Here is a 57,671-nt window from a genome sequence, read left to right on the forward strand (position 1 = left end):
GGCGCCTTTTTCGACCATCTGCCCTTCGCGCACGAAAATCTCGGTCACGATGCCGCCTTCGAGGTTCTGCACCACCTGCACCTTGCTCGACGGGATGGCCTTGCCTTCGCCGACCGTCACTTCGTCGAGCACCGCCAGGCTGGCCCAGACCAGCGCCACCAGCAATAGCGCGGCGGCCAGCCACACGGTCAGCCGCGACAGGCGTGGCGAGTCCTGCAGGGTGGCGCCGGCCAGTTCCGGCATGTAGTCGCGTTCGGCCCGTTTGTCGGTGCCCTGGCTGCTGCGTACGCTTTGCATGAGAGGCATGGTGAGCTCCTACAGGGCCGAGCCGATACGGCCCTTGCGCAGGGCGTCGACAACCGCATCCTTCGGCCCGTCGGCGACGATCTTGCCGTTGTCCAGCACCACCAGCCGCTCCACCAGGCTGAGCATCGCGGTGCGATGGGTGACCAGCAGCACGGTCTTGCCTGGCACCCAGCTCAGCAGGCGCTGGCGCAGTTGCTCTTCGCTGCTGTTGTCCATGTGGCTGGTGGGCTCGTCGAGGATCAGGATCGGCGGTTCCAGCAGCAGCGCGCGAGCCAGCAGCACAGCCTGGCGCTGGCCGCCGGAGAGCAACTGGCCGCGCTCGCCTACCGGGCGGTCGAAACCGTTGGGGTGTTGCCGGGCCAGCTCGCTGACGCCCGTCAGTTCGGCCACTTCGAGCATGCGCGCATCGCTGATGTGGCGGGCGCCGAGGGTCAGGTTGTCGCGCAGGCTGCCGGCCAGCAGTGACAGGTCGTGGGCCACGTAGCCGATCTGGCTGCGCAGGTCGGCGATGTCCAGCTGGCGCAGGTCAAGGTTGTCCAGCAGCACCTGGCCTTCGTCGGGGTGATGGAAGCCCATCAGCAGGCGCCCGAGGGTGCTCTTGCCCGAGCCGCTGCGGCCGATGATGCCGATGCGCTCGCCGGGGGTGATGGTCAGGTTCACATCGTGCAGTGCCGGGCTGACTTGCCCCGGGTAGCGGAAGGTGATGTGGCTCAGCGCCAGGCCGCCCTTGAGCGTCGTGTGCTCCAGGGCCTGCTGATCGAGCTGGCGTTCCTGGGGCAGGGCCATCAGTGCGTCGGTACTGCGCATGGTCAGCTGCGCCTGTTGGTAGCGGGTGATCAGCCCGGCGATCTGGCCGAGCGGGGCGAGGACGCGGCTGCCGAGCATGTAGCTGGCGACCAGGGCGCCAACGCTGAGGTTGCCGGCGATGATGCTGTAGACGCCGGCGACGATGGTGGCCATGCCGCAGAACTGCTGGATGAACAGCGTGCCGTTGCTGGCCAGCGACGACAGGTTGCGGGCGTGGGCGTCGAGGCGGGCGATGGCGGCGTTGGTGTGTTCCCACTGGTACTGGCGTTCGCTTTCGGCACCGCAGGCCTTGAGGGTTTCCAGGCCGCCGAGGGTTTCGATCAACAGCGCCTGGCGCACGGCGCCGAGGCTCAGGCTTTTCTGCACGGTGTCGCGCAGGCGGGCCTGGATGGCCAGGGCAAAGCCTACGGCCAGCGGGAAGGCGATCAGCGGGATCAGCACCAGCCAGCCACCGAGCAGGCCGATCACCAGCAGCATCAGCGCCACGAAGGGCAGGTCGATGATGCTGGTCAGGGTGACCGCGGTGAGGAACTCACGCAGGCCCTGAAAGTCATGGATGCTTTGGGCGAAACCACCGATGGTGGCGGGCTTGGCCTTCATCGCCATGCCGGTGATGCGCTCGAACAGGGTAGCGGAGAGGATCAGGTCGGTCTTCTTGCCGGCCTGGTCCAGCAAGTGGGCGCGGACCATGCGCAGCACCAGCTCGAAGGCGGTGCCGATGAACAGGCCAGCGACCAGCACCCATAAGGTCGACAGCGCCTGGTTGGGGACCACGCGGTCGTACGTCTGCATCACGAACAGCGGCACCATCAGGCCGAGCAGGTTGATCAGCAGGCTGGCCAGCAGGGCGTCGCCATACAACCAACGGGAATGGCGCAGGGTGTCGCGGAACCAGGCGTTGACCCGCGGCAACAGCGGTGAGCGCACGTCTTCGAGGGTATGCCGTGGGCGGGCGAACAGGGCGTGGCCGCTGTAGGCCTGCTGCAGTGCTTCACGCTCGACCCATTGCTCGCCGCCTTCAGCTTCGCAGGGCAGAATCAGCGCGCGGCCGTCATCGCCCCAGCGCTGCAACACCGCGCTGCGGCCATTGTCGAGCAACAGAAGCACTGGCAGGTTGAGCGCCGAGATATCATCCAGTGCCCGCTCCAGCACCCGCGCTTGCAGCCCGGCACGCGCCGCAGCCCGCGGCAGCAAGTCGGCGCCCAGACGTTGCCGGGCCAATGGCAGGCCGCTGCACAGGCTGGCGCGGCTGGCCGGGCGGCCGTGCAACCGGCAGAGGATCAGCAGGCCATCGAGCAGTGGGTCATCGACATCCGGGCGCGGTTGCGCACTTTGCATACTGGTCACGATGGCCTACTCCCGCCAGGTGGATGGTTTTGCTGTGCAGGCGATCCGTGCCAGTGCGGGCGACGCTCAGCGCATGTCGGGCAATCTGGCTTCGGTCCGGACGTCGTTGTTGGCGATAGCCTCTGGTGGTAACGAAATGCGTTGTTTGCTGAGCAGTTCCCCCATGGTCGCCAGTACCCGGTACATCGAATACTCTTCGGTATAACGCACTTCGGTGTAACGGCGGTTGGCGTTGTACAGCTCGTTTTCGCTGTCGAGCACGTCGAGCAGGGTGCGCTGGCCCAGGCCGAACTGGTCCTGATAGGCGGCGCGCACGCGCTGAGTGGTCTCGGCGTATTCGCGTGCGGTCGGGGTCTGCTTGCGGGCATTGTTCATCGCGTTCCAGGACAACCTGAGGTTTTCCGTCAGCTCGCGCAGGGCATTGTTGCGGATGTCCAGGGCCTGGTTGATCTTGTGCGCGTCAGATTGCAGCCGGGCTTTGTCACTGCCGCCACGGAACAGGTTGTAACTGAGCTCGACGCCGGCCTGCCAGTCGTTGTTGCTGTGGCCTCGCTCGCCGCCGATGTTGTTGTTGGCACCGGTGGCCAGCACCGCGTCCAGACGCGGGTAGAACGGCGACTTGGCCACTTCGTATTGCTGTTCCGCGGCATTGACGTCGGCCTGGGCCGACTTCAGGTAAGGGTTGTTCTGGCGCATGGCTTCGCGTGCTTCGTCCAGCGTGCCTGGCACATCAACCTTGATCGAGCGTGGCCCTTCCAGTTCGTCTGGCACTCGGCCGACCACACTGAAGAAGTTGGCTTCGGCATCGGCGAGGTCGACTTCGGCGGTGTCCAGGTTGTTTTCTGCCAGGGCGCGACGGGCGCGAGACTGGTCGAGGTCGGCGGTGCTGCCGACACCCCGTTCGCTGCGCAGGCCGATCTGGTCGTTGACGCGCAAGTGCGCCTGCAGGTTGTTCTTGGCCAGGTCCACAAGCTCCCGGCGCTTGAGCACTTCCAGGTACACCTCCACGGTACGCAGGGCGACATCCTGGGCGATGGCCTGGGTGTAGTAGGCGCGAGAGGTCGCCACCGCCTCGGTGCGGCCTACTTCATTGGCGGTGTTGAAACCGTCGAAGATCATTTGCCGCAGGCGCAGTTCCGACTGTGTGTAGTTGAGGGTTTCCTTGTCGTGGTTGGTCGTGCCGTCCGGGTTGATACCACGGGTGTTGAGGTTGTCCGAGCGCTGACGCCCGTAACCTGCCACCAGATCCACGGTCGGGTAATAACCACCGCGGGCGAATTTGACATCCTCATCGGCCGAAAGCTTGCTGTTGCGATTGGAGCTGATCTGCGGGTGGTAATCCACGGCACTCTGGATGGCTTCGTTGAGGGACATCGCCTCGACGTTCGTGCATGCCATGACTACCAACATTGCGCTGGCGAGGGGGGTTAAAACGCGCATGGGGCTACTTCTCCCTGGTCACAAAAATTTCCTGCTTTTCGCCAAAAAAATGACGAAATTTATTATCCAAACCGTTTCATGTTTGTAACAACTGAGCTAAGAACATTTGACGCGCGATCTAAGAAGATTTTTTCATAATGGCTATGCGAAAAAAAACTTATGCGGTCTATGGAAAGCAAGACATTGTTTCATCCAAGTGAATTCGCGAGTCGTTACAGAGCGCGAGTTACAAGCACTGCAGCAAGTTCCATATTTTTTGCAGCTAAGGACGAAGAAGGGTTAGGTGAAAGCAGTATTTGGCGACAAAAAATTGGCATGGATTGATGGCCAACTTACATTATTACTATCGCCAAAGTAGTGCCTGAGCGTACGAGTCTTACAGTCGAGCGGTTTCGTACCTCATGCCCGCACCTGCCTGCGCAATGTCATTGGCTGATGTAGCCCACCAGTAAGGGGAGGCGTGCGCTCATGGCTAAGTATGTCGGTGTGGTCAGCAAGGTGATTGGCCAGGTATTCGCAGTCGCCAGCGATGGAAGTCGGCGCCCTTTGATCGAAGGTGACCGCCTGTTCGTGGGCGAGCAGCTGGAGACGGGGGCTGCTGGGGCCGTGGCGGTGCGCCTGCAGAACGGTGCCGAGTTGACCCTGGGCCGCGAAAGCAGCCTGGAGATGACGTCGGACCTGCTTGCCAACCGGGCGCCCCATGCACCGGCCCACGACGTAGCGCCGAGCGACGCACAATTGAGTGATGTGGAGCGTATCCAGCAGGCGATTGCCGCAGGCGACGACCCGACCCAGAGCGCCGAGGCGACCGCCGCCGGCTCAGGCAGCCCTAGTGTCTCCGGGGCGCTGGGAGGTGGTCACAGTTTCGTCATACTTGATGAAGTCGGCGCCCGTGTCGATCCCGTGGTGGGCTTCCCGACGGCAGGTTTCAATGGTTTTCCCGAACTTGCCAACCGCGAAGTAGGCGGCCTCGACCCCAGCAATGGCAGTACGCTCAACGGTAGGCCTGGGGCAGGTGACAACGGCAATGGCGGCACGGGACCTGCGGAGCCGACCATCCCGTCAGTAGACGAAAATCATCCTGTCACCTTGCTGGGCCTGAACATCGACCCGGGTGAACTGAGCCTGAACGAGGCGAATCTGCCACTGGGTTCTGCCAGTGATGCGGTGGCACTGACCCAACAGGGCCGCTTTACCGTGGTGGCGCAGGATGGCGTGTTCAATCTCAGTGTCGGTGGCATCAATGTGGTGACGGGCGGTGTGGTGACAGGCGTTGGACAGTCGATCACCACCGGGCTAGGAAACATCCTGACGATTACTGGCTACAACCCTGACACTGGCGAGGTCAGTTACAGCTATACGCTCACTGCATCCGGACAACATATCGAAAACGATGGGGCCAAGTCGTTGACCGAGCATTTGCAGGTGCTCGTCAGTGACCGTGACGGTGATGTCGCCCAAGGCTCGCTCGATGTGATCATCCATGATGATGCGCCGCAAGCTTTCGATGATGGCAACCCTGTGACGGCAACCGAACAGCACGTCGAGCTGACCGGTAACGTGCTGAGCAACGATATCCAGGGCGCTGACCGCGTGGCGGGTGGCCCGGTGATCGCCGGTACTTACACCGGCACCTACGGCACATTGGTCCTGGCCGCAGACGGTTCCTACACCTACACGCTCAACCCTAACGCCCCGGACTTCAAGAATCTGGGCGGTGGCGGCGAGGGTGTGGAGCATTTCACCTACACCATCAAGGACGCTGACGGCGACACCAGCACGGCGACCCTGACGCTCAACATCAGCAACCTCAACGACCCGGTGACCCTCAACGGCCTGGACGTGCAGAACGGCGAGCTGAGCGTCTACGAGAAGAACCTGAGCGACGGCACCTCGCCGGATGCGAATGCATTGACCCAGCAAGGTACCTTCAAGGTCACTGCACCGGATGGCCTGCAAAGCTTGAGCGTGGGCGGCATCGCCGTGGTCACGGGCGGCGTGGCCGTCGGCTTCCCGCAATCGGTGGTCACACCGCAAGGCAACACCCTGACCATCACCGGTTACAACCCCAGTACCGGGGTGGTGAGCTACAGCTACACCCTGACCGACAACGGCAACCACCCAGACGGTGCCGGTACCAACAGCATCAGCGAACACTTCGACGTGGTCGCCAAGGATGTCGATGGCAGCACCGCCACCGGCAGCCTGGACGTCAACATCGTCGATGACGTGCCGCAGGCGAGCGCGGATACCACCAGCGTGGTTGAAGGCGGGACAGCCACAGGCAATGTCTTGTGGAATGACAAACTGGGTGCGGACCAGGCGGGCACCGGCACTGTCGTGGTCGGTGCGCGTGCCGGCTCCGATACGTCGACATCGGCCATCGGCAATCTCAATGCCGCGATCGTGGGCCAGTACGGCACCTTGACCATTGATACGGCGGGTAATGCGGTCTATCACGCCAACCCGAATGTGGTGCTGCCGCAAGGCGCCAGCGACGTTTTCGTCTACACCATTCGCGACACTGACGGTGACGAGAGCACCACGACCATCACGATCAATGTGCAGGACTGCTCGCTCGTTGCCGGCCCCGTGGGCGGGGTAACGGTCCACGAGAGCGCTCTGGATACCCATCAGGATGGCGGTGACCTGGCGGCAGGTAGCGTCACCGGCAGCGACCCGGACTCGGCTCGTGAAACCGCTTCCGGCAGCTTGGCAGGCTCTGCCAGCGGCGGTGTCGGTGCGTTGACCTACAGCCTGGTGAGCGATGCCACGGGCCTGTACGGCCAGCTTCACCTGAACGCCGACGGCACCTACACCTACACCCTGACCTCGCCGGCCAACTCGCCGACCCACGCCAACGACGGCCCCAACACTGTCACCGAAACCTTCACTTATCAGCTGAAAGACGCGGTCGGCAATTCGACCACCAGCACCCTTGTCATCACCATCGTCGACGATGTGCCGCAAGCCCACAGCGATTACACCAGTGTGTACAAGGGCGACGTAGTGCGCGGCAATGTGATGTACAACGATGTGGTCGGTGCGGATGTGCGCACTGATGGCAACTATGTGGTCGGTGTGCGCGCTGGCAGCGACACCTCCACCTCGGCCATCGGCCAGCTGAACACCCAGGTGAATGGCCAGTACGGCTACCTGACCCTCGATGAAAAGGGCAATGCGGTTTACCACTCCAACCCGGACGTGGTGTCGCCGCGCGATGCCGTTGACACCTTCGTCTACACCATTCGGGATGCCGACGGCGATGAAAGCACCACGACGATCACCATCAACGTCCACAATTCGCTGATGGCCTGCGAGGACCGTGATGTCACGGTGTACGAAAACGCCCTGGACCTGCACAAGGACGGCAACGACCTGGCCGCCGGCAGTGTCACCGGCAGCGACCCGGACTCGAGCCGCGAAACCGCCTCCGGCACCCTGGTCGGCTCTGCCAGCGGCGGTGTCGGTGCGTTGACCTACAGCCTGGTGGGCGATGCCACGGGCCAGTACGGCCAGCTTCACCTGAACGCCGACGGCACCTACACCTACACCCTGACCTCGCCGGCCAACTCGCCGACCCACGCCAACGACGGCCCCAACACTGTCACCGAAACCTTCACTTATCAGGTGAAAGACGCGGTCGGCAATTCGACCACCAGCACCCTTGTCATCACCATCGTCGACGATGTGCCGCAAGCCCACAGCGATTACACCAGTGTGTACAAGGGCGACGTAGTGCGCGGCAATGTGATGTACAACGATGTGGTCGGTGCGGATGTGCGCACTGATGGCAACTATGTGGTCGGTGTGCGCGCTGGCAGCGACACCTCCACCTCGGCCATCGGCCAGCTGAACACCCAGGTGAATGGCCAGTACGGCTACCTGACCCTCGATGAAAAGGGCAATGCGGTTTACCACTCCAACCCGGACGTGGTGTCGCCGCGCGATGCCGTTGACACCTTCGTCTACACCATTCGCGATGCCGACGGTGACGAAAGCACCACGACGGTCACCATCAACGTGCATGACCCGCGTATCGAAGTGTGCATGGACGGTGGCGTCACGGTGTTCGAAAAAGCGCTGGACTTGAGCAAGGACGGCAGCGATCTCGCCGCAGGTACCGTTACCGGCAGCAACCCGACATCGTCCCTCGAAACCGCGTCTGGCAGCTTGGTCGGCCTGGCCAGTGGTGGTTTGGGCGCGTTGTCCTACAGCCTGGTCAGTAATGCTGTCGGGCAGTACGGCCAGCTTCATCTCAATGCCGACGGCAGCTACACCTATACCCTGACGTCTCCGGCCAACTCACCGACCCATGCCAACGACGGCGCCAACACCGTGACGGAGTCCTTTACCTATCAGGTCCAGGACGCCTATGGCCATTCGGCCACCAGCACCATCGTCATCTCCATCGTCGACGACGTGCCCCAAGCCCATTGCGATTTCGTGAGCGTGTACAAGGGTGACGAGGTGCGCGGCAATGTGATGTACAACGACGTGGTCGGGGCCGATGTGCGCAGCGATGGCAACTATGTGGTTGGCGTGCGTGCCGGTAACGACACCAGTACCTCGGCCATCGGCCAGCTGAACACCCAGGTCAATGGCCAGTATGGCTACCTGACCCTCGATGAAAAGGGCAATGCGGTCTACCACTCCAACCCGGACGTGGTCTCGCCACGGGATGCGGTCGACACCTTCGTCTACACCCTGCGCGATGCCGACGGTGACGAAAGCACCACGACGATCACCATCAACGTGCACGATGCCACCCTCGTGGCCTGCGGGGACCGTGATGTCACGGTGTACGAGAAAGCCCTCGACCTGCACAAGGATGGCAACGACCTGGCTGCGGGCACCACCGTTGGCAGCGATCCGACGTCGACCGGCGAAACCGCATCCGGCTCGCTGGTTGGGTCGGTTTCCGGTGGCGTGGGGGCGCTGACGTACAGCCTGGTGGGCAATGCTGTCGGCCAGTACGGGCAGATCAGCGTCAACCCTGACGGCAGCTACACCTACACGCTGACTTCACCCGCCAATACCCCGGGTGCCGGTTCGGCGGTCGAAAACTTCACCTACAAGGCCACCGACGCGCTGGGCCACAGCGTCACCAGCAACATCGCCATCACCATTGTCGACGATGTGCCCAATGCGATCTGCGCCGAACGCAGCATCACACCGGGCAAGCTGGATTCCAACATCCTGTTGGTGATCGATGTGTCCGGCAGCATGGATTGTGCTTCAGGCATACCCGGCCTGACCCGCCTGGACGCGGCCAAACACGCCATCGCTGCGCTGCTCGACAAGTACGACGGCATGGGCGACATCAAGGTGCAGATCGTCACCTTCAGCGGTGGGGCGCAGATCCAGTCGGCGGAGTGGGTCAGCATCGAGGCCGCCAAGTCGATCGTCAGCGGCTTGCAGGCTGGCGGTTCGACCTACTACGACAGCGCGGCTACGGCTGCCCAGACGGCCTTTGCCCAGAATGGCAAGCTGGCGGGTGCACAGAATGTCAGCTACTTCTTCTCCGATGGCGAGCCCAGCTCCGGGCATGCCATGACCGCGTCCCGCGAAACCAGCTGGGAGACGTTCCTCGACAGCAATGGCATCAAATCCTACGCCATTGGCCTGGGCCAGGACGTCAACGCGGGCAACCTGAACCCGTTGGCCTATGACGGCAGCAGCCATACCGACACCAACGCGGTGATCGTCAACGACTTCAACCAACTTTATGGCGTGCTGTCGGGCACCGTACAGGGTTCGCCGATTACCGGCAGCCTGCTCAGCGATGGCACCTTCGGCGCCGATGGCGGCTTCATCAAGGCCCTGCTGGTGGACGGCACCACCTACACCTATGACCCGAAAGCCAACGCGGGGCAGGGCAGTTACCTGGCCAGCGGTGGCGCCGACAACGCCAGCTTCGACACCACGGGCAACACCCTCACCATCAAGACCAGCCTGGGCGGCAGCCTGCTGGTGAACATGCATACTGGCGAGTTCACCTATACGCCACCCAATGGCAATGACAGCAGCCCGCCCGAGCGTATCGGCTTCATGGTCAGCGACAATGACGGTGATACCAGCAGTGCTGACCTGCTGATCATGATCAATGGCAACCATGCACCGGTGGCGGTGGCCGACCATGTCATTACCAACATCACCGGTTCCAGCATCACCTTGCCGTCCGAAGTGCTGCTGGCCAATGACAGTGATCCGGACAACGACCACTTGAACGCGGCGCCGATCACCGTCAACACCCACTTTGCCGACAAGGGAGCCGGCTTCACCCTCGGCAATGGCGTGCCTGCCATCACCTTCGATGGCCAGGGCAATACGCTCGACAACCAGTTCAAGGCCCTGGACCGCAGTGCCTTCACCACTGCCGCCGGCAGCATGACCGCGGCGCTCGTGGTGTTCGGCTACCTCGGCAACATCAGCAGCAGCAACGCAAATGGCGAGGACGTGATCACCGTCAGCCTGCGCAAGGGCGAGACCCTGCAGTTGGACCATGATCGCCCGGACGGTAACCTGAGCCTGGAGTGGAAGGATGCCAGTGGCAGCTACCAGCCCATCGCCGATGGCGGCAGCTTCACTGCCAGCCATGACGGGGTGTACAGCATCCATGTGGTCAATCAGGCCAACCCGTCGGACTACAGCAAGGCCGCCGAAAACTACAAGCTGAGCCTGGTGGTCGACTACAGCAATGCCGTGAACGAAGTGCATCAGGCCAGCTATACGGTCAGCGATGGCCATGGCGGCAGTGCTATTGGCGCGGTGGATATCACCTACCACGCCGGCACTACCCTGAATGGCACGGCAGGCAATGATGTATTGATGGCAAGCAACGTCGACACGCTCCTCGATGGCAGTGACGGCCATGATGTGCTGGTAGGCGGTTCGGGCAATGACACCCTGCACGGCGGCACTGGCAATGACCTGTTGATCGGCGGCCTTGGCAACGACCTGCTCGATGGCGGGGCGGGCAACGACACCGCCAGTTATGCCTCGGCCACCGGAGGGGTGACGGTCGACCTGAGCCATATTGGCCCGCAGGATACCGGTGCCGCTGGTATCGATACCTTGACCGGCATCGAGAACCTGATCGGCTCCGACTACAACGACACCCTGATCGGTGATGCCGGCGACAACCTGCTCAACGGTGGCCTGGGCAATGATGTGCTCAAGGGCGGCGATGGCAATGACCTCCTCATCGGCGGGCCAGGCGACGACATCATGACCGGAGGCAACGGCAACGACGCCTTCGTCTGGCAGAAGGGCGACACTGGGCATGACACGGTGACCGACTTCACCCCGGGCAGCGACCACCTGGACCTGTCGCAACTGCTGCAGGGTGAGAATGCCACGGCGGCCTCGCTGGATGACTACCTGCACTTCAAGGTCAGCGGCAGCGGTACAAACGTGGTCTCGACCATCGAAGTGAGCAGTGTGGCAGGGGCGGCGCCGACCCAGACCATCGACCTGGCGGGGGTCGACCTGGCCCAGCATTACGGGGTGACTGCGGGGGCGGGCGGCGTGATTTCGGCAGGGCAGGATACTGCGACCATCATCAACGGAATGATCAATGATCATTCGTTGAAGGTGGATACCGTGTAATTGCTGCCCTCCATGGCCTGTGCCGGCCTCTTCGCGGCTAAAGCCGCTCCCAGAGGGGCCATGCTGCCTGAGGGCTGCAGGAGCGACTTTAGCCGCGAAGAGGCCGGCACAGGCGATAGCAGGGCTCAGCCCGGCCGACGCAAGGTCTTTTGCTTGAGGATATACAGGCTCACCAGTACCGCACTGGTGAGCATGAACGCCCTGGCCCAGAACAGCGGCACCAGGTAGCAGGACAGAGCGATGCTCGCCCACATCAGGCCGATGGCGTAGACCTTGCCCTTGAGCGGTATGCCTTCGCCGCTCAGGTAGTCACGGATCCACGGTCCCAGCTTGGGGTGGTTGACCAGCCAATCATGAAAGCGCGGCGAGCTGCGGGCGAAACAGGCCGCCGCCAGCAGCAGGAATGGGGTGGTGGGCAACACCGGCAGGAAGATCCCCAGCACCCCCAGCGCAACACTGAGCCAGCCGATGGCCAGCAGCAGGTAGCGCACGGCCGACTCAGTGGTGGCGTGGCTTGAGCAGCGCCGGCTTTTCGTCTGGAGCGTGCAGCAGCAGGAACAGCGCGCTCAGCGCTTCCGGGATTTGCACGATCATGTCGTCCTGCAGGTTGGCATTGCTGGCGATGTCGGCGAACTCAGGCTGTTCGTCGAACAGACCGGAACCGACCATGATCGGCAGCAGCATCTCGCTGACTTCTTCCTCGGCGTCCTCGAACCAGGCCTCTTCGCGCAGGAACACGCCCTCCATGAAGCCGATGCACCAGCCACGCAGGTCGGAATCGTCCGGCTCGTCGGTCAGGTCCAGGTCGCAGGGCAGGTCGAATTCCTCGTCGCTGGCCAGCTGGCGGGCGATGTGGCCTTTGAGGGCCACCAGCGTCGCTTCGATCTCGGTGCGCTGGGCATCGCTGGCGTAATGGGGCTCTTCGGCAAACAGCGCGTCGATCCATTCACGCTCGGGGACGTCCTCGGAGCAGATCGACAGCGCGGTCAGGTAGCCGTGTGCGGCGACGTAGTCCAGCGCTTCTTCGTGCAGCTCATCGGCGTCGAGGAAGGCTTGCAGGCGGGTCAGTTGCTCGGCGAAGGACATTACAGGGCTACCTTGGGGAATAAACGATAGTGAATTCTAGCACCTTGCGGCGGCAGCGGGGCAAAGGGAACGTCTGTCACCGGGCATCCTGTGCGGGCCGTCACTACGGTATACTCCGCCGTTTTTCATCCAGGACCGGGTTTTCTCCGGCCATCTGGCAAAAGCCGCTTACGCTTTTGGCGTGTGCGGAGCGGGTTTATCGTCCAGCCTGTGTCCAGGATGGTACGGCGATTTGTGGAGTTGCACATGCTCGAACAGGCTCAGCGCGTTCTCAAGGATATCTTCGGTTACGACAGTTTCCGTGGGCGCCAGGCAGCGATCATCGAATGCGTGGCCAATGGCGGCGATGCCTTGGTGCTGATGCCTACCGGCGGCGGCAAGTCCCTGTGCTTCCAGGTGCCTGGCTTGTTGCGCCCGGGCCTGACGGTGGTGGTGTCGCCGCTGATCGCGCTGATGGACGACCAGGTCGCCACCCTCGACGAACTCGGTGTCGCCGCCGCAGCGCTCAACTCCACCCTGAGCCCGGAGCAGCAGCGTGATCTGGCCGGGCGCCTGCGCCGTGGCGAAGTGAAGATGCTCTACCTGGCGCCGGAGCGCCTGGTGCAGCCGCGCATGCTGGACTTCCTGCGCGGCCTCGACATTGCGCTGTTCGCCATCGATGAAGCCCACTGCGTCTCGCAATGGGGCCATGACTTCCGCCCGGAGTACCTGCAGCTCGGGCAACTGGCCGAACTGTTCCCCCATGTGCCGCGCATCGCCCTGACCGCCACCGCCGACATGCGGACCCGCGAGGAGATCGTCCAGCGCCTGCACCTGCAGGGCGCCGAACGCTTCCTGTCGAGCTTCGACCGGCCGAACATCTTCTACCGCATCGTGCCCAAGGAGGCGCCACGCAAGCAGTTGATGGCCTTCCTCGGCGAGCGGCGTGGCAACGCCGGCATCGTCTACTGCCTGTCGCGCAAGAAGGTCGATGAAACCGCAGCGTTCCTCTGTGAGCAGGGGTTCCCGGCGTTGCCCTACCACGCCGGCCTTGCCGCCGAGACGCGCGCCGCCAACCAGCATCGCTTCCTCAACGAGGAAGGGCTGATCATGGTCGCCACCATTGCCTTCGGCATGGGTATCGACAAGCCCAACGTACGCTTTGTTGCCCACCTCGACTTGCCCAAGTCGCTCGAGGCCTATTACCAGGAAACCGGCCGCGCCGGCCGCGACGGCTTGCCATCGGATGCCTGGATGGCCTACGGCCTGCAGGACATGGTGATGCTCAAGCAGATGCTGCAGAACTCCGAGGGTGACGAGCGCCACAAGCGCATCGAGCAGCACAAGCTCGACGCCATGCTGGCCCTGTGCGAAGAAACCCGCTGCCGCCGCCAGGCACTGCTTGCCTATTTCGACGAAACCCTCGAACAACCCTGTGGCCACTGCGACAACTGCGTCGACCAGATCCAGACCTGGGACGCCACCGAGCCGGCCCGCCAGGCGTTGTCGGCCGTGTTCCGCACTGGCCAGCGCTACGGCGTTGGCCATCTGGTCGATGTGCTGCTGGGCAAGGACACCGAGAAAGTACGCAACTTCGGCCATGAGAAGCTTTCGGTGTTCGGGGTCGGCAAGGGCCTGGCCGAAGCCGAATGGCGTTCGTTGTTCCGTCAGCTGGTGGCACGCGGCCTGGTCGACATCGACCTGGAAGGCTACGGTGGCTTGCGCCTGTCCGACAGCTGCCGGCCGCTGCTGCGCGGCGAGGTTAACCTGCAGCTGCGCCGCGACCTCAAGCCACAGACCGTGGCCAAGACGTCGACCAGCGGCGGCAGCCCGGCCAGCCAGCTGGTGCGCACCGAGGAGCGCGAACTGTGGGAGGCGCTGCGCACCCTGCGGCGCAAGCTGGCCGAAGAGCACAGCGTGCCACCCTACGTCATCTTCCCCGATTCCACCCTGCTGGAAATGCTCCGCAGCCAGCCGACCAGCCTCAGCGACATGGCACAGGTCAGCGGCGTCGGTGCGCGCAAGCTGGAGCGCTATGGCCAGGCCTTCCTCGAAGTGCTCAACGGCGCGGGTGGCACCGAGGAGGCGCCGAAGGTGGTGCTCGACCTGCGCCACGAACTGGTCAGCCTGGCCCGCGCCGGCATGACCCCGGCGCAGATCGCCGGGCAGCTCAACTGCAGCGAGAAAAATGTCTACAGCCTGCTGGCCGAGGCCCTGGGCCGCCAGGAGCTGAGCCTGGAGCAGGCGCTGGACTTGCCGGAAGACCTGATGATGGAGGTGCAGGACGCCTTCCTCGACGGCGAGGGCGAGCTGCCGCCGGTATCGGCGATTGCCCCGTTGTTCGGCGCACGGGTGCCGGAAGGCGTGCTGTACTGCGTGCGTGCGGCATTGGCAGCGGAGTTCGAGCTTTGAAGGGCGGCATTTCCGTCAACTGCTGATGTTTGTCATCCTTTTTGACGATTATCAGACGTTTCCGCGGCGGCCAGCCTTGCCTGATGCCCCGGAGCATGGTTAGCTGACTAATAATTAGTTCTAGTCTATGAGTTGCCTATGCCCCTGACCGACAACCAACACCGCTTCGGCATGCAGCTGGCGCAGATGTCCCGCGGCTGGCGTGCCGAGCTGGACCGCCGCCTGGCCGGGCTCAACCTGTCCCAGGCACGCTGGCTGGTGTTGTTGCACCTCGCTCGCTTCGAACAAGCGCCCACCCAGCGTGAGCTGGCGCAGAGCGTGGGCGTCGAAGGCCCGACCCTGGCGCGGCTGCTCGACAGCCTGGAAAGCCAGGGGCTGGTGCGTCGCCAGGCGGTGCTGGAGGACCGGCGGGCGAAGAAGATCCTGCTGTGCCCACCGGCCAAACCGCTGATCGAGCAGATCGAGACCATCGCCAATGCCCTGCGCCTGGAGCTGTTCACGGGCGTCGATGAGGCCGATCTTGAAGTGTGCATGCGGGTGCATGCCAAGATCCTCGCCAACCTGGAAAAATCCTGACTCCCGAGGGGCCGCAAGGCGGCCCCCGTTCTAGAAGGTATGCCCCAGGTTCAGGTACACCGCCTGCTCGTTCGCCGTGTTGGCCCCATAACTCAAGTTCAATGGCCCCAACGGCGTCTCCAGCCCCAGGAAGATGCTCGCGGCATTGATGTAGCCACTGTCGAATTCGTTGTCGTTGTTCCACACCCGCCCACGTTCCAGCGAGCCGCCGATATACAGCGGGAAGTCCAGCGGCAGATAGGCCCGCGGAGTCAGGCGCCGGTAGTACACCATCCGCAGCAGGCTCACGTTCTGCCCTGACACCGAGTCCTGGCGGAAGCCGGAGAGTTCCCTCGCGCCGCCCATCACGAAGCTTGAGGTCACCACCTCGGTAGCGTCCAGCGTACGCCCATAGCGGCCACCCAGCACAAAGGTGTTCGGGCCAATGCTGAATGCCTTGTCCAGGTTCAGCAGCCACTGGCGGTAGTCCTCGTCCGAATCCAGTGACTTGTCATACTTTCGCACGGTCAGGCCGATGTCCTCACCGTTGTGCGGGAAGTACACGTTGTCGAGGGTGTCGAACGAGTATTTCAGCTCGTAAAAGCCTTCGTTGAAGCTGACCGAGGGCAGGTCCTGATCGCCGATACGCACTTCGGCCTCGCCCCAGGCCTTGCCGACACCCAGGCGCACTTCGCCGGAGGTGCCGATCTGGCGGCCCACATTGAGGCCGAAACCGTAGCGCTCGAGCCGGTACTCGGCAATCGGGTCGTTGTCCAGGCTCGCTTCGATGTTCTGCGAGCCAAGGTCCAGGTAAGGCGCGACGAAGTAGCGCGAGCCTACGTCCAGCGGCTGGTAGAACTCACTGTAAAGTTCCTGTTGGTCGCCGATCTGGGCGCGTGTCAGCCACTCCGCGCCCAAGCGGTTGATGCCGTTCATGCGGTAGCTGGCGCCGAGGTTGAAGGCACTGTCACCGCGCAGGTCGTCGGACAGGTTCAGGCCCAGGCGCAGGTAGTCGGTGCCGCCGCGCTTGCCGCGGGCATTGATCACCAGGGTGTTGTCATCGCCCTTGTGTACCACGCGGTATTGCACCCGGTCGAAGTAGTCCAGGCCATACAGGGTGCCCATGTCGGTCTGCAGACGGCCCAGCGCCAGCGGCTCGCCGATGGGCTGGCGGATGTAGTAGCGGATCACGTCATCGCTGACTTTCGAGTCGTTCTCTATCCTGATCGCAGTGATCACCGGTGTGCGCTGGCCCGGTGAGCGGGCCACGGCCAGGCTGGCGTCATGCTCCGGTTGGCGCAACGCGGCCAGGCGCGTGTCGAGCAGGCGAGTCGCGCGGTAGCCGGCGTCGATCATGTCGTGGGCACGGCCGAAATCGGTGACGCCGAAGGCCGCCAGCTGCGGCTGTATGAGGATGTCGTCGCGGTGCAGGCTGGCCAGCTGCTCCTCGGAGTTGCGCCGGGTCATGAGGGTGATCGACTGGTTGAGCACGTCGACCACCGTGGCCAGTTGCTTGCGGTCACGCAGCGGGGTGCCGATGTCGACCACGATGGCCAGGTCGACGCCCATTTCCCGGGCCACGTCGAGCGGGATGTTGTCGACCATGCCGCCGTCCACCAGCAGGCGACCGTCGAGTTCGACCGGGGCGAATACCGCCGGGATCGACATGCTGGCGCGAATCACCTGCGGCAGGTGGCCACGGCTGAACACCACCTTTTCGCCGCTGGCGATGTCGGTGGCCACGGCGCGAAAGGGGATTGGCAGCTTGTCGAAATCGCGGGTGTCGGCAGTGTGGGCCAGCTTGCTTTCCAGCAGCAGCGCCAGGTTCTGGCCCTGGATCACCCCCAGCGGCAGGCCGAGGCTGCCGTCGTCACGAAAACTCAGCTTCTGCTTGACCAGGAAGTCACGGTCATCCTGCTTGCGCCGGAACGGCACGTCCCTGCGCGGTGGCGCATCGGACAGCGCCTGTTGCCAGTCCAGCGTGGTGGCGAGTTTCTCCAGTTCCTCGACGCTGTAGCCGGAGGCGTACAGCCCGCCCACCACCGCGCCCATACTGGTGCCGGCGATGGCGTCGATGCGCACGCCCTGTTCCTCCAGTGCCTTGAGCACGCCAATATGAGCCAGGCCACGGGCCGCGCCGCCAGACAGCACCAGGCCGACCTTGGGGCGGGCGGGCTCGGCGGCGAATACGGTGAGGGTGGTGAGCGTCAGCAAAAAGCAGAGCAGCAGGCGGCGCATCGTGAGTCTCAAACCGAAGGCTAAAGACCGCTAGTATAAGCGGCCCCTCACCTGGAGATGCTTCAGCATGGCCGACAACAAGCCGGAAATCGTCATCACTTATTGCACGCAATGCCAATGGCTGCTGCGCGCCGCCTGGCTGGCCCAGGAACTGCTCAGCACCTTCGGCGACGACCTTGGCCGGGTGGCGCTGGAGCCTGGCACAGGCGGCATCTTCCGCATAACCTGCGATGCCGTGCAGATATGGGAACGCAAGGCCGACGGTGGCTTCCCCGAGGCCAAGGTGCTGAAGCAGCGCGTGCGCGACCAGATCGACCCGCAGCGCGACCTGGGCCACAACGATCGTTGATCAGGCGCCCTCGGCCGCGACCTTGTGCCGCGGCGGTTGCTCGGCGGCCATGCGGCTCGACAGCACGATGGCGAAGATGATCAGCACGCCGCCCAGCAGCATGCGCAGGGTTGGCGTTTCGGCGAACACTGCCCAGGCCACGGCGATGCCGTAGACCGGTTCCATGGCAAAGACAACGGCGGCGGTGCGCGCCTTGATCACCCCCAGGCTGGCCACGAACAGGCTGTGGGCGACGCCGGTGCAGAAGATGCCGAGCAGGGCGATCCACAGCCAGTCCATGCGTTCCACCTGGCTCAAGCCTGGGCCGGCGAAAGGCAGCAGGCACAGGCCGACCACCAGGTTTTGCCACAGCGCTGCCTGCACGGCCGGCAAACGGCCGGAGCCGGCGCGGTTGGTCAGTGACAGCAGCGAGAACAACAAACCGGAGAGCAAGGCCCAGAGCAGGCCACCGGTGGCCTGGCTGGCCAGGTCGAACTGTGGGGTGACCAGTATCAGGCCGATGCTGACCAGCACCACCAGCACACCTTCGTTGCGGCGGATGCGCTCGCGGAACAGCAGGCCTTCGAGGATCACGGTGAATGCCGGGAAGCTGGCGAAACCCAGGGTGGCGATGGCCACGCCGCCGACCTTCACGGCGATGAAGAAGCTGACCCAATGGCCGGCCAGCAGCACGCCGCCGAGCAGCAGGCGGCGTATGTCATGGCCGTTCAGGCGTCGCCAGCCGGGGCCGGTGAGGCTGGCGAACAATGCCAGGGCCAGCACGGCAAAGGCGGCGCGGCCGAAGACGATGATCGTCGGGCTGGCACTGGTGGCCAGTTTGCCGAACACCCCGGTCAGGCCGAAGAACAGCGCGCCGATGTGCAGGGCGCCGAGGGCGGTGCGATGGTTCATGCTGAGTCCTTGCTCAAATCTTTAAGGGCTGTGCCGGCCTCATCGCGGATAAATCCGCTCCTACACGGTATCTTCAGGCGCGGATTCATCCGCGATACACGGTGCCTTCAGGCGCGGGTTTATCCGCGATACACGGTGCCTTCAGGCGCGGGTTTATCCGCGATACACGGTGCCTTCAGGCGCGGATTCATCCCCGATACCCCGTACCTATAGGAGCGGATTTATCCGCGATGAGGCCGGTGCAGCACAGTGTAAGGCCACAGGCGATCCCTTTCTGTCGCCATCCTGCCGTCAGTTGTCGCCAGGCGCTCGCCGCATGGCCAGCGGCGAGCAACCAAACGCCCGCAGCATCGCCGCCGAAAATGCACTCTGCGAGCTGTACCCCACCTGCGCCGCAATCTCCCCCATCGGCAGCAAGGTCTGCGTGACCAGCCGCCTGGCCTTGAGCAGACGTCGCTGGCGAATGTAGTCCATTGGCGTCATGCCACATTCGGCGCTGAACCGTGCATGCAGCCGGGTACTGGACAAGCCGGCGATGCGCGCCAGGTCGGCCACCTGCAAGGGGTACGCTGCGTGCTGTTCGATATGCACATCGAACGCGGCGTAGGGCAGACGATGGCTGGGCGTGACGATGGCCGAAGCGCTGGGGTTGAGGCTGGCCAACAACAGTACCGCGCCTTGCCGGGCAATCAGCGGGTCGTCCATGGGGCTCGCCGCCAGCCAGTCCACCAGCTGCTGCTGGCGCTCGTTCAGCCCGCGTGCGCCAGGCTGGTCGAGCAGACGCCGGCTGGCATCGGCATGCGCCCCCAGCTGCTCGTGCAGCCAGTGTTCGTCCGGTACATCCAGCACCAGGCAATCGCTGCCGAGGTCACTGCCGCACGTGTGGTGGGCGCCAGCGGGCACCACCACCAGCCCCTGGCGGGCGACCTTGGCGCTGTGGCCCTGCACCTCGAAGTCCAGGCGGCCGTGCAGGCCGAACACCAGCTGCGGGTGTGCGTGACTGTGGGCGATCAGCTCATCGCGGTAATGACGCATGGATAGTATCGGGCCGGCCATGGGGCTTCCTCGTGGGGCTGCCCGCCATTGTGCCGCATTCCTGGTAGTCCATCACTCGTCACATCCCTGCCACCAACCTGTCACCTGCGCCTGCCAGTCTCCAGCAAACAGCGCCGGAGCCTGCCCATGACCCATGTCGAACTTTCTCGCCCGTCACGCAAGCAGCGCGTGCGCACGCTGTGGATATCCGATGTGCACCTGGGCACGCGAGACTGCCAGGCCGAACACCTGTCGCAGTTCCTCAAGGGTTACCAGGCCGACCGTATCTACCTGGTGGGCGATATCATCGATGGCTGGAAGCTGCGCAGCGGCATTTATTGGCCGCAAGCCCACACCAATGTGATCCGCCGCTTGCTGACCATGAGCAAGCGCGGCACCGAGGTGATCTACGTCACCGGCAACCATGACGAATTCCTGCGCCGTTACTCGAAACTGATGCTGGGCAACATCCAGCTGGTGGACGAGGCCGAGCACCTGACCGCCGACGGCCGTCGCCTGCTGGTGGTGCACGGCGACCAGTTCGACGTGATCACCCGCTATCACCGCTGGCTGGCCTTTCTTGGCGACCGTGCCTACGAGTTCACCCTGGTGCTCAACCGCTGGCTCAACCACTGGCGTGCCCGCTATGGGTATGGCTACTGGTCGCTGTCGGCGTACCTCAAGCACAAGGTCAAGGGGGCGGTGAACTTCATCAGCGACTTCGAGGATGCGATTGCCCATGAATGCACCCGTCGCGGTTTTCACGGGGTGGTGTGCGGGCATATCCACCATGCCGAGATCCGCCAGGTGGGGGAGGTGGAGTACCTCAACTGCGGCGATTGGGTGGAATCGTGCACGGCGCTGATCGAACATTGGGATGGCAGCATCGCGTTGTATCGGCTGGCCGATGCCCAGGCGCGGCTGGCCGCGCAAGCTGCTGCGGTACGCGAGCCGGCATGAGCCGGCTGCGCCCTCAGGCTAGAGGCTGATCCTGCCGAGCAGGATGTCGCGGAACATGGCGAAGTCGCCAATCAGGCTGTACCAGGGGTGACTGAAGGTCGCCGGCCGGTTCTTCTCGAAAAAGAAATGCCCCACCCAGGCGAAGCCGTAGCCGCAGATCGGTACCGCCAGCAGCAACAACCACTTGCCACTGCCCAGGGTGTAGGCCAGCAAGGCAATCACCAGGCTGGTGCCGACAAAGTGCAGGCGCCGGCAGGTGGGGTTGCTGTGCTCGCCCAGGTAATAGGGATAGAACTCGGCAAAACTGCGAAACTGCGCTGTGCGGGTCATGGGCAGTGCTCCGGGATTATCACTTTTGGACAGGATACACGGCGTGGAGCCTGAATCGAGTCTAGAGTCATTGGCGGGGCCGGCCAGTGACAATAGGCGCCAAATGAGTATCCTTGAGGTTCACCGCATGAAGCGGTCCGTACAAGAAGCCTGCCATGAGTGAGAGAACCACGTCAGCCAGCTGGGCATCAGGGATTGTGAAGGCGCTGGAGCTCGAAGGGCTCGATTGCCCGGCGATGTTCGAGCAGCTGGGGTTGGATTTCGCCGCACTCGACGATCCGGATGCACGCTTTCCGCAGGACGCCATGACCCGCCTCTGGCAGCTCGCGGTCGAACTTTCGGGCAACGAGGCGATTGGCCTGAACATGGCGCGGGTGGTGCGCCCGGCTTCGTTCCATGTGGTGGGTTACGCGCTGATGTCCAGCCGCACCCTGGCCGAAGGCTTCGAGCGGCTGGTGCGTTACCAACGCATCATTGCCGAAAGCTCCGACCTGAGTTTCACCCTTGGCCCTGAAGGCTATTCGCTGATTCTGACCGTGCATGGCGATCACCTGCCCCCCACCCGCCACAGCGCCGAAGCGTCACTGGCCTGCGCGCTGGCCTTGTGCAAATGGCTCAGCGGCCGGCCGGTGCAGCCGCGGCGGGTGTTGGTACAAGGGCCGCAGCCGAAGGATATCGAGCCGTACAAGGTGGCCTTTCATTCCCCGCTGGTATTCGGCGCTCCGCACGATGCCCTGGTATTCGAACGGGCCGACATGGAAGCGCCGTTGCCCACTGCCAACGAAGCCATGGCCATCCTGCATGACCGCTTTGCTGGCGAGTACCTGGCGCGTTTTTCCGAAAGCCGCGTGACCCATAGGGTGCGCCAGGTGCTGTGCCGTATCCTGCCCCAGGGCGAACCCAAGCGTGAAACCCTGGCCCAGGCCCTGCACTTGTCCCAGCGCACCCTGCAGCGCCGTTTGCAGGAAGAGGGCACCAGCTTCCAGGCATTGCTCGACGACACCCGTCGTGAGCTCGCCGAACAGTACCTGGCCCAGCCAGGCATGACCCTGCTGGAGACCGCCTACCTGCTGGGCTTTGCCGACCCGAGCAACTTCTACCGGGCATTCCGCCGCTGGTTCGATGAGACCCCCAGCGAATACCGCGCCCGGCTGGGCGCGGAGCCAGCCGAGGTCAGTGACGCCAGAACGCCGGCATGCACAACACCAGCACGGTGATGATCTCCAGGCGGCCCAGCAGCATACCGGTAGCGAGAATCCACTTGGCGGCATCCGGCAGCGTCGAGTAGTTGCCCGAAGGACCGACCACTTCGCCCAGGCCCGGGCCAACGCCCGACACCGTTCCGGCGGCACCGGTCAGCGCGGTCATCCAGTCCACGCCCAGCAATGACAGCAGCAGCGCCATTACGCAGATGGTGATGGCGAAGAAGAACGAGAAGGTCAGGATCGAGCGCACGATCTCTTCGTCCAGGCGATGGCCGTTGTATTTCTGCTTGATCACCGCGCGCGGGTGGATCAGCTGGTTGAGGCTCGCCTTGAGCAGGATGTAGGCGACCTGGAAACGGAAGATCTTGATGCCGCCGGCCGTCGAGCCAGAGCAGCCACCGACGAAGCCCAGGTAGAAGAACAGCATCAGCGAGAAGTTGCCCCACAGGCTGTAGTCGCCCAGCGCGAAACCCGTGGTGGTGACCACCGAGGTCACGTTCAGTGCCACGTGGCGCAGGGCATCGAGCCAGTGCAGGTTGGTGGTGTACCAGTACCAGGTGCCGAGCACGATCCAGGTCACCACCAGCATGCCCAGCAAGCCCTGCACCTGCTGGTCACGGATCAGCGCCTTGCGGTTGCCGCGCAGGGTTGCCACGTACAGCGTGAAGGGCAGGCTGCCGAGGATCATCACCACCACCGCGACCCAGTGCACGGCGGGGATGTCCCACTTGGCCAGGGACTGGTCAGAGGTGGAGAAACCGCCGGTGGAGATCGCTGACATGGCGTGGTTGATGGCATCGAACGGGCTCATGCCGGCCCACCAGAAGGCCAGTGCGCCAAAGATGGAGAAGCCGACGTACACGCCGACGATCGATTTGGCGACCATGTGCGAGCGCGGCATGACCTTTTCCGAACGGTCCGACGATTCGGTCTGGAACAGGCGCATGCCACCGATGCGCAGCAGCGGCAGGATCGCCACCGCCATGGCGATGAAGCCGATGCCACCGAGCCAGTGCAGCATCGAGCGCCACATCAGGATGCCCGGCGACATGCTGTCCAGCCCGCTGAGCACCGTGGCGCCGGTGGCGGTGATGCCGGACATGCTTTCGAAGAAGGCGTCGGTGTAGCTGATGTGCTGGGTCAGCAGGAAGGGCAGTGCGGCGAAGACGCACACCACCACCCAGCTGCTGACGGTGAGCAGGTACATGTCGCGCGGGCGCAGGTGGACGTGCTCGGGGCGCCCCTGCAGCACCATGGCCAGGCCGGCGATGAAGGTGATCAGGCTCGACCAGAGGAACGACGGCATGTCGCCGGTGCGTTCGAACACCACCAGGGTCGCCATGGGCACGACCATGCTGACCGCCAGGGTGATCAGGAAGATGCCGATGATGAAACCAATGATCCTTAAGGTCGGCAACGCCATGTGATCTGCTCTGACTCGAAACGGAAGGGCGCCATTCTACCTATGGGTCTGGTGATGTAAACGCTAGAATGGCCGCACATTTACCTGCCAGGAGGGTAGCCGATGGAGGCTCTCGACGCATTGCTCAACCGTGTTTCCGTGCCACGCCTGACCGACCCTGCGCCCAACGAGGCCCAGCGTGAGGCGCTGTTCCAGGCCGCCTTGCGCGCACCGGACCACGGCCAGCTGCGGCCATGGCGCTTCCTGACCATCGAGGGCCAGGGCCGCGTCAAGCTGGGTGAGCTGTTTGCCGAAGCGTTGCAGCACAAGGGTGACGCCAGCCAGGCTGCACTGGACAAGGCGCGGGCCATGCCGCTGCGCGCGCCATTGCTGATCGTGGTGATTGCCAGGCTGCAGGACCACTACAAGGTACCGAAGTCCGAGCAGCGCCTGGCGGCAGGGTGCGCGGCCCATGGCATCCTGATTGCGGCGCATGCCCAGGGGATCGGTGCGGTTTGGCGCACTGGCGACATGGCGTTCGATGCGCATGTGCACAAAGGCTTGGGGCTGGCGGAGAACGAGGAGCTGATCGGCTACCTGTATGTCGGTACGCCGATGGCCGAGCCGCGCACGGCGCCTATCCTCGAGACTGCCGAGTACGTCAGCGCCTGGGGCGAATAACGCGCCGGATTCTTCGCGGGCAAGCCCGCTCCCACAGGTACAGCGCGGGCTTCGGGCCTGAGGCGATCCCTGTAGGAGCGGGTTTACCCGCGAAAGGGCCGGTACCCGCTGTCACTTCAACTGCCAGTCACAACTGCCAGCGGCAACTCCAGGCGGGCCACGAACCCACCCTGCGGGTGATTCTCCAGTAGCAGGCTGCCGCCATGGCGCTCCGCCGCCTTGCGCGCAATCGCCAGCCCCAGCCCATGCCCTGCCGCTTCCTGCCCCGGCGCCCGGAAGAATGGCTCACCCAACTGCGCCAGGTGCTCCGGCGCCGTCCCCGGCCCATGGTCGCGCACACTCAGCACGATCTTGTCCTGCTCGCGCTGCGCGCTGATCTCGATCGGTTGCCCTTGCGGGGTGAAGCGCAGGGCATTGCGCACCAGGTTGTCCACGGCACGCTCGATCAGCGTCGGCCAGCCTTGCAGCGTCAGCCCCGGCTGCGCTTCCAGCTTCACCTCCTGCTCTGGTGCACTGAGCTGAGCGTCCTTGCGCACGCTGCCGAGCAAGGCGTTGAGGTCGACAGGCTCGGCGTGGGCCTGCTCGGCATCGACCCGGGCCAGCGTCAGGATTTCGCTGATCAGGTCTTCCAGGCGGTCGCATTCACGGGTCAGGCGTGGCCACAGGGCCTGGCGCTGCTCGGTCTCGGCTCGCTCGGCCAGGGCCAGGGCAATGCGCAGGCGGGCCAGCGGCGAACGCAGCTCGTGGGACACATCACGCAGCAACTGGCGCTGGCTGCCGATCAGGCTCTGCAGGCGCGCCCCCATCTTGTTGAAGTCTTTGGCCAGCACACCGAACTCGTCACGCCGGGCAGCCAGGCGGGCCAGGCTGTTCTGTTGGTAGCTGGTTTGGCCAAGGTCGTGCACGGCGCCGCGCAGGCGGTTCAGGGGGCGGGTGATCGACAGGGTCACCAGCAGGCTGAACAAGGTCAGCACCACCAGGGCGATGCCCAGCGCACTCAACGGCCAGAGCAGGCTCTCACGGTGCCAGGCGTCCAGCTCCGGATGCGGGATGCGGTAGATCAGCAGGTAGGTGTTGCCGGTGTCGGGGCTGGTGTATTCCTCGGTCAGGCGCCGCCACGGCAGGTGGCGCTCGTCATTGTGCTGGCGCGCCTCGAACGCCGCAGCGCGGCGCGGGAACGTACCGGGCACCACTGCATCGCCGCTGTCGTCCAGCACCTGCACATCGATCTTGTAGCGCTGCTTGCGTCGCTCGAGGAAGGCCTGGGCCGACTCCAGGCCTTCTTGCTCGTAATGCTTGGCCCAATGGCTGGCCATGGTCTTGAGGCCCGGGTGGCGGCTGAGGATCCAGGCGTCCTGGTTAAGCACGTGGCCCAGCAGGAGCGACAGGCCCGCGACCAGGGCGATAGCCAGCCAGAAACTGGCCAGGATGCGCCAGAACAGAGAACGCAAGAGCACCTCCTGAAAACGGGAAAAGCCCGGCCCGCTTGAGGACGGGCCGGGCATTGGGGAGGAAGCTTACTGGGCCTTGGCGGCTTTTGCAGCTTTCCAGTCCTGGAACTCTTTCCATTCAGCCTTGCGGGCTTCGCGCTCCTTTTGCAGTTCATCGAACTTCTTCTGCTGGTCAGGCTTGAGCAGCGCGCGGACTTGACTGTCGGTCTTGTCGTGGCTGGCCTTGAGTTCGTCTTTCATGGCCTTCTGCTCGGCGGCTGGCAGCTTGTTCAGGTAGCGCTCGGTGATTTCGCGGCGGTTCTGCATCTGCTCGCCCATCAGCTTGCCAAGCTGCTGGCGCTGGTCGCGGCTCAGGTCCAGTTGGGCGAAAGGCGCATCACCGCGATGATGCGGGCCGTCGTGACGCGGGCCGCCGTCAGGCATGGCCATGGCCACGGTCGGCAGGGCGGCGGCGAACATCAGGGCGATAAGGGTCTTGCGCATGGTGTCTCTCCTGTCATGGGCCGGTGGTTACCGGATGAGCTCAGTCTAGGGAGATCAAGGTCAAGCGCAGTCAGCTGACGGTAAAGGCAGGGTAAAGATGGGGCGCGGGCGGCCCCATGCTGGCTTACAGGCAGTAGTAGTAACCACGGCTACGCAGCGCGACGATCCGCGCCCGCCCATCGGCATGCGGGCCGATCTTCTTGCGCAGGTTACTGACATGCATGTCCAGGCTGCGGTCGTACAGGGTCAGCTTGCGCCCCAGGGCGATCTGCGCCAGTTCCTGCTTGTCCAGCGGCTCGCCCGGTTGGCGCAGCAGTGCTTCGAGGATTCGGCTTTCGGACAGGGTCAGGCTCATGTCGCGGCCATCGATGCTGACCACGCCGCGCACCGGGCTGAACGCCAGGTCACCGATCTCCAGCTGGGTGGTGGTGGCGGTGGGGTGGCTGCGGCGCAGCACGGCGCGCAGGCGCGCGGTGAGCTCACGGGGGTCGCAGGGCTTGGCCAGGTAATCGTCGGCGCCCAGCTCCAGGCCGAGGATGCGGTCCAGCGGTTCGCCACGGGCCGACAGCATCAGCACCGGCAGCTCGGCATGTTCGCTGCGCAGTTGCTTGAGCAGCTCCAGGCCACTGCCGTCGGGCAGCATCACATCCAGCACCACGGCCGCCGGGGCATGCTCGGCCAAGGCCTGGCGCGCGCTCACGCCATCGTGGCAGGCGCGTACCGCAAACCCTTCCTGGGTCAGCCAGCTGCCGAGCAGCTCGCAGAGTTCCTGGTCATCATCAATCAGTAACAGCTCGCTCATGACTCACTCAATTCAACCATTGACGGCGTCTTCTGTGTCCGCCAGTGGCAAAGATACCGCAGACTGAGGACGAGCGTGCACTTCGAGCCTGCAATTAGAGCGGGGCAGGCCGCGTCGCCGGCTCGATCGGCGACGCGGTGGCAATCAAGGCAGGACTTGCTTGAACGGCTTGACGACGACCTTGTCGTACACGCCGGCGGCGATGTACGGGTCGGCATCGGCCCAGGCCTGGGCGGCGGCCAGGGAGTCGAACTCGGCGACGATCAGGCTGCCGCTGAAGCCGGCTTCACCCGGGTCGTTGCTGTCGATGGCCGGGTGCGGGCCGGCCAGTACCACGCGGCCTTCGGCCTTGAGCTGCTGCAGGCGCTCGATGTGCGCCGGGCGTGCGGCCAGGCGTTTTTCCAGGGAGTTCGCGACGTCGCTGGCGATGATGGCGTAGAGCATGTCAATCCTTGGGTTTGGAGGTGGAGGGGTCGTCGTGCAGGTGACGCGACAGGTAAACACCCTGCGCCACCAGGAAGATCACGGTCATGCCCAGGCTGCCGAACACCTTGAAGTCGACCCAGAAGTCCTGGAAGGTAAAGGCAACGAACAGGTTGGCGGCGCCGCAGAACACGAAGAAGGCGACCCAGGCCACGTTCAGGCGCGACCAGATGGCGTCGGGCAGGGTCAAGGCGTGGCCCATGATGCGCTTGATCAGCACCCGGTCGCCGATGAAGTGACTACCGGCGAAGCCCAGGGCGAACAGCCAGTTGACCACCGGCGCCTTCCACTTGAGGAAGGTTTCGCTGTGAAAGGTCAGGGTCAGGCCACCGAACACCAGGCAGGCGATCAAGGTCAGCCACTGGCCCTTCTCCAGTTTGCGCTGGCGCAGGAACAGTGCGCCGTAAACCACCAGCGAGCTGATGATCAGCATTGCCGTGGCGCTGTAGATGCCGCCGAATTCGAAGCTGTGACCGGCGACGTCCACCGGGCGCGGGTCGAGCTTGTAGACGATGAAGAACAGCAGCAGCGGGATGAAATCGATGAATTGTTTCACAATGGCAGCCAGGATCGGGATGTGACGGCATAATAACAAACATCGATTCCAGCGAAAGCGCTCCTCCATGAATGTTGATCTGCACTGTCACAGCACGGCCTCCGACGGCGCCCTGTCGCCTGCGGACCTGGTCGCCCGGGCCCACGAGCACGGGGTGCAAACGCTGGCACTGACCGACCACGATACCCTCGAAGGGCTGGCCGAGGCGCGCCAGGCCTGCCATGCGCGTGGCATGCACTGGGTCAGCGGCGTGGAACTGTCGTGCACCTGGGGGGGCGCGACCATTCACGTGCTGGGCTACAACTTCCCGCTCGAAGCGCCGCCCTTGCTCCAGGCCATCGAGGCCTTGCACCGCGGCCGCTGGTTGCGCGCCGAGGAAATCGACAAACGGTTGGCGGCCAAGGGCATGCCGGGCGCCCTCGACGGCGCACGGGCCGTGCAGCAAGAGCTGGGCGACAGCGGTAACGCCCCGGCGCGGCCGCACTTTGCCGAGTTCCTGGTGCGCGCCGGCCATGTCAAGGACCGCGCCGAGGCCTTCCGCAAGTGGCTCGGGGCCGGCAAGCTGGGCGACGTCAAGCAGCACTGGCCGACGCTCGATGAAACTGTCGCCACCCTGCGCCAGTCCAACGCCTGGGTGAGCCTTGCGCATCCCATGCATTACGATCTGACCCGCAGCAAGCGCAGGCGCCTGATTGCCGACTATATTCAGGCAGGCGGGCAGGCACTTGAAGTGGTCAACGGGATGATGCCGGCCGAGCAGGTGGGCACGATGTCCATCCTCACCCGTGAGTTCGGCCTGCTGGCAAGCGCTGGCAGCGATTTCCACGGCCCCGGCACCTGGGGCGAGATCGGTGCCTACCGGCCATTGCCCGAGGACTTGCCACCTCTGTGGCGTCGATTCAGCCATGAACAGCCTATGGCGCTATGAACAGGACGACTTTGTGAGCCAATTTTTCCAGATTCATCCGGAGAACCCACAACCGCGCCTGATCCGCCAGGCGGTGGAGATCATCCGCAAGGGCGGCGTGGTGGTCTACCCGACCGACTCGGCCTATGCCCTGGGTTGCCAGATTGGCGACAAGGCGGCGATTGAGCGCGTGCGCCGCCTGCGCGGCCTGGACAAGACCCACAACTTCACCCTGATGTGCTGCGACATGTCGCAACTGGGGCTGTACGCCAAGGTCGACACCGGCACCTTCCGCCTGCTCAAGGCCCATGTGCCCGGGCCCTACACCTTCATTCTCAACGGTACCCGCGAAGTGCCGCGCCTGCTGCTGCATGAAAAGCGCCGCACCATCGGCCTGCGCGTGCCTGACCACGGCATCACCCTGGCGCTGTTGGCCGAACTGGGCGAGCCGCTGATGAGCGTGAGCCTCATCCTGCCGGGCGACACCGAGCCGATGACCGATCCCTACGAGATCCGCGAGCGCCTGGAGCACCATGTGGACCTGGTCATCGACGGCGGCTTTGGCGACCTCAAGGCCTCGACCATCATCGACCTGTCCGGCGACGAACCTGAGCTGATCCGCGAAGGCTGCGGCGACCCCACGCCGTTCATGGTCAACGCGTGAGTCAGGTGGAAGTCGCCGAGGCGCCGGCCGAGCAGGCCGCTTCGCCCCAGCAGTTGCAACTGGCGCTGGTCTACGGCGAAGCACTCACCGAAATGCCGGTGGACCTGTACATCCCGCCGGACGCCCTGGAGGTCATCCTCGAAGCCTTCGAGGGGCCGCTGGACCTGCTGCTGTACCTGATCCGCAAGCAGAACATCGACATTCTGGACATCCCCGTGGCGGAGATCACACGCCAGTACATGGGCTATGTCGAGCTGATGAAGAGCGTGCGCCTGGAGCTGGCCGCCGAGTACCTGGTGATGGCCGCGATGCTCGCCGAAATCAAGTCGCGCATGCTGTTGCCGCGCTCGGCAGAGGTCGAGGAAGAGGAGGGCGACCCGCGCGCCGAGCTGATCCGCCGGCTGCAGGAGTACGAGCGCTTCAAGGCTGCCGCCGAAGGCATCGACGAGTTGCCGCGGGTGGGCCGTGAGATCGTCGTGCCGTGTCTTGAGGCCCCCCAGGCCAAGGTGCGCAAGCTGCTGCCGCAGGTCAGCCTGGAAGAGCTGCTGGTGTCCATGGCCGAAGTCATGCGCCGCAACGATCTGTTCGAGAGCCACCAGATCACCCGCGAGACGCTGTCCACCCGCGAGCGCATGAGTGATGTGCTGGAGCGCCTCAAAGGGGGGGCTTTCGTGCCGTTTGTCGAGCTGTTCTCTTCAGACGAGGGTAAGCTTGGCGTGGTGGTGACCTTCATGGCGATCCTCGAGCTGGTGAAGGAATCGCTGGTCGAACTGGTGCAGAATGCGCCCTTTGCGCCGATCCATGTGCGGCTGCGTCCCGAGTCTGTCGAAGAACCTGATGAACCTCAATGAACCCCGCGACCTGGCGTCGCTGATCGAAGCCTTCCTGCTCGCTTCGGGCAAGCCGCAGTCCCTCGAACGCCTCTACGAGCTGTTCGAGGAGGCCGAGCGCCCCGAGCCGAAGGTGTTCAAGAAGGCCCTGGAAGTGCTCGCCAAGTCCTGCGCCGGGCGGGCGTTCGAGCTCAAGGAGGTGGCCACCGGTTACCGCCTGCAGATTCGTGAAGACTTCGCGCCCTGGGTCGGACGGCTGTGGGAAGAGCGCCCGCAGCGATATTCCCGTGCGTTGCTCGAAACCATGGCGCTGATCGCCTACCGCCAGCCGATCACCCGTGGCGAGATCGAGGATGTGCGGGGTGTGGCGGTCAACAGCAACATCATCAAGACGCTGATGGAGCGCGAGTGGATTCGCGTGGTCGGCTACCGCGAGGTGCCCGGGCGCCCGGCGATGTTCGCCACCACCAAGGCATTTCTCGATCACTTCAATCTCAAGAGCCTGGACGAGCTGCCAGCGCTGGCCGAACTGCGCGAGATGGAACCTCAACCGGTGCTTGATCCGGATGAGGCCCCGGTGCCGGCGCACATACAGGCCCTGGCCGATGCCAGCCTGGGCGAAGAGGAGGCCGTCGGCGAGGCGAAGGACGAGACCAGTTTCCGCAGTTTGCTGGTGGAGCTCGACGCCATGGAGGAGGGGCTGAAGACCGACTTCGACGACCTGCGCGAGGAAGAGCCCGAGGCATCGGTGGCGGAAGAGGGCAAGTCGGAACCCTGATTCTTCTGCCGGCAACGCCCACACACCACCATTAGGCAGAATTCACTCCCAAAGCCCACAAAAGCCTCTACCCTGCAGTGCGTTCCCTCAGCGAACCGCGTATGATGCGCGGCCTTTTGGCGCGTTCGTCGCCAGAACCCTTATTTCATTCCTACACCGGGAGGTGCCCAGATGAGTGAGCAAGACCTGCAAAATACCGAAATTACCCCACCAGCCGGCGAAAAGCTGCAGAAAGTGCTGGCGCGCATTGGCGTCGGCTCGCGCCGTGACGTCGAAGCCTGGATCAGTCAGGGCCGCATCAAGGTCAACGGCGTCGAGGCCACCCTCGGCCTGCGTGTCGACCTGCACGACGCCATTACTGTCGATGGCAAGCTGATCAAGCGTGAAGAGGCCGCCGAGGCCACGCGCCGGGTAATCATGTACAACAAGCCCGACGGCGAGATCTGCACCCGTGACGACCCGGAAGGCCGCCCGACCGTGTTCGACCGCTTGCCGCGGCCAAAAGAAGGCCGCTGGATCAACATCGGCCGCCTCGACATCAACACCACTGGCCTGCTGCTGTTCACAACCGACGGCGAACTGGCCAACCGCCTGATGCACCCGTCCTACGAGATGGACCGCGAGTACGCCGTGCGTGTGCGTGGTGAAGTCGATGACGAAATGATCGATCGCCTCAAGGCCGGCGTGATGCTCGAAGACGGCCCGGCCAAGTTCACCGACATCCAGAAGGCACCAGGCGGCGAAGGCTTCAACCACTGGTACCACTGCGTGGTGATGGAAGGCCGTAACCGTGAAGTGCGCCGCCTGTGGGAATCCCAGGGCATGGTGGTCAGCCGCCTGAAGCGCGTGCGCTTCGGCCCGGTGTTCCTCAACTCCGACCTGCCGATGGGCCGCTGGCGTGAAATGACCCAGGGCGAAATCGACATCCTCGCCGCTGAAGTCGGCCTGCAGCCGGTTGCGCTGCCAGCCTTGAACCTCAAGGCCAAGGACAAGATGGAGCGCCTGCAGCGCAAGTCGAGCCGCCCGCTGGGGCGCAACGAGCGCGTGCGCAGCCTGCGTCCGGCCCATGAGGGTGCCGCGGCCGAGCGTCCAGCTCGCCAGTCGCGTGACGAAGCACCGCGCAAGGGCAACCGTGGCAGCGCCGTGGCCGAGCGCCCGAGCGAGATGCGCAAGCGCCCAGGCAAGCCTGACGGTGATAAGCCGGCTGGCCGTGGTCGCGGCAAGCCGCGGGGTTGATTGCCCTGTGCAGCCATCAGGAACCAGCCTTCGGGCTGGTTTTTTTATGCCTGTCACAATTCGGGTCGCCAGGCGGCCCCAACCTGTTGAACAAAAAGAATTTTTCGGACGACTGGCAAGTTTCTGAACCGTGTTGTAAAGAAAACTATACATAGCGGCCCGAATTCTGCCGGCAATTCGGAAATTTCCTGCTCGTGTAAACAGAACTTGCCGCTCCGCCCGCCGCGAGGCCTCTGCTCCGATTCCGCCCGGTCTTGCTCAAACCCCCGTACCACGGTGGTATAGCGCTCATTGCCATGTGCAAAAGCCCGTCCACAGAGCCGGGCCAACAGAACAACAAATGGAGGCGCCATGTACGCCGATCACTTCGCCTTTTCAGGCTCCTACCACAGGATCGCTGCGTTTTTTCCCAAGGAAACGATGCAACGCGTTGACGCCTGCACGTTTGCAGGGGTATACAGTGCGCCGCGTTTTACCTGTGACCCTCTTGCGTACCGCGCACTCCTGCCCACACCTGGCTGATCCGCCCCGGCGGTATCCGTTGGCAGGAAACCCAAGGTAACCACCTTGCCCATTCCGCTGCGCCACGAGCGCGGTGGGTCCGATTCCGTCACAGATAAAAACAATGCAGGTGACTTCGTTCATGAGTGGACAAAACATGCATTCAGGCGAGCTCAAGCGGGGCCTGAAGAACCGCCACATCCAGTTGATCGCCCTCGGCGGCGCGATTGGTACCGGCCTGTTCCTCGGCTCGGCAGGCGTGATGAAATCCGCCGGCCCGTCGATGATCCTCGGTTACGCCATCTGCGGCTTCATCGCCTTCATGATCATGCGCCAACTCGGCGAGATGATCGTCGAAGAGCCGGTGGCCGGCTCGTTCAGCCACTTCGCACACACCTACTGGGGCGGCTTCGCCGGTTTCCTGTCGGGGTGGAACTGCTGGGTGCTGTACATCCTGGTGGGCATGTCGGAGCTGTCGGCGGTAGGCAAGTACGTGCATTACTGGTGGCCGGAGATCCCGACCTGGGTCACGGCAGCAGCGTTCTTCGTGCTGATCAACGCCATCAACCTGATGAACGTGAAGTTCTTCGGTGAAGCTGAATTCTGGTTTGCCATCATCAAGGTCGTGGCCATTGTCAGCATGATCGGCCTGGGTGCCTACCTGCTGACCAGCGGCAACGGCGGCCCTGACGCCTCGGTGAGCAACCTGTGGAGCCACGGCGGCTTCTTCCCGCATGGTGTCAGCGGCCTGGTGATGGCCTTGGCGTTCATCATGTTCTCGTTCGGTGGCCTGGAAATGCTTGGTTTCACCGCCGCCGAGGCCGACAAGCCAAAGACCGTGATCCCGAAAGCGATCAACCAGGTCATCTACCGTATCCTGATCTTCTATGTCGGCGCTCTGGTCGTGCTGCTGTCGCTGACCCCATGGGACAACCTGGTCGCCAGCATCGATGCGTCCGGCGGCAGCTATGGCAGCAGCCCGTTCGTCCAGGTGTTCTCGCTGCTGGGCAGCGATGTGGCGGCCAACCTGCTGAACTTCGTGGTACTGACCGCAGCGCTGTCGGTCTACAACAGTGGCACCTACTGCAACGCCCGCATGCTGCTGGGCATGGCCGAGCAGGGTGATGCCCCGGCCTCGCTGGCCAAGGTCGACAAGCGCGGCGTGCCGGTGCGTTCGATCCTGGTGTCGGCGGGTGTGACCCTGATCGCCGTGCTGCTCAACTACCTGATGCCGCAGAATGCGCTGGAGCTGCTGATGTCGCTGGTAGTGGCAACTCTGGTGATCAACTGGGCGATGATCAGCTACTCGCACCTGAAGTTCCGCCAGCACCTTGACCGCGTTGGGCAGAAGCCGCTGTTCAAGGCGCTGTGGTACCCGTACGGCAACTACCTGGTGCTGGCCTTCGTGGTGCTGATCCTCGGCATCATGCTGATGATTCCGGGCATCCAGGTGTCGGTGTATGCGATTCCGGTGTGGCTGGCGGCGATGCTGCTGGCGTACCTGGCCAAGGGGCGTCGTCGGCCGCTGGCCAATGGCACTGCTGGTACCGTGGCCAAGTAAGCAGTGATTGCTGGAAGAAACCCGATGTCAGGCGACTGGCATCGGGTTTTTTGTTGCCTGTTCCGGCCTCTCGCGGGTAAAACCGCGAAGAGGTCGGAACAGGCGTCAAATCTGTTCCAGCAACCAACTCCGAAATGCCCTCAAGGAAGGCAAAGCCTCATTGCGCGGCGGATAGATCAGGTAATAACTGCGCTGACTGGCAAACGCCGCCCCCGGGCTGAACAGTTCACCCTTGGCCAACTCTTCTTCCACCAGAATCCGTGGTACCAGGCCAATGCCGATCCCGGCCCGCACCGCCTGAATCAGGTGCGAGGTCAGTTCGAAGCTCGGCCCCAGGCGCATCGCCCGGTGCGCCAGGCCATGGTGGGAAAACCACTCGCCCCAGGCGTGGGGGTTGTTGGCCACGTTCAACAGCACCTCTTCACTGATCCGCGCCGGGGCCCAGCCTTGGGCATCGCCACTCGCTTCAGGCGGCAGGATCACCACCAGCTCCTCGGCATGCAGGCGATGGCAGATCAGCCCGGGCAGGTCGTGGCTGGCCACGCCGATGGCGGCGTCGATCTCGCTGGTGTCGAAGTTGATCGCTTCGATACGTGAATGAATGTGCACCAGCATCCCCGGGTGGGCACTGTAGAACGCATGCAGGCGCGGCAGCAGCCACTTCGAGCCGAAGGTGGGCAGGGTGGCCAGGCGCAGGGTGCCGACCCCGGACTGGTAGGCCAGCGCCTGCAAGGTGGCGCTGCGGATGCGCCCCAGCGCCTCGCTCAGCTCGCGCTGGTACAGCCGGCCGACGTCGGTCAGCTGCACCTGGCGGCCCTCGCGGCGGAACAGGGTCAGGCCCAGTTGCTGCTCCAGGGCCTGCACCTGACGGCTGACCGCGCTCTGGGTCAGCGACAGTTCGGCGGCGGCGCGGGTGTAGCTTTCATGCCGGGCCGCCGCTTCGAAAGCCAGCAGCAGCGACATGGACGGTGTCAGGTGGCGGTAATTCATTCATAAAAGTCATTGATAGCGGCAGGATTATCCGTTTGCCCCTGAAGCGAAACTACAGGAACATTGGCCTATACGTCATCCCTGCATGAAGCAATGCATGCCGGGGCGACAGGATTCCCGTGAAATAGCCACTATCAAGAGGCCATCCTTCGATGATCGCCCAGCTGTCGACCGTTGCGCCGAGCGCCAACTACCCCGAATTCCTCGAAGCCCTGCGCAACAGCGGCTTCCGTGGCCAGATCAGCGCTGACTACGGCACCCGTACGGTGCTGGCCACCGACAACTCGATCTACCAGCGCCTGCCCCAGGCGGCGGTGTTCCCGCTGGACGCCGATGACGTGGCGCGTGTCGCCACCCTGATGGGTGAGCCGCGCTTCAAGGAGGTGAAGTTGACCCCGCGCGGCGGCGGTACCGGCACCAACGGCCAGTCGCTGACCGACGGTATCGTCGTCGACCTGTCGCGGCACATGAACCAGATCCTCGAAATCAACGTCGAGGAGCGCTGGGTGCGGGTCCAGGCCGGTACCGTCAAGGATCAGCTCAATGCCGCGCTCAAGCCCCACGGCCTGTTCTTTGCCCCTGAGCTTTCGACCTCCAACCGCGCCACTGTCGGCGGCATGATCAACACCGATGCCAGCGGCCAGGGCAGCTGCACCTACGGCAAGACCCGCGACCACGTGCTGGAACTGCACAGTGTGCTGCTCGGCGGCGAGCGCCTGCACAGCCTGCCGATCGACGACGCCGCGTTGGAGCAGGCCTGCGCCGCGCCTGGCCGGGTTGGTGAGGTCTACCGCATGGCCCGGGAGATTCAGGAAACCCAGGCCGAATTGATCGAGACCACTTTCCCCAAGCTCAACCGCTGTCTGACCGGCTACGACCTCGCGCACCTGCGTGACGAACAAGGCCGCTTCAACCTCAACAGTGTGCTGTGCGGTGCCGAAGGCTCGCTGGGCTATGTGGTCGAAGCCAAGCTCAATGTGCTGCCGATCCCGAAGTATGCCGTGCTGGTCAACGTGCGCTACAGCAGCTTCATGGACGCCCTGCGCGACGCCAACGCACTGATGGCGCTCAAGCCGCTGTCGATCGAGACGGTCGACTCCAAGGTGCTGATGCTGGCAATGAAGGACATTGTCTGGCACAGCGTTGCCGAGTACTTCCCGGCCGACCCCGAGCGCCCGACCCTGGGCATCAACCTGGTGGAGTTCTGCGGCGACGAGCCGGCCGAGGTCAACGCCCGGGTCCGGGCATTCATCGACCACCTGCAGCGCGATACCAGTGTCGAACGCCTGGGCCATACCCTGGCCGAGGGCGCCGAAGCGGTGACCCGCGTCTACACCATGCGCAAGCGTTCGGTGGGCCTGCTCGGCAACGTCGAAGGCGAGGTGCGCCCGCAACCGTTCGTTGAAGACACCGCCGTGCCGCCAGAGCAACTGGCCGACTACATCGCTGAATTCCGCGCGCTGCTTGACGGCTACGGCCTGGCCTATGGCATGTTCGGCCATGTCGATGCCGGCGTGCTGCACGTGCGCCCGGCGCTGGACATGAAAGACCCGGCCCAGGCTGCGCTGGTCAAGCCGATCTCCGACGCCGTGGCCGCGCTGACCAAACGCTATGGCGGCCTGCTGTGGGGCGAGCACGGCAAGGGCCTGCGCTCGGAATACGTGCCGGAGTACTTCGGCGAACTGTACCCGGCGTTGCAGCGCCTGAAGGGCGCCTTCGACCCGCACAACCAGCTCAACCCTGGCAAGATCTGCACGCCGCCGGACAGCGCCGAAGGCCTGACCAAGGTCGACGGCGTGACCCTGCGTGGCGACCTCGACCGCACCATCGATGAACGCGTGTGGCAGGACTTCCCCAGCGCCGTGCACTGCAACGGCAACGGCGCCTGCTACAACTACGACCCCAACGATGCCATGTGCCCGTCGTGGAAGGCTACCCGCGAACGTCAGCATTCGCCCAAGGGCCGTGCCTCGCTGATGCGCGAATGGCTGCGCCTGCAGGGCGAGGCCAACATCGACGTGCTGGCGGCGGCGCGCAACAAGGTGTCGTGGCTCAAGGGGCTGCCGGCCCGGCTGCGCAACAACCGTGCCCGCGACCAGGGCCAGGAAGACTTCTCCCATGAGGTGTATGACGCCATGGCCGGCTGCCTGGCCTGCAAGTCGTGCGCCGGGCAGTGCCCGATCAAGGTCAACGTGCCGGACTTCCGTTCGCGCTTCCTCGAGCTGTACCACGGTCGTTACCAGCGCCCGCTGCGTGACTACCTGATTGGCTCGCTGGAGTTCACCATTCCGTACCTGGCCCATGCGCCTGGCCTGTACAACGCGGTGATGGGCTCGAAGTGGGTCAGCAAGCTGCTGGCGGACAAGGTCGGCATGGTCGACAGCCCGCTGATCAGCCGCTTCAATTTCCAGTCGACCCTGACCCGCTGCCGCGTCGGCGTGGCCAGCGTGCCGGCGCTGCGCGAGCTGACCCCGGCCCAGCGCGAGCGCAGCATCGTGCTGGTACAGGATGCCTTCACCCGCTACTTCGAAACGCCGTTGCTGGCCGCGTTCATCGAACTGGCCCATCGCCTGGGGCACCGGGTGTTCCTGGCGCCGTACAGCGCCAACGGCAAGCCGCTGCATGTACAGGGCTTCCTGGGTGCCTTCGCCAAGGCGGCGATCCGCAACGCGACCCAGCTCAAGGCCCTGGCTGACTGCGGCGTGCCGCTGGTGGGGCTGGACCCGGCGATGACCCTGGTCTACCGCCAGGAGTACCAGAAGGTGCCGGGCCTCGGAGAATGCCCGCAAGTGCAGCTGCCACAGGAATGGCTGATGAACGTGCTGCCGGAGCAGGCGCCTGCTGCGCCGGGCAACTTCCGCCTGATGGCGCATTGCACCGAGAAGACCAACGTGCCGGCCAGCACCAGGCAGTGGGAACAGGTGTTTGCCCGCCTTGGGCTGAAGCTGGTGACCGAGGCGACCGGCTGCTGTGGCATGTCCGGTACCTACGGGCACGAAGCGCGTAATCAGGAGACTTCGCGGACCATCTTCGAACAGTCGTGGGCGACCAAGCTGGACAAGGAAGGCGAGGCGCTGGCGACTGGCTACTCGTGCCGCAGCCAGGTCAAGCGCATGACCGAGCGGCAGATGCGCCACCCGCTTGAGGTGGTGTTGCAGTACGCCAAGCGCTGACCTCGAGGGGCCTTGGGGCTGCTTTGCAGCCCTTTCGCGAATAAATCCGCTCCTACGCATCCATGTAGGCGCGGATTTATCCGCGAGAGGCCCTCTAGGGCGCCACAGATCTCAGTTTTCCAGACGCCGGCGGGCCTGCTTGTAAAGATACAGGCTCAGCACCAGCCCACAGCACGCCGCCGCTGCCGCAAACAGAAACATCGAAGCAAACCCGAACCCCGACGCCACCGCCCCCACCAGCGGCCCGGTAATCCCCAGCGACAGATCGATGAACAGCGAATACGCCCCCACCGCCGCCCCGCGGTTGGCCGCCGACACCTGGTTCACCGCCTCCACGCCCAGCGCCGGGAACACCAGCGAGAATCCGAAACCACTCAGCGCCGCGCCTGCCAGGGCCATTTCGGCATTCGCTGCCAGCCACAGCATCAGCAGGCCAAGGGTTTCCACCGAAAGGCAAACGATTGCCACCCGGAACCCACCTATCCGGTTGATCAGGTTGCCAAACAGCAACCGCGCGCAGATGAAACTGGCGCCGAACAGGCTCAGGGTCAGCGCCGCATTGGCCCAGCCGCGGCTGGCGTAATACAGGGTGATGAAGGTGGCGATGGTGCCGAAGCCGATCGAGCCCAGGGCCAGCCCCGAACCATGCGCGAATACCTTGCCCAGCACCTGCATGAACGGCAGGCGCTTGCCGCTGACCACCGGTGCAGCGCGTTTTGGCCAGGCCAGCAGCAGGCCCAGCGCGCACAGCAGGAGGATGCTCGTCCCCATGCTCCACAGCCCCAGGCTTTTGACCATCAGCACGCCCAGTGGCGCACCGATGGCCAGCGCGCCATAACTGGCGATGCCGTTCCAGGAAATGACCTTGGCGGTGTGCTCGGCACCGACCCGGCCGATGCCCCAGCCGATCGAGCCGGAACCCACCAGGCTTTCCGCGCTGCCCAGCACCAGGCGGCCGACCAGCAGGCAGCCGAGGCTGACCCAAGGCAGGTGGGTGAGGAAGGCACAGGCCAGCATGAACACACCGCTCAGGCCGCAGCCTGCCAGGCCATACATGACCGCCTTCTTGCTGCCATGGTTGTCGATGATACGGCTGGCGGTAGGGCGGCTGAGCAGGGTGGCGAGGTACTGCACGCTGATCACCAGGCCCGCGATCACGGCGCTGAAGCCGAGGTCGTTGTGCACATAGCCGGGCAGTACGGCGAGGGGGATGCCGATGTTCAGGTAGCCGATGAAGGTGAACAGGACGATGGAAACGACTTGCAGGGTGACCGCAAGAGGGCGCGGTGAGTCAGGCATGGGGGTCTTCGTGGCAGAGGTTCGTGACGGTGTGAAAACGTGATGACGGGGGTAGCCCGCAGGTCAGCCGTTTTCACACAGTCGGAGGGTTGCGCGGTTTATTCCTGGTCAGCGCTGGATTGGTCGTCACCATCCTGATCGACGGCAGGCGCCGGTTCAGCGTGGACGGTAACGGATGGCTCTTCGGGGTTCAGGCTTGGGAAGGGAAGATTCGGGATTTCATGCATCTCGTCGTTCCTCGCAAGTGTGAGTGAAAAGTCTGCGCCAGGCGCGTTTGGAGCTTCGTGAAGCGTGGGCAGGATACACAAGTCTGGATGACAGTTTGTAACTTTTCCCCGTCACTTGTCGGTTTTGCGGGCGGATACCGGACGGATTGCGGGCAAAAAAACAGGGCCATCAGGCCCTGTCGTTCGCGGTTACTTGCGGCCTTCAGCCGTCTCGGCGACCTTGTCGGTGCGTGCGCACATGATGAAGTCATTGCGGTGCAGGCCCTTGATCGAGTGGCTCCACCAGGTCACGGTGACCTTGCCCCACTCGGTCATCAGGCCAGGGTGGTGGCCTTCGGCTTCGGCGATTTCGCCCACGGCATTGGTGAAGGCCAGGGCCTGCTTGAAGTTCTTGAACAGGAACACGCGCTCCAGTTCCATGTGGCCATCGCGGATTTCGATGTTCCAGTCCGGGATCTCGCGGATCAGTACCGCCAGTTCCTCGTCGGTGACCTTGGGTGCATCAGCGCGGCAGGCTTCACAGTGGGCTTGGTTCAAGGCATTCATGGGTGTGTTTTCCGCTTCGAGTTGTTATCGGCAAGGCGCTCAGGCAGCGACCTTGGGTGGAAATTTCGGTGCGTGCAGCCCCAGCTGCATGGCTTGCTGGACCATGGCCATGATGTCTTCGTGGGCCAGGTCGAACAGGCGCTTCATGTTTGGCAGCACGAAGTACAGCGGCTGCAGGATGTCGATACGGTACGGCGTGCGCATGCACTCGATCGGGTCGAAGGCCTGGTGCTCAGGCTCGCCAGAGAGACTGTAGACGGTCTCCTTCGGCGAGGAGAGGATGCCGCCGCCATAGATCTTGCGGCCCTGCGCGGTTTCCATCAGGCCGAACTCGATGGTCATCCAGTACAGGCGGGCCAGGTAGACGCGTTGTTCCTTGGTCGCGGCCAGACCGAGCTTGCCGTAGGTGTGCGTGAATTCGGCGAAGAACGGGTTGGTCAGCAGCGGGCAGTGGCCGAAGATCTCGTGGAAGATGTCCGGTTCTTGCAGGTAATCCAGTTCTTCCGGGGTGCGGATAAAGGTGGCGACCGGGAAGCGCTTGCTTGCCAGCAGCTCGAAGAATGTCTGGAAGGGAATCAGCGCCGGTACGCGGGCAACCTGCCAGCCGGTGGTGGCACCCAGCACCTTGTTGATTTCGCCCAGCTGCGGAATGCGCTCATGGGGCAGTTTGAGCTGGTCGATGCCGTCCAGGTATTCCTGGCACGCGCGGCCTTCGATGACGTTCAGCTGGCGGGTGATCAGGGTGTTCCATACCGCATGCTCTTGCTGCGGGTAGTCGATAAAACCATGCGCATCGGGCTCGCGTGCCACGTATTGCGTCTGTTTCATGTGGCTCTCCTGGTGAGGCTTTTCTTGTTATGTCCACGACATGACCTAGGAATATCCCTTCAGTGGATGATTTGCACGAGGGTAAGCGCCGCTGCCAGGTGCTCCTTGGCCTGCGTTGCGTAACGATTATTTTACAAAATGCCGCACATGCCGGAAAATCCGGCTCATCGAGCTGCCCTTGATGGGGTTTTTGTCAGCTTATCTTTACGACTTTTCTGTGCGAGGTTGAAAATCTCGCCGCTTCGAGAGCATCCATGCGTATCAAAGTGCACTGCCAGAACCGCATCGGCATTCTTCGCGACATCCTCAACCTGCTGGTGGAATACGGCATCAACGTGCTGCGCGGCGAGGTGGGGGGAGACCATGGCAACGCCATCTACCTGCATTGCCCGAACCTGATCAATCTGCAGTTCCAGGCATTGCGGCCCAAGTTCGAGTCGATCGCTGGCGTATTCGGTGTCAAGCGCGTCGGCCTGATGCCCAGCGAGCGCCGGCATATGGAACTCAACGCACTGCTTGGCGCGCTGGATTTCCCGGTATTGTCGATCGACATGGGAGGCAGCATCGTCGCGGCCAACCGCACTGCGGCGCAGTTGCTCGGGGTGCGCGTCGACGAAGTGCCGGGCATGCCGCTGGCGCGCTATGTCGAGGATTTCGACCTGCCTGAACTGGTGCGTGCCAACAAGTCGCGCATCAATGGCCTGCGCATCAAGGTCAAAGGTGACGTGTTCCTGGCCGATATTGCCCCGCTGCAGTCCGAGCACGATGACAGCGAGGCCCTGGCCGGTGCCGTGCTGACCTTGCACCGCGCCGACCGCATCGGGGAGCGCATCTACAACGTGCGTAAACAGGAATTGCGCGGCTTCGACAGCATCTTCCAGAGTTCGCGGGTAATGGCGGCGGTGGTGCGTGAGGCGCGGCGCATGGCGCCGCTGGATGCGCCCCTGCTGATCGAAGGCGAGACCGGCACCGGCAAGGAATTGCTGGCCCGCGCCTGCCACCTGGCCAGCCCACGTGGCCAAGCGCCCTTGATGGCCCTCAATTGCGCTGGCCTGCCCGAGTCGATGGCCGAGACCGAGTTGTTTGGTTATGGCCCCGGGGCTTTCGAGGGGGCACGTGCCGAGGGCAAGTTGGGGCTGCTGGAGTTGACCGCCGGCGGTACCCTGTTCCTTGATGGGGTGGGGGAGATGAGCCCGCGCCTGCAGGTCAAGCTGCTGCGCTTCTTGCAGGACGGTTGCTTCCGCCGCGTCGGCAGCGACGAAGAGGTGTACCTGGATGTGCGGGTGATCTGCGCCACCCAGGTGGACCTGTCCGAGCTGTGTGCCCGTGGCGAGTTCCGCCAGGACCTGTACCACCGGCTCAACGTGCTGTCGCTGCACATTCCGCCACTGCGCGAGTGCATGGATGGACTGGAAGGGCTGGTGCAGCATTTTCTCGACCAGGCCAGCCGGCAGATCGGCTGCGCCATGCCACGCCTGGCACCGGCGGCCATGGACAAGCTCAGTCAGTATCACTGGCCGGGCAATGTGCGGCAGTTGGAGAACGTGTTGTTCCAGGCGGTTTCGTTATGCGAAGGCGGGGTGGTGAAAGGCGAGCATATACGCTTGCCGGACTATGGCGTGCGGCAACCGTTGGGCGAGTTTTCGCTGGACGGGGATCTTGCGCAGATTGTCGGCCGATTTGAAAAGGCGGTACTGGAAAGTCTGATGAGCGAGTTTCCCAGTAGCCGGGCATTGGGTAAACGGCTGGGCGTCTCCCACACGACGATTGCCAACAAGTTACGGGATTATTCCTTGGGCAAGTCGGCAGATTAAATAACTTTTAGTTAATGGCCTGTTAACTTTTCAGGGGCGCAGAAGTTGCGGGGCGGACCAGCACGCGAACGGGGCCCGCAAGGGCCCCGGTTCGAGGTATCAGCCGTTGGAGCAGCCGTTGCCCATCACGCGGTATTCGAGAATGTGCTTCTGGCCCTTGGAGTCCTCGTAGGTCATGCGGGCGGGCACGACTTCACACACGTTGGGCACTTCGCTCATGGAGATGACCCGAGCAATGTCCAGGTGCTGCGAGTAACTGTACTGTTCAACCGGAATCTGCTCGACATTGTTTGCTTCGTCGGCCATCGCCGCGCCGCAAAGACCGCCAAGTACCAATACCAGTAAAGCTTTCATTTTCATTTTACCTGTCTAAGGTCGTGAGGGGGCACGCGGCGCTTGTGGCGCCGCGAGTACTGCATAAGTTCAACTATCGGGATGAGAGGGGGATTAACTGATTGCCTTCGTGGGGGCTGTTTCCAGTAGTTAATCGCCTTGCCGTTGCTGGCGAGGTGAATCTTATGCCTGGGCAACTAAGGGAAACAGATGGCGTTTTGATAAAGTTTTTTTGCCTTTTTCCATAATCTGTAACAATCCGCTGGCAGGCGTTGTCGCATTTTTCCCTTGCCGGGCCGATAGCTGCGGGCTAGAGCCTTCTGTGCCGTTCGCATGAAGATTTTGCTGTCGCGCTACTACCATCGTCGTATGGTTTTTCCCGCTCTGGTACAGTTACAAACGGTTCCATACAAAAACAACTATTACACCGAGGTAACACAGATGAGTGCGGCTCCACTGTATCCCGTTCGTCCCGAGGTTGCGGCCACTACCCTGACCGACGAGGCCACCTACAAGGCCATGTACCAGCAATCGGTGATCAACCCGGACGGCTTCTGGCGTGAGCAGGCCCAGCGGCTGGACTGGATCAAGCCGTTCACCAAGGTCAAGCAGACCTCGTTCGACGACCACCATGTCGATATCAAGTGGTTTGCCGACGGCACTCTGAACGTCTCCTCCAACTGCCTGGACCGCCACCTCGAAGAGCGCGGCGACCAACTGGCAATCATCTGGGAAGGCGACGACCCTTCCGAACACCGCAACATCACCTACCGTGAGCTGCACGAGCAGGTCTGCAAGTTCGCCAACGCCCTGCGCGGTCAGGACGTGCACCGTGGCGATGTGGTGACGATCTACATGCCGATGATCCCCGAGGCCGTGGTCGCCATGCTGGCTTGCGCCCGCATCGGTGCTATCCACTCGGTGGTGTTCGGCGGCTTCTCCCCGGAAGCACTGGCCGGCCGCATCATCGACTGCAAGTCGAAGGTTGTCATCACCGCCGATGAGGGCTTGCGTGGTGGCCGTCGTACCCCGCTCAAGGCCAACGTCGACCTGGCGCTGACCAACCCGGAAACCAACAGCGTGCAGAAGATCATCGTGTGCAAGCGCACCGGTGGCGAGATCGCCTGGCACCAGCACCGCGACATCTGGTTCGAAGACCTGATGAAGGTTGCCTCCAGCCACTGTGCGCCGAAGGAAATGGGCGCCGAGGAGCCGCTGTTCATCCTTTATACCTCCGGCTCCACCGGCAAGCCGAAGGGCGTACTGCATACCACCGGTGGTTACCTGGTGTACGCCGCGCTGACCCATGAGCGCGTGTTCGACTACCGCCCGGGCGAAGTCTACTGGTGCACTGCCGATGTCGGCTGGGTGACGGGCCACAGCTACATCGTCTACGGCCCGCTGGCCAACGGCGCCACCACGCTGCTGTTCGAAGGTGTGCCGAACTACCCGGACATCACCCGCGTGTCGAAGATCGTCGACAAGCACAAGGTCAATATTCTCTACACCGCACCGACCGCGATCCGCGCCATGATGGCCGAAGGGCAGGCAGCCGTAGCGGGCGCCGACGGTTCCAGCTTGCGCCTGCTGGGCTCGGTGGGCGAGCCGATCAACCCTGAGGCGTGGAACTGGTACTACAAGACGGTTGGCAAGGAGCGTTGCCCGATCGTCGATACGTGGTGGCAAACCGAGACCGGTGGCGTGCTGATCAGCCCGCTGCCAGGTGCCACGGCGCTCAAGCCGGGCTCGGCGACCCGTCCGTTCTTCGGCGTGGTGCCGGCGTTGGTGGACAACCTGGGCAACCTGATCGAAGGGGCCGCCGAAGGCAACCTGGTGATCCTCGATTCCTGGCCGGGCCAGTCGCGTTCGCTGTATGGCGACCATGATCGTTTCGTCGACACCTACTTCAAGACCTTCCGCGGCATGTACTTCACCGGTGACGGCGCACGTCGTGACGAGGATGGCTACTACTGGATCACCGGCCGTGTGGACGATGTGCTCAACGTGTCCGGCCACCGCATGGGCACCGCCGAGATCGAAAGCGCCATGGTCGCCCATGCCAAGGTGGCGGAAGCTGCAGTGGTTGGCGTGCCGCACGACATCAAGGGGCAAGGCATCTATGTCTATGTCACCCTCAATGCCGGCATCGAGCCGAGCGAGCAGCTGCGCCTGGAGCTGAAGAACTGGGTGCGCAAGGAGATCGGCCCGATTGCCTCGCCGGATGTGATCCAGTGGGCGCCGGGGCTGCCGAAAACCCGCTCGGGCAAGATCATGCGGCGTATTCTGCGCAAGATCGCCACGGCCGAATACGATGCCCTGGGTGATATCTCGACCCTGGCCGACCCGAGTGTGGTGCAGCACCTGATCGACACCCACAAAGCGATGAGCCTGGCTTCGGCCTGATAAGCCGCATAGACGATGGATGGTGCAAAACCCCGCCAGGGCAACCGGCGGGGTTTTTGCTTTACTGTTACCCGACAATCATCGGTAACTCTTCTGTCACCGATTTCGCACAGGATCGGGGCGCAGGGAAACAGGTCCGTGTCATTTCGGTGCGTTCGCTTGGTTGTTTTCAGCAAGGTGAAACGCTGCACTTGCCGTATCGCAAGGGTTTGCCAATAATAGGCCCGGTAATTGCTTGGCTTACAGGTTATTTCTCTCGAGCTCTTGCATGTTTTGCAAAAGCTGTCAACATCGCCCGCCGCGATTTCAAGCGCTTCTGTAAGTAGTTGTCGCTTTGAAGAAATATCGACTACCGGGCTGTCGTTAAAATGCCACTCACTCGCTCGTGGTCTGCGACCTTGGTCGAAACCTGCGCGGCTCGCGTTGTACCCATTCGCATATCGGGCAGTTGTTACCCCTGCCTCGTATTGCCCCGTACCGATGGAGTTACCTGATGAAGAAGCTCGCACTGCTTGGCGCCCTGGCGCTTTCTGTGTTTTCCCTGGTGTCGCAGGCCGATGAAAAACCGTTGAAGATCGGCATCGAAGCCGCCTACCCACCGTTCGCCTTCAAGCAGCCAGACGGCAGCATCGCCGGTTTCGACTACGACATCGGCAACGCCCTGTGTGAAGAGATGAAGGCCAAGTGCACCTGGGTCGAGCAAGAGTTCGACGGCCTGATCCCGGCGCTGAAGGTGCGCAAGATCGACGCCATCCTGTCGTCGATGTCCATCACCGACGACCGCAAGAAGTCGGTCGACTTCACCAAGCGCTACTACCTGACTCCAGCGCGCCTGGTCATGAAGGAAGGCACCACCGTCAGCGACAGCCTCGATGAACTCAAGGGCAAGAAGATCGGCGTGCAGCGCGGCTCGATCCACGACCGCTTCGCCAAGGAAGTGCTGGCTCCCAAGGGCGCCACTGTCGTGCCATATGGCACCCAGAACGAAATCTACCTGGACGTCGCCGCCGGTCGCCTTGACGGTACCGTGGCCGACGCCACCCTGCTCGAAGACGGCTTCCTGAAAACCGATGCTGGCAAAGGCTTTGCCTTCGTCGGCCCATCGTTCACCGACGTCAAGTACTTCGGTGACGGCGTCGGCATCGCCGTGCGCAAAGGCGACGATGCCAACCGCGAGCGCATCAACAAGGCCATCGACGCCATCCGCGCCAATGGCAAGTACAAAGAAATCGAGAAGAAGTACTTCAACTTCGACATCTACGGTCCAGACTCGAACTAAGGCGTCGGGTTTCACCTGTGCAATGGTGCAAACAGCAGAAGCTCTGAGGTTTGCACCATTTTTCATTCCCAAGCCCTGAGGAATCCCAATCATGTTGAAAGGCTATGGGGCAGTCATCCTCGACGGGGCGTGGCTGACGCTACAGCTCGCCTTGTCGTCGATGGCCCTGGCCATCGTCCTCGGCCTGATCGGCGTGGCGCTGCGCTTGTCGCCGGTGCGCTGGCTGGCCTGGCTGGGGGATCTGTATTCCACGGTGATCCGTGGCATCCCCGACCTGGTCCTGATCCTGCTGATCTTCTACGGCGGCCAGGACATCATCAACCGGGTGGCGCCGCTGCTCGGCTATGACGACTACATCGACCTGAACCCGCTGGTGGCCGGTATCGGCACGCTGGGCTTCATTTTCGGTGCGTACCTGTCGGAGACCTTCCGGGGTGCGTTCCTCGGTATCCCCAAGGGCCAGGCCGAAGCCGGCGTGGCCTATGGCATGAGCGCGCGCCAGGTGTTCTTCCGCATCCAGGTGCCACAGATGATCCGCCTGGCCATCCCGGGCTTCACCAACAACTGGCTGGTGCTGACCAAGGCCACGGCGCTGATTTCGGTGGTCGGCCTGCAGGACATGATGTTCAAGGCCAAGCAGGCGGCCGACGCCACCCGCGAGCCTTTCACCTTCTTCCTGGCCGTGGCTGCGCTGTACCTGGTGATCACCAGTATTTCGCTGCTGGCGCTGAAGTATCTGGAGCGCCGCTACTCGGTTGGCGTCAAGGTGGCTGAACTATGATTTTCGACTACAACGTCGTCTGGGAGGCCATGCCGCTGTATCTCGGCGGCCTGCTGACCACCCTCAAGCTGCTGGCGCTGTCGCTGTTGTTCGGGCTGCTGGCGGCGATTCCGCTGGGCCTGATGAGGGTATCCAGGCAGCCGCTGGTGAATCTGGTCGCCTGGCTGTACACCTACGTGATCCGCGGCACGCCGATGCTGGTGCAGCTGTTCCTGATCTACTATGGCCTGGCCCAGTTCGAGACGGTGCGCGAAAGCATTTTCTGGCCGTGGCTGTCCAGCGCGACCTTCTGTGCCTGCCTGGCCTTCGCCATCAACACCAGTGCCTACACCGCGGAAATCATCGCTGGCAGCCTCAAGGCCACGCCCCATGGCGAGATCGAGGCGGCCAAGGCCATGGGCATGTCGCGCATGAAGATGTACCGCCGCATCCTGCTGCCATCGGCCCTGCGCCGGGCCCTGCCGCAGTACAGCAACGAAGTGATCATGATGCTGCAGACCACCAGCCTGGCGTCGATCGTCACCCTGATCGACATCACAGGTGCCGCGCGCACGGTCAATGCCCAGTACTACCTGCCTTTCGAGGCCTATATCACGGCGGGCGTATTCTACCTGTGCCTGACCTTCATCCTGGTGCGCCTGTTCAAGATGGCCGAACGCCGCTGGCTCGGCTACCTGGCGCCGCGCAAGCACTGAACGCTCTGTGAGAACCGACAGCATGTACAAACTCGAAGTCAAAGACCTGCACAAGCGCTACGGCAGCCATGAAGTGCTCAAGGGCGTGTCCCTGGCGGCGAAAGCAGGCGATGTGATCAGCATCATCGGCTCCAGCGGTTCGGGCAAGTCGACCTTCCTGCGCTGCATCAACCTGCTCGAGCAGCCCCATGCAGGCAAGATCCTGCTCAACAATGAAGAGCTCAAGCTGGTACCTGGCAAGGATGGCGCGCTCAAGGCCTCGGACCCGCGCCAGCTGCAGCGCATGCGCTCGCGCCTGTCGATGGTGTTCCAGCATTTCAACCTGTGGTCGCACATGACCGCGCTGGAGAACATCATCGAAGCGCCGGTGCATGTGCTGGGTGTGAACAAGAAGGAAGCCCTGGAGAAGGCCGAGCACTACTTGGCCAAGGTCGGCGTGGCGCACCGCAAGGACGCTTTCCCCGGCCACATGTCCGGCGGTGAGCAGCAGCGTGTGGCGATTGCCCGGGCCCTGGCCATGGAGCCAGAGGTCATGCTGTTCGACGAGCCAACCTCGGCGCTCGACCCGGAGCTGGTGGGGGACGTGCTCAAGGTGATGCAGGCGCTGGCCCAGGAAGGCCGCACCATGGTGGTGGTGACCCACGAAATGGGCTTTGCCCGCGAGGTGTCGAACCAGCTGGTGTTCCTGCACAAAGGCCTGGTCGAAGAAACCGGCTGCCCGCGTGAAGTGCTCGCTAATCCGCAATCGGAGCGGCTCAAGCAGTTCCTCTCCGGCAGCCTGAAGTAAAGGCTGCACCTTTGCACCAGAATAGGGCATGCTGCGCAGCGAGCGCAGTGTGACCCGGCGCCACAGACTCGAACGAACCCAGGTTTCGGACCGCACCCTATGACCACCCAGCGAATCGGTTTTCTCATCTGGCCAAGCACCAAGCCTTTGACCCTGGCGCTGGCTGAGGAAGTGTTGCTGGTGGCCCAGCGGGTGCACCCGGAGGTGGTCTACGAGATCGCCTTCCTTCAGGCGGAGCCCGCCGGGGAGGGCGCCTGGCGCCTTCCGGGCGAGCCGTGGAACGGGCGCCTGGAGGGCTGCCACAAGCTCTTTCTGCTGGCCGACGACCTGCCTCAGCCAGTGGGTTCGGCGCTTTCGGCGGCGCTCAAGCAGCTGGCACGCAGTGGTTGCATGATTGGCGGCCTGTCCGCCGGGGTCTACCCGCTGGCCATGCTCGGCCTGCTCGACGGCTATCGCGCTGCGGTGCACTGGCGCTGGCAGGACGACTTTGCCGAACGATTCCCCAAGGTGATTGCTACCAGCCACCTGTTCGACTGGGACCGTGACCGCCTGACGGCCTGTGGTGGCATGGCGGTGACCGACTTGCTGCTGGCGGTGCTGGCCCGCGATCACGGGGCCGAGCTTGCCGGGGCGGTGTCCGAGGAACTGGTGGTCGAGCGCATTCGCGAAGGGGGCGAGCGCCAGCGCATTCCGCTGCAGAACCGCCTGGGGTCGAGCCACCCGAAGCTGACCCAGGCGGTGCTGTTGATGGAGGCCAACATCGAAGAGCCGCTGACCACCGACGAAATCGCCCAGCATGTCTGCGTATCGCGTCGGCAGCTGGAGCGGATTTTCAAGCAGTACCTGAACCGCGTGCCGAGCCAGTATTACCTGGAGCTGCGGCTGAACAAGGCGCGGCAGATGCTGATGCAGACCAGCAAGTCGATCATCCAGATTGGCTTGTCCTGTGGCTTCTCCTCGGGGCCGCATTTTTCCAGCGCCTATCGCAACTTCTTCGGCGCCACGCCGCGGGAAGACCGTAACCAGCGGCGCAGCAGCAGCCCGTTCGAGTTGAGCTCGGCGCCGGCTGAAAAGGGCTGAACGTTCGGTTGGGTTCAGGGCGCATGCCTTGGGTTTGATGGTGGTGCCGAAATCGAGCGCCGCGCGGGCGGCGCTCGATTTGCGCCACAACACAACAACAGCGGCTTGCACTCGACGCTTCCCCGAATTGCCTGTGCACACCCGTTCACCCAGCCCCCTCTCTCCCGTACACTGCGCGATTGCGACAGTGTTTGTCGCATTGCCGAAAGCCTGGGTAAAACTGGGTTTTGCGCTGTAACAAGTTGTCGCTTGGCCGCAAGGACAGGCGCGGTTCAGTCCTTACAATCCCCCCATCGCTCGCCACTTCCAGGCCAGCGTTCCTCTTCAGGAGACTCAGATGTCCGTTGAGCAAGCCCCGGTGCAACGTGCCGATTTCGACCAGGTCATGGTCCCCAACTATTCTCCGGCGGCCTTCATTCCTGTGCGAGGCGAGGGTTCCCGCGTCTGGGACCAGTCGGGCCGCGAACTCATCGACTTTGCCGGCGGCATCGCGGTGAACGCCCTGGGCCATTGCCACCCGGCCCTGGTCAAGGCGCTGACCGAACAGGCCAACACCCTCTGGCACGTATCCAACGTATTCACCAACGAACCAGCCCTGCGCCTGGCGCACAAGCTGGTGGACGCTACCTTTGCCGACCGGGCGTTCTTCTGCAACTCCGGCGCCGAGTCCAACGAGGCCGCCTTCAAGCTGGCCCGTCGCGTCGCCCACGACCGCTTCGGCCCTGAGAAGCACGAGATCATCTCCACCGTGAACAGCTTCCACGGTCGCACCCTGTTCACCGTCAGCGTCGGTGGCCAGCCCAAGTACTCCGACGGCTTCGGCCCGAAGATCACCGGCATCAGCCATGTGCCCTACAACGACCTGGAAGCGTTGAAGGCGCAGATTTCCGACAAGACCTGCGCCGTGGTGATCGAACCGATCCAGGGTGAAAGCGGTGTGGTACCGGCCGACAAGGCTTACCTGGAAGGCGCGCGCAAGCTGTGCGACGAGCACAATGCCCTGCTGATCTTCGACGAAGTGCAGACTGGCGTTGGTCGCACCGGCTCGCTGTACGCTTACCAGCACTTCGGCGTGACCCCGGACATCCTGACCAGTGCCAAGAGCCTGGGCGGCGGTTTCCCGATCGGCGCCATGCTGACCACCACCGACATCGCCAAGCACCTGGCTGTCGGCACCCACGGCACCACCTACGGCGGCAACCCGCTGGGCTGCGCCGTCGCCTGCGCGGTGCTGGACGTGGTCAATACCCCGCAAACCCTGGCAGGCATCAAGGCCAAGCACGAGCGCTTCAAGTCCCGTCTGGAAAAGATCGGCCAGCAGTACGGTCTGTTCAGCCAGGTACGTGGCGTCGGCCTGCTGATCGGCTGCGTGCTGTCCGAAGCCTGGAAGGGCAAGGCCAAGGACGTGCTCAACGCTGCTGAAAAAGACGGCGTGATGGTGTTGCAGGCCGGCCCGGATGTGGTCCGCTTCGCGCCAAGCCTGGTGGTCGAAGATGCCGACATCGACGAAGGCCTCGATCGCTTCGAACGCGCTGTGGCGCAACTGACCCAGGGCTGATCGGCCTGCGGTCCGTTCACCGGCCGGCGCCGTTCGAGGCCTCGGGCCGGTGAACCTCGAATTCCAGTGCGGGGGCTGATGCGCCCGCCGATTTTCCGTGCCGTCGTGAATGGCCCGTTTTTCCAAAGGAGTGACACCATGCTGGTGATGCGCCCCGCGCAAATGGCTGATCTGAACGAAGTGCAGCGCATGGCTGCCGACAGCCCCGTTGGTGTCACCTCGCTGCCGGACGATGCCGCCCGCCTGGGCGACAAGATTGCCGCCTCGGAAACCTCCTTCGCCGCTGAAGTCAGCTTCAACGGTGAAGAAAGCTACTTCTTCGTGCTTGAGGACAGCGAGACGGGCAAGCTTTCGGGGTGTTCGGCCATCGTCGCCTCGGCTGGCTATTCCGAGCCGTTCTACAGCTTCCGCAACGAAACCTTCGTGCATGCTTCGCGTGAGCTGAAGATTCACAACAAGATCCACGTCCTCTCGTTGTGCCACGACCTGACCGGCAACAGCCTGCTGACCAGCTTCTATGTGTTGCCGGAACTGGTGAACAGTGGCTGGGCCGAGCTCAACTCCCGTGGCCGCCTGCTGTTCATGGCCTCGCACCCGGAGCGCTTCGCCGACTCGGTGGTCACCGAGATCGTCGGCTACAGCGACGAACAAGGCGAATCGCCGTTCTGGGATGCCATCGGTCGCAATTTCTTCGACCTCAACTATGCCCACGCCGAGCGCCTGTGTGGTCTCAAGAGCCGCACCTTCCTCGCCGAACTGATGCCGCATTACCCGATCTACGTGCCGCTGCTGCCCGATGACGCGCAGGAAGCGATGGGCCAGGTGCACCCGCGGGCACAGATCACCTTCGACATCCTCATGCGCGAAGGCTTCGAGACCGAGCACTACATCGACATCTTCGACGGCGGCCCGACGCTGCATGCGCGTACCTCGGGCATCCGCTCGATCGCCCAGAGCCGCGTGGTGCCGGTCAAGGTGGACGACACCCCGGTCAAGGGCGGTCGTCCTTACCTGGTGTGCAACGGCCAATTGCAGGATTACCGCGCCGTGCTGCTGGAACTGGACTGGGTGCCGGGCAAGCCGGTCAGCCTCAGCAGCCAGGCGGCCGAAGCCCTGGGTGTTGGTGAAGGCGCCAGCGTGCGCCTGGTCGCCGCCTGAGCCACGGTGCGCTAGCCGGGAAAACCGGCAGGTATAGAGAGTCATGCGGCAGGCACTGGCCACCGCACAAGGAGATAGCATGATCGTTCGTCCTGTACGCAGCAGCGATTTACCCGCGCTGATCGAATTGGCCCGCAGCACCGGCACCACCGGGCTGACCACCCTGCCGGCCAACGAGGAGCGCCTTGGCCACCGCGTCGGCTGGGCCGAAAAGAGCTTCCGCGGCGAAGCCGAGCGTGGCGACACCGACTACCTGTTCGTGCTGGAGAACGATGAGGGCCTGGTGGTTGGCATCAGCGCCATCGCCGGCGCCGTCGGCCTGCGTGAGCCTTGGTACAACTACCGGGTCGGCCTCACGGTCAGCGCCTCCCAGGAGCTGAAGATCTACCGCGAAATCCCCACGCTGTTCCTGGCCAACGACCTGACCGGCAACTCCGAGCTGTGCTCGCTGTTCCTGCGCAGCGATTACCGCTCCGGGCTCAACGGCCGCCTGCTGTCGCGTGCGCGCATGCTGTTCATTGCCGAGTTCCCTGAACTGTTCGGCAACAAGATCATCGCTGAAATGCGCGGCATGTCCGACGAGCAGGGCCGTTCGCCATTCTGGGAAAGCCTGGGCCGGCACTTTTTCAAGATGGAGTTCAGCCAGGCCGACTACCTCACTGGCGTGGGCAACAAGTCGTTCATTGCCGAGCTGATGCCCAAGTTCCCGCTGTACACCTGCTTCCTGTCCGAAGCTGCGCGCAATGTCATCGGCCGTGTGCACAGCGACACCGAACCTGCGCTGGCGATGCTCAAGCAGGAAGGCTTCAGCTACCAGGGCTATGTCGACATCTTCGACGCAGGCCCGGCCATCGAATGCGAGACGTCGAAGATCCGCGCCGTGCGCGAGAGCGAGACCCTGGTGCTGGCCGTGGGCACGCCGGGTGATGACGCGACCCCTTACATCATTCACAACCGCAAGCGCGACGACTGCCGCATCACCGCAGCCCCCGCGCGCCTCGCCGCGGGCACGCTGGTGGTCGACCCGCTGACCGCCAAGCGCCTGCGCATGGGCGCCGGCGACAACGTACGCGCCGTGCCGCTGTCGGCAAGCCGGGAGGCCCAGTAAATGACTACGCATTACATCGCAGGCAACTGGCTGGTAGGCCAGGGCGAAGCCCTGCAGTCGCTCAACCCGGTGACCCAGGCGGTCGTCTGGCAAGGGCAGGGGGCCGATGCCGGCCAGGTCGACGCAGCCGTCAAGGCGGCTCGCCAGGCATTCCCGGCCTGGGCGCAACTGAGCCTGGACGCCCGCATCGAGGTGCTGGAGAAGTTCGCCGAGCAACTGAAGCAGCATGCCGAGGCATTGGCACATTGCATCGGTGAGGAAACCGGCAAGCCGCTGTGGGAATCGGCCACGGAAGTGACCAGCATGGTCAACAAGGTGGCGATCTCGGTGCAGAGCTACCGCGAACGTACCGGCGAGAAGAGCGGCCCGCTGGCCGATGCCACCGCCGTGCTGCGGCACAAGCCCCACGGCGTGGTGGCGGTGTTCGGCCCGTACAACTTCCCCGGCCATTTGCCCAATGGCCACATCGTGCCGGCACTGCTGGCGGGCAATTGCGTGGTGTTCAAACCCAGCGAGCTGACCCCCAAGGTCGCCGAACTGACGGTCAACTGCTGGATCGCCGCAGGCCTGCCGGCCGGTGTGCTCAACCTGGTGCAGGGGGGCCGTGAAACCGGTGTGGCGCTGGCCGCCAACCCGGGTATCGATGGCCTGTTCTTCACCGGCTCCAGCCGCACCGGCAACCTGCTGCACCAGCAGTTCGCCGGCCGGCCGGAGAAGATCCTTGCCCTGGAAATGGGCGGTAACAACCCGCTGGTGGTGGATGAGGTCAAGGACCTTGATGCCGCGGTGTACACCATCATCCAGTCGGCATTCATTTCTGCCGGCCAGCGCTGCACCTGCGCGCGCCGTCTGCTGGTACCGCAGGGCGCCTGGGGCGATGCGCTGATCGCGAGGCTGGTCGAGGTGTGCCGCAGCATTACCGTTGGCGCCTTCGACCAACAGCCGGCACCTTTCATGGGCTCGGTGATCTCGTTGCAGGCCGCGCAGGCATTGATGACGGCCCAGGCCGAACTGCTGGCCAAAGGTGCGGTGGAGCTGCTGGCAATGACCCAGCCCCAGGCCAACGCCGCGCTGCTCACGCCGGGTATTGTCGATGTGACTGCGCTGGCCGAGCGCCCGGACGAAGAGTTCTTCGGCCCGCTGCTGCAGGTTATCCGCTACGCCGATTTCGATGCCGCCATCGACGAGGCCAACAATACCCAATACGGCCTGGCCGCCGGCCTGCTGTCCGATTCCCGGGCGCGCTACCAGTACTTCTGGCTGCGCAGCCGCGCCGGTATCGTCAACTGGAACAAACAGCTGACCGGCGCCGCCAGCAGTGCGCCGTTCGGTGGGGTCGGTGCCAGTGGCAACCACCGCGCCAGTGCCTACTACGCAGCCGATTACTGCGCTTACCCCGTGGCTTCGCTGGAGACCGCCAGCCTTGCCCTGCCGGCGACCCTGACGCCGGGCGTCACCCTATAACAACAGGTCACGGAGCCTAGCCGATGAAATCCTATGAAGTGAATTTTGATGGCCTGGTGGGGCCAACCCACAACTACGGCGGCCTGTCCTACGGTAACGTGGCTTCGCAGAGCAACAGCCAGCAAGGGTCAAACCCGCGGGAAGCGGCGCGCCAGGGCCTGGCCAAGATGAAAGCGCTGGCCGACCTGGGCTTCAAGCAGGGCGTGCTGGCGCCGCAAGAACGCCCGGACGTGGCCGCCCTGCGCCGCCTGGGCTTCAGCGGCAGCGATGCTGAGGTGATTCGGCGTGCCGCCAAGGAGGCCATGCCACTGCTGGTCGCCAGTTGCTCGGCCTCGAGCATGTGGGTGGCCAACGCCGCCACCGTCAGCCCGAGCGCCGACACGGCCGATGGTCGCGTGCACTTCACGGCTGCCAACCTCAACTGCAAGTACCACCGCAGCATCGAGCACCCGACCACCAGCCGTGTGCTGGCGGCGATGTTCAACGACGACAAGCACTTCGCCCACCACGAAGCGCTGCCCGCCGTGGCGCAGTTCGGCGATGAAGGCGCGGCCAACCATACGCGCTTCTGCCGCGAATACGGTGAAGCCGGGGTGGAGTTCTTCGTCTATGGCCGCAGTGCCTTCGATAGCCGCTACCCCGCGCCGCAGAAGTACCCGGCGCGGCAAACGCTGGAGGCCTCCCAGGCTGTGGCGCGGCTGCACGGCCTGAGCGAGGACGGTGTGGTCTACGCTCAACAGAACCCGGCGGTGATCGACCAGGGCGTGTTTCACAACGATGTGATTTCGGTCGGTAACGGTGAAGTGCTCTTCTATCATGAGGACGCTTTCCTCGAGACCGATGCGGTGCTTGGCCAGCTGCAGGCTAAACTGGCCAGCAAGGGTGGCAACTTCCAGGCCATCCGTGTGCCGCGTGCGGCGGTGACGGTAGAGGATGCCGTGCGCTCCTACCTGTTCAACAGCCAGCTGCTCAGCCGTGACGATGGCTCGATGCTGCTGGTGGTGCCGGAAGAGTGCCGCAACAACGAGCGGGTCTGGGCCTATCTGGGCCAGCTGACCGCCCAAGGCGGTGCGGTGAAGGAGGTCAAGGTGTTCGACCTCAAGCAGAGCATGCAGAACGGCGGTGGCCCGGCTTGCCTGCGGTTGCGCGTGGCATTGAAGGAATCGGAACTGGCAGCGGTCAATCCAGGCGTTATCATGACCGCCCCGCTGTACGACACTCTGCTGCAGTGGGTCGACAAGCACTACCGCGATCGCCTTGGC

The 57,671-nt window shown here is 63.6% G+C and carries 46 protein-coding genes (2 of these 46 cut by a window edge); 26 read left to right on the top strand and 20 right to left on the bottom strand.

Features of this window, described 5'->3' with window-relative positions; translation table 11 throughout:
* The 3 genes from HU738_RS17680 to HU738_RS17690 form a co-directional block, all read right to left on the bottom strand.
* Positions 1 to 297, bottom strand: the start of a protein-coding gene (locus HU738_RS17680) for an HlyD family type I secretion periplasmic adaptor subunit (protein WP_496198495.1). The gene continues 1,047 nt to the left of window position 1, outside the view; 297 of the gene's 1,344 nt are visible here — the first part of the coding sequence; its start codon is at positions 295 to 297; the stop codon falls past the left edge of the window.
* A gap of 18 nt (positions 298 to 315) precedes the next feature.
* Entirely contained in the window at positions 316 to 2,451 is a 2,136-nt protein-coding gene (locus HU738_RS17685) for a type I secretion system permease/ATPase (protein WP_186603704.1), read from the bottom strand.
* A gap of 75 nt (positions 2,452 to 2,526) precedes the next feature.
* Positions 2,527 to 3,900: a TolC family outer membrane protein gene (locus tag HU738_RS17690; RefSeq protein ID WP_186603698.1), complete on the bottom strand. Its 1,374-nt coding sequence runs from the start codon at positions 3,898 to 3,900 to the stop codon at positions 2,527 to 2,529.
* Between the two features lie 468 nt (positions 3,901 to 4,368).
* Between HU738_RS17690 and HU738_RS17695 the strand changes: the two genes are divergently transcribed.
* Positions 4,369 to 11,511, top strand: a complete 7,143-nt coding sequence (locus HU738_RS17695; protein ID WP_217871484.1) for a retention module-containing protein — start codon at positions 4,369 to 4,371, stop codon at positions 11,509 to 11,511.
* A 125-nt stretch (positions 11,512 to 11,636) separates the two neighbouring features.
* Here the strand turns inward: HU738_RS17695 and HU738_RS17700 are convergent, their stop codons facing one another.
* Together HU738_RS17700 and HU738_RS17705 are read right to left on the bottom strand one after the other, a co-directional pair.
* Positions 11,637 to 12,002 carry a YbaN family protein gene (locus HU738_RS17700; protein ID WP_186604449.1) on the bottom strand — a complete coding sequence of 122 codons (366 nt, stop codon included), beginning with the start codon at positions 12,000 to 12,002 and terminating at the stop codon, positions 11,637 to 11,639.
* A 7-nt stretch (positions 12,003 to 12,009) separates the two neighbouring features.
* Positions 12,010 to 12,597: a YecA/YgfB family protein gene (locus HU738_RS17705; RefSeq protein WP_054886969.1), complete on the bottom strand. Its 588-nt coding sequence runs from the start codon at positions 12,595 to 12,597 to the stop codon at positions 12,010 to 12,012.
* Positions 12,598 to 12,843: 246 nt separating this feature from the next.
* On the opposite strand from HU738_RS17705, the gene recQ reads away from it, so the two are divergent.
* The gene (recQ, locus tag HU738_RS17710) at positions 12,844 to 14,988 is read left to right on the top strand and encodes a DNA helicase RecQ (RefSeq protein WP_186604451.1); all 2,145 of its coding nucleotides are present in this window, start codon (positions 12,844 to 12,846) and stop codon (positions 14,986 to 14,988) included.
* A gap of 138 nt (positions 14,989 to 15,126) precedes the next feature.
* Positions 15,127 to 15,564 (top strand): MarR family transcriptional regulator, encoded by a 438-nt coding sequence (locus HU738_RS17715; protein WP_054886967.1) that lies wholly within the window; start codon positions 15,127 to 15,129, stop codon positions 15,562 to 15,564.
* Between the two features lie 30 nt (positions 15,565 to 15,594).
* Here the strand turns inward: HU738_RS17715 and HU738_RS17720 are convergent, their stop codons facing one another.
* Positions 15,595 to 17,781, bottom strand: a complete 2,187-nt coding sequence (locus HU738_RS17720; RefSeq protein WP_186604453.1) for a patatin-like phospholipase family protein — start codon at positions 17,779 to 17,781, stop codon at positions 15,595 to 15,597.
* A 67-nt stretch (positions 17,782 to 17,848) separates the two neighbouring features.
* Between HU738_RS17720 and HU738_RS17725 the strand changes: the two genes are divergently transcribed.
* The gene (locus HU738_RS17725) at positions 17,849 to 18,130 is read left to right on the top strand and encodes an Rdx family protein (RefSeq protein WP_186604455.1); all 282 of its coding nucleotides are present in this window, start codon (positions 17,849 to 17,851) and stop codon (positions 18,128 to 18,130) included.
* Here the strand turns inward: HU738_RS17725 and HU738_RS17730 are convergent, their stop codons facing one another.
* Entirely contained in the window at positions 18,131 to 19,021 is an 891-nt protein-coding gene (locus tag HU738_RS17730; protein ID WP_176507924.1) for a DMT family transporter, read from the bottom strand.
* A 291-nt stretch (positions 19,022 to 19,312) separates the two neighbouring features.
* A complete protein-coding gene (locus tag HU738_RS17735; RefSeq protein ID WP_186604457.1) occupies positions 19,313 to 20,077 on the bottom strand; it encodes a helix-turn-helix domain-containing protein in 765 nt (254 codons plus the stop codon).
* Between the two features lie 126 nt (positions 20,078 to 20,203).
* Here HU738_RS17735 and HU738_RS17740 point away from each other — a divergent pair, with 126 nt between their 5' ends.
* Positions 20,204 to 21,016 (top strand): UDP-2,3-diacylglucosamine diphosphatase, encoded by an 813-nt coding sequence (locus HU738_RS17740; protein WP_186604459.1) that lies wholly within the window; start codon positions 20,204 to 20,206, stop codon positions 21,014 to 21,016.
* An 18-nt stretch (positions 21,017 to 21,034) separates the two neighbouring features.
* Here HU738_RS17740 and HU738_RS17745 read toward each other — a convergent pair whose 3' ends face one another.
* The gene (locus HU738_RS17745) at positions 21,035 to 21,346 is read right to left on the bottom strand and encodes an Mpo1-like protein (RefSeq protein ID WP_176507927.1); all 312 of its coding nucleotides are present in this window, start codon (positions 21,344 to 21,346) and stop codon (positions 21,035 to 21,037) included.
* 155 nt (positions 21,347 to 21,501) lie between these two features.
* On the opposite strand from HU738_RS17745, the gene HU738_RS17750 reads away from it, so the two are divergent.
* Positions 21,502 to 22,563, top strand: a complete 1,062-nt coding sequence (locus HU738_RS17750; protein WP_176507928.1) for an AraC family transcriptional regulator — start codon at positions 21,502 to 21,504, stop codon at positions 22,561 to 22,563.
* Here the strand turns inward: HU738_RS17750 and HU738_RS17755 are convergent.
* On the bottom strand, positions 22,520 to 23,974 hold the full coding sequence (locus HU738_RS17755; protein ID WP_186604461.1) for a TrkH family potassium uptake protein: 1,455 nt from the start codon (positions 23,972 to 23,974) through the stop codon (positions 22,520 to 22,522). The two genes, HU738_RS17750 and HU738_RS17755, sit on opposite strands and share 44 nt — an antisense overlap.
* A gap of 102 nt (positions 23,975 to 24,076) precedes the next feature.
* Between HU738_RS17755 and HU738_RS17760 the strand changes: the two genes are divergently transcribed.
* Positions 24,077 to 24,634 carry a nitroreductase family protein gene (locus tag HU738_RS17760; RefSeq protein WP_176507930.1) on the top strand — a complete coding sequence of 186 codons (558 nt, stop codon included), beginning with the start codon at positions 24,077 to 24,079 and terminating at the stop codon, positions 24,632 to 24,634.
* A 116-nt stretch (positions 24,635 to 24,750) separates the two neighbouring features.
* Here the strand turns inward: HU738_RS17760 and HU738_RS17765 are convergent, their stop codons facing one another.
* The 5 genes from HU738_RS17765 to HU738_RS17785 form a co-directional block, all read right to left on the bottom strand.
* Positions 24,751 to 26,091: a sensor histidine kinase gene (locus tag HU738_RS17765; RefSeq protein WP_186604463.1), complete on the bottom strand. Its 1,341-nt coding sequence runs from the start codon at positions 26,089 to 26,091 to the stop codon at positions 24,751 to 24,753.
* 60 nt (positions 26,092 to 26,151) lie between these two features.
* Positions 26,152 to 26,568, bottom strand: coding sequence for a Spy/CpxP family protein refolding chaperone (locus HU738_RS17770; RefSeq protein WP_186604465.1), 417 nt, complete (start codon positions 26,566 to 26,568; stop codon positions 26,152 to 26,154).
* Between the two features lie 124 nt (positions 26,569 to 26,692).
* Positions 26,693 to 27,370: a response regulator transcription factor gene (locus tag HU738_RS17775; protein ID WP_176507933.1), complete on the bottom strand. Its 678-nt coding sequence runs from the start codon at positions 27,368 to 27,370 to the stop codon at positions 26,693 to 26,695.
* Positions 27,371 to 27,514: 144 nt separating this feature from the next.
* Positions 27,515 to 27,814 (bottom strand): YciI family protein, encoded by a 300-nt coding sequence (locus HU738_RS17780; RefSeq protein WP_015271283.1) that lies wholly within the window; start codon positions 27,812 to 27,814, stop codon positions 27,515 to 27,517.
* A gap of 1 nt (position 27,815) precedes the next feature.
* Positions 27,816 to 28,409 carry a septation protein A gene (locus HU738_RS17785; RefSeq protein ID WP_186604467.1) on the bottom strand — a complete coding sequence of 198 codons (594 nt, stop codon included), beginning with the start codon at positions 28,407 to 28,409 and terminating at the stop codon, positions 27,816 to 27,818.
* A 67-nt stretch (positions 28,410 to 28,476) separates the two neighbouring features.
* Here HU738_RS17785 and HU738_RS17790 point away from each other — a divergent pair, with 67 nt between their 5' ends.
* The 6 genes from HU738_RS17790 (at position 28,477) to HU738_RS17815 (ending at position 34,886) form a co-directional block, all read left to right on the top strand.
* Positions 28,477 to 29,337, top strand: coding sequence for a PHP domain-containing protein (locus tag HU738_RS17790; RefSeq protein WP_186604469.1), 861 nt, complete (start codon positions 28,477 to 28,479; stop codon positions 29,335 to 29,337).
* Between the two features lie 13 nt (positions 29,338 to 29,350).
* Positions 29,351 to 29,980, top strand: a complete 630-nt coding sequence (locus HU738_RS17795; protein WP_176507936.1) for an L-threonylcarbamoyladenylate synthase — start codon at positions 29,351 to 29,353, stop codon at positions 29,978 to 29,980.
* Complete coding sequence (locus tag HU738_RS17800; protein ID WP_496198494.1) at positions 29,977 to 30,831, top strand: segregation and condensation protein A; 855 nt, start codon at positions 29,977 to 29,979, stop codon at positions 30,829 to 30,831. Before HU738_RS17795 ends, HU738_RS17800 begins: the two co-directional genes overlap by 4 nt.
* Positions 30,818 to 31,588, top strand: coding sequence for an SMC-Scp complex subunit ScpB (scpB, locus tag HU738_RS17805; protein ID WP_186604471.1), 771 nt, complete (start codon positions 30,818 to 30,820; stop codon positions 31,586 to 31,588). The genes HU738_RS17800 and scpB overlap by 14 nt, the downstream gene beginning before the upstream one ends.
* Positions 31,589 to 31,759: 171 nt before the next feature.
* Positions 31,760 to 32,824, top strand: coding sequence for a 23S rRNA pseudouridine(2605) synthase RluB (gene rluB, locus HU738_RS17810; RefSeq protein ID WP_176507938.1), 1,065 nt, complete (start codon positions 31,760 to 31,762; stop codon positions 32,822 to 32,824).
* A gap of 643 nt (positions 32,825 to 33,467) precedes the next feature.
* Complete coding sequence (locus HU738_RS17815; RefSeq protein ID WP_186604473.1) at positions 33,468 to 34,886, top strand: amino acid permease; 1,419 nt, start codon at positions 33,468 to 33,470, stop codon at positions 34,884 to 34,886.
* Positions 34,887 to 34,991: 105 nt separating this feature from the next.
* Here the strand turns inward: HU738_RS17815 and HU738_RS17820 are convergent, their stop codons facing one another.
* Entirely contained in the window at positions 34,992 to 35,876 is an 885-nt protein-coding gene (locus HU738_RS17820; protein ID WP_186604475.1) for a LysR substrate-binding domain-containing protein, read from the bottom strand.
* Between the two features lie 152 nt (positions 35,877 to 36,028).
* Between HU738_RS17820 and ydiJ the strand changes: the two genes are divergently transcribed.
* A complete protein-coding gene (ydiJ, locus tag HU738_RS17825) occupies positions 36,029 to 39,049 on the top strand; it encodes a D-2-hydroxyglutarate dehydrogenase YdiJ (protein WP_186604477.1) in 3,021 nt (1,006 codons plus the stop codon).
* Between the two features lie 111 nt (positions 39,050 to 39,160).
* Here ydiJ and HU738_RS17830 read toward each other — a convergent pair whose 3' ends face one another.
* The 3 genes from HU738_RS17830 to phhA form a co-directional block, all read right to left on the bottom strand.
* Positions 39,161 to 40,348, bottom strand: coding sequence for an MFS transporter (locus HU738_RS17830; protein ID WP_186604479.1), 1,188 nt, complete (start codon positions 40,346 to 40,348; stop codon positions 39,161 to 39,163).
* A gap of 416 nt (positions 40,349 to 40,764) precedes the next feature.
* Positions 40,765 to 41,121 (bottom strand): 4a-hydroxytetrahydrobiopterin dehydratase, encoded by a 357-nt coding sequence (locus tag HU738_RS17835; protein ID WP_054887059.1) that lies wholly within the window; start codon positions 41,119 to 41,121, stop codon positions 40,765 to 40,767.
* Positions 41,122 to 41,160: 39 nt separating this feature from the next.
* On the bottom strand, positions 41,161 to 41,949 hold the full coding sequence (gene phhA, locus HU738_RS17840) for a phenylalanine 4-monooxygenase (RefSeq protein ID WP_054887058.1): 789 nt from the start codon (positions 41,947 to 41,949) through the stop codon (positions 41,161 to 41,163).
* 254 nt (positions 41,950 to 42,203) lie between these two features.
* Here phhA and HU738_RS17845 point away from each other — a divergent pair, with 254 nt between their 5' ends.
* Positions 42,204 to 43,763, top strand: a complete 1,560-nt coding sequence (locus HU738_RS17845) for a sigma-54-dependent transcriptional regulator (RefSeq protein ID WP_186604481.1) — start codon at positions 42,204 to 42,206, stop codon at positions 43,761 to 43,763.
* A 99-nt stretch (positions 43,764 to 43,862) separates the two neighbouring features.
* Here the strand turns inward: HU738_RS17845 and HU738_RS17850 are convergent, their stop codons facing one another.
* Entirely contained in the window at positions 43,863 to 44,117 is a 255-nt protein-coding gene (locus tag HU738_RS17850) for a DUF2790 domain-containing protein (RefSeq protein WP_176509054.1), read from the bottom strand.
* A gap of 420 nt (positions 44,118 to 44,537) precedes the next feature.
* On the opposite strand from HU738_RS17850, the gene acs reads away from it, so the two are divergent.
* The 11 genes from acs to astB form a co-directional block, all read left to right on the top strand.
* On the top strand, positions 44,538 to 46,499 hold the full coding sequence (gene acs / locus HU738_RS17855) for an acetate--CoA ligase (protein WP_054887055.1): 1,962 nt from the start codon (positions 44,538 to 44,540) through the stop codon (positions 46,497 to 46,499).
* Positions 46,500 to 46,992: 493 nt separating this feature from the next.
* Positions 46,993 to 47,778: an ABC transporter substrate-binding protein gene (locus tag HU738_RS17860; RefSeq protein WP_054887054.1), complete on the top strand. Its 786-nt coding sequence runs from the start codon at positions 46,993 to 46,995 to the stop codon at positions 47,776 to 47,778.
* A 91-nt stretch (positions 47,779 to 47,869) separates the two neighbouring features.
* Complete coding sequence (locus tag HU738_RS17865; RefSeq protein WP_027921088.1) at positions 47,870 to 48,559, top strand: ABC transporter permease; 690 nt, start codon at positions 47,870 to 47,872, stop codon at positions 48,557 to 48,559.
* Positions 48,556 to 49,254: an ABC transporter permease gene (locus HU738_RS17870; protein WP_176509052.1), complete on the top strand. Its 699-nt coding sequence runs from the start codon at positions 48,556 to 48,558 to the stop codon at positions 49,252 to 49,254. The genes HU738_RS17865 and HU738_RS17870 overlap by 4 nt, the downstream gene beginning before the upstream one ends.
* A 22-nt stretch (positions 49,255 to 49,276) precedes the next feature.
* On the top strand, positions 49,277 to 50,041 hold the full coding sequence (locus HU738_RS17875; protein ID WP_186604483.1) for an ABC transporter ATP-binding protein: 765 nt from the start codon (positions 49,277 to 49,279) through the stop codon (positions 50,039 to 50,041).
* 99 nt (positions 50,042 to 50,140) lie between these two features.
* Positions 50,141 to 51,121 (top strand): transcriptional regulator ArgR, encoded by a 981-nt coding sequence (argR, locus tag HU738_RS17880; RefSeq protein WP_186604485.1) that lies wholly within the window; start codon positions 50,141 to 50,143, stop codon positions 51,119 to 51,121.
* A gap of 337 nt (positions 51,122 to 51,458) precedes the next feature.
* A complete protein-coding gene (locus tag HU738_RS17885) occupies positions 51,459 to 52,679 on the top strand; it encodes an aspartate aminotransferase family protein (protein WP_054886212.1) in 1,221 nt (406 codons plus the stop codon).
* A 138-nt stretch (positions 52,680 to 52,817) separates the two neighbouring features.
* Positions 52,818 to 53,837 (top strand): arginine/ornithine succinyltransferase subunit alpha, encoded by a 1,020-nt coding sequence (gene aruF / locus HU738_RS17890; protein ID WP_054886211.1) that lies wholly within the window; start codon positions 52,818 to 52,820, stop codon positions 53,835 to 53,837.
* A 79-nt stretch (positions 53,838 to 53,916) separates the two neighbouring features.
* Positions 53,917 to 54,945 carry an arginine N-succinyltransferase gene (gene astA / locus HU738_RS17895; RefSeq protein WP_186604487.1) on the top strand — a complete coding sequence of 343 codons (1,029 nt, stop codon included), beginning with the start codon at positions 53,917 to 53,919 and terminating at the stop codon, positions 54,943 to 54,945.
* A complete protein-coding gene (gene astD, locus HU738_RS17900; RefSeq protein WP_186604489.1) occupies positions 54,946 to 56,409 on the top strand; it encodes a succinylglutamate-semialdehyde dehydrogenase in 1,464 nt (487 codons plus the stop codon).
* A 23-nt stretch (positions 56,410 to 56,432) separates the two neighbouring features.
* Positions 56,433 to 57,671 carry the 5' portion of an N-succinylarginine dihydrolase gene (gene astB, locus HU738_RS17905; protein ID WP_186604491.1) on the top strand. The gene runs 111 nt beyond the window's last position, so 1,239 of the gene's 1,350 nt are visible here — the first part of the coding sequence; it begins with the start codon at positions 56,433 to 56,435; its stop codon lies beyond the right edge, outside the window.

The organism is Pseudomonas vlassakiae, from assembly GCF_014269035.2.
GTDB classification, from domain to species: domain Bacteria; phylum Pseudomonadota; class Gammaproteobacteria; order Pseudomonadales; family Pseudomonadaceae; genus Aquipseudomonas; species Aquipseudomonas vlassakiae.

Excerpts from the sequence above, each read along its gene's own strand:
- HU738_RS17685 (WP_186603704.1), bottom strand. The coding sequence starts at position 2,451 with ATGCAAAGTGCGCAACCGCGCCCGGATGTCGATGACCCACTGCTCGAT.
- HU738_RS17690 (WP_186603698.1), bottom strand. The coding sequence starts at position 3,900 with ATGCGCGTTTTAACCCCCCTCGCCAGCGCAATGTTGGTAGTCATGGCA.
- HU738_RS17695 (WP_217871484.1), top strand. The coding sequence starts at position 4,369 with ATGGCTAAGTATGTCGGTGTGGTCAGCAAGGTGATTGGCCAGGTATTC.
- HU738_RS17705 (WP_054886969.1), bottom strand. The coding sequence starts at position 12,597 with ATGTCCTTCGCCGAGCAACTGACCCGCCTGCAAGCCTTCCTCGACGCC.
- recQ (WP_186604451.1), top strand. The coding sequence starts at position 12,844 with ATGCTCGAACAGGCTCAGCGCGTTCTCAAGGATATCTTCGGTTACGAC.
- HU738_RS17715 (WP_054886967.1), top strand. The coding sequence starts at position 15,127 with ATGCCCCTGACCGACAACCAACACCGCTTCGGCATGCAGCTGGCGCAG.
- HU738_RS17720 (WP_186604453.1), bottom strand. The coding sequence starts at position 17,781 with ATGCGCCGCCTGCTGCTCTGCTTTTTGCTGACGCTCACCACCCTCACC.
- HU738_RS17725 (WP_186604455.1), top strand. The coding sequence starts at position 17,849 with ATGGCCGACAACAAGCCGGAAATCGTCATCACTTATTGCACGCAATGC.
- HU738_RS17730 (WP_176507924.1), bottom strand. The coding sequence starts at position 19,021 with ATGAACCATCGCACCGCCCTCGGCGCCCTGCACATCGGCGCGCTGTTC.
- HU738_RS17735 (WP_186604457.1), bottom strand. The coding sequence starts at position 20,077 with ATGGCCGGCCCGATACTATCCATGCGTCATTACCGCGATGAGCTGATC.
- HU738_RS17740 (WP_186604459.1), top strand. The coding sequence starts at position 20,204 with ATGACCCATGTCGAACTTTCTCGCCCGTCACGCAAGCAGCGCGTGCGC.
- HU738_RS17745 (WP_176507927.1), bottom strand. The coding sequence starts at position 21,346 with ATGACCCGCACAGCGCAGTTTCGCAGTTTTGCCGAGTTCTATCCCTAT.
- HU738_RS17750 (WP_176507928.1), top strand. The coding sequence starts at position 21,502 with ATGAGTGAGAGAACCACGTCAGCCAGCTGGGCATCAGGGATTGTGAAG.
- HU738_RS17755 (WP_186604461.1), bottom strand. The coding sequence starts at position 23,974 with ATGGCGTTGCCGACCTTAAGGATCATTGGTTTCATCATCGGCATCTTC.
- HU738_RS17760 (WP_176507930.1), top strand. The coding sequence starts at position 24,077 with ATGGAGGCTCTCGACGCATTGCTCAACCGTGTTTCCGTGCCACGCCTG.
- HU738_RS17770 (WP_186604465.1), bottom strand. The coding sequence starts at position 26,568 with ATGCGCAAGACCCTTATCGCCCTGATGTTCGCCGCCGCCCTGCCGACC.
- HU738_RS17775 (WP_176507933.1), bottom strand. The coding sequence starts at position 27,370 with ATGAGCGAGCTGTTACTGATTGATGATGACCAGGAACTCTGCGAGCTG.
- HU738_RS17780 (WP_015271283.1), bottom strand. The coding sequence starts at position 27,814 with ATGCTCTACGCCATCATCGCCAGCGACGTCGCGAACTCCCTGGAAAAA.
- HU738_RS17790 (WP_186604469.1), top strand. The coding sequence starts at position 28,477 with ATGAATGTTGATCTGCACTGTCACAGCACGGCCTCCGACGGCGCCCTG.
- scpB (WP_186604471.1), top strand. The coding sequence starts at position 30,818 with ATGAACCTCAATGAACCCCGCGACCTGGCGTCGCTGATCGAAGCCTTC.
- rluB (WP_176507938.1), top strand. The coding sequence starts at position 31,760 with ATGAGTGAGCAAGACCTGCAAAATACCGAAATTACCCCACCAGCCGGC.
- HU738_RS17815 (WP_186604473.1), top strand. The coding sequence starts at position 33,468 with ATGAGTGGACAAAACATGCATTCAGGCGAGCTCAAGCGGGGCCTGAAG.
- HU738_RS17820 (WP_186604475.1), bottom strand. The coding sequence starts at position 35,876 with ATGAATTACCGCCACCTGACACCGTCCATGTCGCTGCTGCTGGCTTTC.
- ydiJ (WP_186604477.1), top strand. The coding sequence starts at position 36,029 with ATGATCGCCCAGCTGTCGACCGTTGCGCCGAGCGCCAACTACCCCGAA.
- HU738_RS17830 (WP_186604479.1), bottom strand. The coding sequence starts at position 40,348 with ATGCCTGACTCACCGCGCCCTCTTGCGGTCACCCTGCAAGTCGTTTCC.
- HU738_RS17835 (WP_054887059.1), bottom strand. The coding sequence starts at position 41,121 with ATGAATGCCTTGAACCAAGCCCACTGTGAAGCCTGCCGCGCTGATGCA.
- phhA (WP_054887058.1), bottom strand. The coding sequence starts at position 41,949 with ATGAAACAGACGCAATACGTGGCACGCGAGCCCGATGCGCATGGTTTT.
- HU738_RS17845 (WP_186604481.1), top strand. The coding sequence starts at position 42,204 with ATGCGTATCAAAGTGCACTGCCAGAACCGCATCGGCATTCTTCGCGAC.
- HU738_RS17850 (WP_176509054.1), bottom strand. The coding sequence starts at position 44,117 with ATGAAAGCTTTACTGGTATTGGTACTTGGCGGTCTTTGCGGCGCGGCG.
- acs (WP_054887055.1), top strand. The coding sequence starts at position 44,538 with ATGAGTGCGGCTCCACTGTATCCCGTTCGTCCCGAGGTTGCGGCCACT.
- HU738_RS17860 (WP_054887054.1), top strand. The coding sequence starts at position 46,993 with ATGAAGAAGCTCGCACTGCTTGGCGCCCTGGCGCTTTCTGTGTTTTCC.
- HU738_RS17865 (WP_027921088.1), top strand. The coding sequence starts at position 47,870 with ATGTTGAAAGGCTATGGGGCAGTCATCCTCGACGGGGCGTGGCTGACG.
- HU738_RS17870 (WP_176509052.1), top strand. The coding sequence starts at position 48,556 with ATGATTTTCGACTACAACGTCGTCTGGGAGGCCATGCCGCTGTATCTC.
- HU738_RS17875 (WP_186604483.1), top strand. The coding sequence starts at position 49,277 with ATGTACAAACTCGAAGTCAAAGACCTGCACAAGCGCTACGGCAGCCAT.
- argR (WP_186604485.1), top strand. The coding sequence starts at position 50,141 with ATGACCACCCAGCGAATCGGTTTTCTCATCTGGCCAAGCACCAAGCCT.
- HU738_RS17885 (WP_054886212.1), top strand. The coding sequence starts at position 51,459 with ATGTCCGTTGAGCAAGCCCCGGTGCAACGTGCCGATTTCGACCAGGTC.
- aruF (WP_054886211.1), top strand. The coding sequence starts at position 52,818 with ATGCTGGTGATGCGCCCCGCGCAAATGGCTGATCTGAACGAAGTGCAG.
- astA (WP_186604487.1), top strand. The coding sequence starts at position 53,917 with ATGATCGTTCGTCCTGTACGCAGCAGCGATTTACCCGCGCTGATCGAA.
- astD (WP_186604489.1), top strand. The coding sequence starts at position 54,946 with ATGACTACGCATTACATCGCAGGCAACTGGCTGGTAGGCCAGGGCGAA.